Source organism: Dethiothermospora halolimnae (genome assembly GCF_037577855.1).
GTDB lineage: Bacteria > Bacillota > Clostridia > Tissierellales > VENL01 > Dethiothermospora > Dethiothermospora halolimnae.
This window is the reverse complement of sequence record NZ_JBAKFX010000037.1, coordinates 1-41,050: the sequence shown is the minus strand read 5'-3', so window position 1 is coordinate 41,050 and position 41,050 is coordinate 1. Positions and strand designations below refer to the sequence as shown.

Annotated in this window: 35 protein-coding genes and 2 riboswitches; all 35 genes read left to right on the top strand. The window is 32.6% G+C overall.

Annotated features, from left to right (window positions below):
• Nucleotides 1-217 precede the first annotated feature (217 nt).
• The 35 genes from V6137_RS14035 (at nt 218) to V6137_RS13865 (ending at nt 40,888) form a co-directional block, all read left to right on the top strand.
• Nucleotides 218-499 (top strand): DUF503 domain-containing protein, encoded by a 282-nt coding sequence (locus tag V6137_RS14035; RefSeq protein ID WP_425448578.1) that lies wholly within the window; start codon nt 218-220, stop codon nt 497-499.
• Nucleotides 500-759: 260 nt separating this feature from the next.
• Complete coding sequence (nth, locus tag V6137_RS14030; protein WP_425448577.1) at nt 760-1,407, top strand: endonuclease III; 648 nt, start codon at nt 760-762, stop codon at nt 1,405-1,407.
• 99 nt (nt 1,408-1,506) lie between these two features.
• Complete coding sequence (locus V6137_RS14025) at nt 1,507-3,501, top strand: cell division protein FtsA (RefSeq protein ID WP_425448576.1); 1,995 nt, start codon at nt 1,507-1,509, stop codon at nt 3,499-3,501.
• A gap of 191 nt (nt 3,502-3,692) precedes the next feature.
• Nucleotides 3,693-5,051 (top strand): VanW family protein, encoded by a 1,359-nt coding sequence (locus V6137_RS14020; RefSeq protein ID WP_425448575.1) that lies wholly within the window; start codon nt 3,693-3,695, stop codon nt 5,049-5,051.
• A gap of 156 nt (nt 5,052-5,207) precedes the next feature.
• On the top strand, nt 5,208-5,870 hold the full coding sequence (locus V6137_RS14015; RefSeq protein ID WP_425448574.1) for a DUF2225 domain-containing protein: 663 nt from the start codon (nt 5,208-5,210) through the stop codon (nt 5,868-5,870).
• Between the two features lie 416 nt (nt 5,871-6,286).
• A complete protein-coding gene (locus V6137_RS14010; RefSeq protein WP_425448573.1) occupies nt 6,287-7,609 on the top strand; it encodes a nucleobase:cation symporter-2 family protein in 1,323 nt (440 codons plus the stop codon).
• A 300-nt stretch (nt 7,610-7,909) separates the two neighbouring features.
• The gene (locus V6137_RS14005) at nt 7,910-9,214 is read left to right on the top strand and encodes a lipase family alpha/beta hydrolase (protein WP_425448572.1); all 1,305 of its coding nucleotides are present in this window, start codon (nt 7,910-7,912) and stop codon (nt 9,212-9,214) included.
• 42 nt (nt 9,215-9,256) lie between these two features.
• A riboswitch (cobalamin riboswitch) is annotated at nt 9,257-9,437 on the top strand.
• Nucleotides 9,438-9,528: 91 nt separating this feature from the next.
• The gene (locus tag V6137_RS14000; protein WP_425448571.1) at nt 9,529-10,509 is read left to right on the top strand and encodes an ABC transporter substrate-binding protein; all 981 of its coding nucleotides are present in this window, start codon (nt 9,529-9,531) and stop codon (nt 10,507-10,509) included.
• A 17-nt stretch (nt 10,510-10,526) separates the two neighbouring features.
• Nucleotides 10,527-11,405 (top strand): FecCD family ABC transporter permease, encoded by an 879-nt coding sequence (locus V6137_RS13995; RefSeq protein WP_425448570.1) that lies wholly within the window; start codon nt 10,527-10,529, stop codon nt 11,403-11,405.
• On the top strand, nt 11,396-11,731 hold the full coding sequence (locus tag V6137_RS13990) for a DUF362 domain-containing protein (protein ID WP_425448569.1): 336 nt from the start codon (nt 11,396-11,398) through the stop codon (nt 11,729-11,731). The genes V6137_RS13995 and V6137_RS13990 overlap by 10 nt, the downstream gene beginning before the upstream one ends.
• 60 nt (nt 11,732-11,791) lie before the next feature.
• Nucleotides 11,792-12,259, top strand: coding sequence for a chemotaxis protein CheX (locus V6137_RS13985; protein ID WP_425448568.1), 468 nt, complete (start codon nt 11,792-11,794; stop codon nt 12,257-12,259).
• Between the two features lie 18 nt (nt 12,260-12,277).
• Entirely contained in the window at nt 12,278-12,748 is a 471-nt protein-coding gene (gene trmL / locus V6137_RS13980) for a tRNA (uridine(34)/cytosine(34)/5-carboxymethylaminomethyluridine(34)-2'-O)-methyltransferase TrmL (RefSeq protein WP_425448567.1), read from the top strand.
• Between the two features lie 172 nt (nt 12,749-12,920).
• Entirely contained in the window at nt 12,921-14,528 is a 1,608-nt protein-coding gene (locus V6137_RS13975; RefSeq protein ID WP_425448566.1) for a Na/Pi cotransporter family protein, read from the top strand.
• 216 nt (nt 14,529-14,744) lie between these two features.
• The gene (locus V6137_RS13970; RefSeq protein WP_425448565.1) at nt 14,745-15,605 is read left to right on the top strand and encodes a DegV family protein; all 861 of its coding nucleotides are present in this window, start codon (nt 14,745-14,747) and stop codon (nt 15,603-15,605) included.
• Between the two features lie 160 nt (nt 15,606-15,765).
• Nucleotides 15,766-15,869, top strand: a riboswitch (glycine riboswitch).
• 169 nt (nt 15,870-16,038) lie between these two features.
• Nucleotides 16,039-16,410: a GrdX family protein gene (locus V6137_RS13965; protein WP_425448581.1), complete on the top strand. Its 372-nt coding sequence runs from the start codon at nt 16,039-16,041 to the stop codon at nt 16,408-16,410.
• 257 nt (nt 16,411-16,667) lie between these two features.
• On the top strand, nt 16,668-17,612 hold the full coding sequence (gene trxB, locus V6137_RS13960) for a thioredoxin-disulfide reductase (RefSeq protein WP_425448564.1): 945 nt from the start codon (nt 16,668-16,670) through the stop codon (nt 17,610-17,612).
• A gap of 32 nt (nt 17,613-17,644) precedes the next feature.
• Complete coding sequence (gene trxA / locus V6137_RS13955; protein ID WP_425448563.1) at nt 17,645-17,962, top strand: thioredoxin TrxA; 318 nt, start codon at nt 17,645-17,647, stop codon at nt 17,960-17,962.
• A gap of 119 nt (nt 17,963-18,081) precedes the next feature.
• Complete coding sequence (locus V6137_RS13950) at nt 18,082-19,368, top strand: glycine/sarcosine/betaine reductase component B subunit (protein WP_425448562.1); 1,287 nt, start codon at nt 18,082-18,084, stop codon at nt 19,366-19,368.
• Nucleotides 19,369-19,421: 53 nt separating this feature from the next.
• Complete coding sequence (grdA, locus tag V6137_RS13945) at nt 19,422-19,898, top strand: glycine/sarcosine/betaine reductase complex selenoprotein A (RefSeq protein WP_425448561.1); 477 nt, start codon at nt 19,422-19,424, stop codon at nt 19,896-19,898.
• A 41-nt stretch (nt 19,899-19,939) separates the two neighbouring features.
• The gene (gene grdB, locus V6137_RS13940; protein ID WP_425448560.1) at nt 19,940-21,250 is read left to right on the top strand and encodes a glycine reductase complex selenoprotein B; all 1,311 of its coding nucleotides are present in this window, start codon (nt 19,940-19,942) and stop codon (nt 21,248-21,250) included.
• Between the two features lie 168 nt (nt 21,251-21,418).
• The gene (grdC, locus tag V6137_RS13935; RefSeq protein WP_425448559.1) at nt 21,419-22,957 is read left to right on the top strand and encodes a glycine/sarcosine/betaine reductase complex component C subunit beta; all 1,539 of its coding nucleotides are present in this window, start codon (nt 21,419-21,421) and stop codon (nt 22,955-22,957) included.
• 11 nt (nt 22,958-22,968) lie between these two features.
• Nucleotides 22,969-24,153, top strand: coding sequence for a glycine/sarcosine/betaine reductase complex component C subunit alpha (gene grdD / locus V6137_RS13930; protein ID WP_425448558.1), 1,185 nt, complete (start codon nt 22,969-22,971; stop codon nt 24,151-24,153).
• Nucleotides 24,154-24,379: 226 nt separating this feature from the next.
• The gene (locus tag V6137_RS13925) at nt 24,380-25,459 is read left to right on the top strand and encodes a BMP family lipoprotein (protein ID WP_425448557.1); all 1,080 of its coding nucleotides are present in this window, start codon (nt 24,380-24,382) and stop codon (nt 25,457-25,459) included.
• Nucleotides 25,460-25,572: 113 nt separating this feature from the next.
• Nucleotides 25,573-27,081, top strand: coding sequence for an ABC transporter ATP-binding protein (locus V6137_RS13920; protein WP_425448580.1), 1,509 nt, complete (start codon nt 25,573-25,575; stop codon nt 27,079-27,081).
• Nucleotides 27,068-28,240, top strand: coding sequence for an ABC transporter permease (locus tag V6137_RS13915; protein WP_425448556.1), 1,173 nt, complete (start codon nt 27,068-27,070; stop codon nt 28,238-28,240). Before V6137_RS13920 ends, V6137_RS13915 begins: the two co-directional genes overlap by 14 nt.
• Nucleotides 28,233-29,174, top strand: a complete 942-nt coding sequence (locus V6137_RS13910; RefSeq protein ID WP_425448579.1) for an ABC transporter permease — start codon at nt 28,233-28,235, stop codon at nt 29,172-29,174. The genes V6137_RS13915 and V6137_RS13910 overlap by 8 nt, the downstream gene beginning before the upstream one ends.
• 169 nt (nt 29,175-29,343) lie before the next feature.
• Nucleotides 29,344-30,720: an RNA polymerase factor sigma-54 gene (gene rpoN / locus V6137_RS13905; protein ID WP_425448555.1), complete on the top strand. Its 1,377-nt coding sequence runs from the start codon at nt 29,344-29,346 to the stop codon at nt 30,718-30,720.
• A 259-nt stretch (nt 30,721-30,979) separates the two neighbouring features.
• The gene (locus tag V6137_RS13900) at nt 30,980-32,005 is read left to right on the top strand and encodes a sugar-binding transcriptional regulator (protein WP_425448554.1); all 1,026 of its coding nucleotides are present in this window, start codon (nt 30,980-30,982) and stop codon (nt 32,003-32,005) included.
• A gap of 83 nt (nt 32,006-32,088) precedes the next feature.
• On the top strand, nt 32,089-33,102 hold the full coding sequence (gap, locus tag V6137_RS13895; RefSeq protein WP_425448553.1) for a type I glyceraldehyde-3-phosphate dehydrogenase: 1,014 nt from the start codon (nt 32,089-32,091) through the stop codon (nt 33,100-33,102).
• A gap of 99 nt (nt 33,103-33,201) precedes the next feature.
• On the top strand, nt 33,202-34,395 hold the full coding sequence (locus V6137_RS13890) for a phosphoglycerate kinase (RefSeq protein ID WP_425448552.1): 1,194 nt from the start codon (nt 33,202-33,204) through the stop codon (nt 34,393-34,395).
• A 262-nt stretch (nt 34,396-34,657) separates the two neighbouring features.
• Nucleotides 34,658-35,404 carry a triose-phosphate isomerase gene (gene tpiA / locus V6137_RS13885; protein WP_425448551.1) on the top strand — a complete coding sequence of 249 codons (747 nt, stop codon included), beginning with the start codon at nt 34,658-34,660 and terminating at the stop codon, nt 35,402-35,404.
• 14 nt (nt 35,405-35,418) lie between these two features.
• On the top strand, nt 35,419-36,954 hold the full coding sequence (gene gpmI, locus V6137_RS13880) for a 2,3-bisphosphoglycerate-independent phosphoglycerate mutase (RefSeq protein ID WP_425448550.1): 1,536 nt from the start codon (nt 35,419-35,421) through the stop codon (nt 36,952-36,954).
• Between the two features lie 20 nt (nt 36,955-36,974).
• A complete protein-coding gene (gene eno, locus V6137_RS13875; protein WP_425448549.1) occupies nt 36,975-38,264 on the top strand; it encodes a phosphopyruvate hydratase in 1,290 nt (429 codons plus the stop codon).
• 330 nt (nt 38,265-38,594) lie between these two features.
• Nucleotides 38,595-38,825, top strand: coding sequence for a preprotein translocase subunit SecG (secG, locus tag V6137_RS13870; RefSeq protein ID WP_425448548.1), 231 nt, complete (start codon nt 38,595-38,597; stop codon nt 38,823-38,825).
• A gap of 32 nt (nt 38,826-38,857) precedes the next feature.
• A complete protein-coding gene (locus V6137_RS13865; RefSeq protein ID WP_425448547.1) occupies nt 38,858-40,888 on the top strand; it encodes a sodium-translocating pyrophosphatase in 2,031 nt (676 codons plus the stop codon).
• Nucleotides 40,889-41,050 lie beyond the last annotated feature (162 nt).

Sequence of the window (41,050 nt, the reverse complement as noted above, 5' to 3'; positions counted from 1 at the left end):
AGAAATAATTTTCTTGTCAAAAAATAGAAAATGCTTAAAAACTTACTTCTAGTTAAAATTAAGTTCTTAAGCATTTTTCTTTATTTGTGGTCTGGCGAGTTAAAATTTGCTATTTTCCGACAGCCCCTTTAAGGTTTTAATTTACAATTGATAATTTAAAATTTACAATTCAAAATTGGCTATGATTTTCAGCCAATTTTGCCACGGGGTGATAAATATGATAATTGGTGCTTGCACATTGGAATTAATGATTTATGAAACAAATTCATTAAAGGAAAAGAGACATGTAATAAAAAGTATAATAGAACGAATAAAATCTAGATTTAATGTATCTATAGCAGAGGTGGATTTTAATGATAAGTGGAGAAAAGCATTAATAGGAATATCCTGTGTAACTAATAACAGCAAACATGCTGACCAGATGATTGGAAAGGTTATAAAGTTTATAGAAAGGGATAGTAGGGTGGAAATAGTCGATTATAATATTGAAATATTATAAATATGTTATTGGTCTTTCTATTTGGAGAATATAAAAAAGTTGACGATTGACAATTGACAGTGGACAATTAAGGAAAAAAATCGGCTAAAGCCGATTTAAATATAATATTTTACGAACAAAGTGAGTAAAATCACCTTAAATTGTCAATTGTCAACTCTCCATTGTCAATTAAAATAAGTGTTTATAGATATAAATTTGGGATATTATATATTATAGTTTAAATTTAAAGATATAAATTCACTATAACTAGGAGTGATTAAGTGAAAAAAAAACTTAATAAAAAAGAGATAAATGAGGTTTTAAATATTTTAGAAGATACTTTTCCCGATGCAACTACGGAATTAAATCATTCTAATCCCTTTGAACTGTTAATTGCAACAATATTATCGGCTCAGTGTACAGATGTTAGGGTAAATAAAATAACCAAGGAGCTATTTAAAAAATACAAGACACCGAAGGACTTTTTAAACCTTAGTCAACAACAGCTGGGTGAATTAATCAGAAGTTGTGGTTTCTATAGAAATAAAAGTAAAAATATTTTGGGAGCCTGTGATATATTGGTTCATGATTATAATAGTAAGGTTCCAGAAACTAGAGAAGAACTTATAAAGTTACCGGGAGTAGGTAGAAAAACCGCCAATGTGGTTATAAGTAATGCCTTTGGCAAAGATGCTATAGCTGTTGACACCCACGTGTTTAGAGTTTCAAATAGAATAGGATTAGCTTCAAGTGATAATGTTAAAGATACTGAGAAGGACCTAATGAAAAATATAGATAAAGAAAAATGGTCTGATGCCCATCATTGGTTGATTTTTCATGGTAGAAGAATATGTAAAGCCAGAAAACCTAATTGTGAAGTTTGTCCATTAACGAAGTATTGCATATATTATAAAAAGAATAAAAAATAGATATTTACATAGTCTATTTTTATATTTGTAAAAAAAGAAGGAGAAATGACAACTTATGAAGAATAGTTTTAGTGGATAACTTTAAGAAGAGGTGTTCTAATGGAACTAGATAATAATTTGAACTTAGAAAATAAAAATATAATTTTTTCTTTAGATATTGGAACAAGGACTGTTATTGGCTTAGTGGGTGAATACAGGGATGATTGCTTTAAAATATTAGCTACTGAGATGATGGAACATGATAAACGGGTAATGTATGATGGACAAATTCATGATATCAAAGGAGTAGTTGATATAGTAGAGAAGGTAAAGTTAAAACTTGAAGAGAAGCTAGAGATAAAATTAGATAAAGTAGCTATTGCTGCAGCCGGTAGAGCTTTAAAGACATATAAAGTTAGGGTTGATAGGGATATTGATATTACCCAGGAAATTAGCAAACAAATAATTGAAAGTTTGGAAATGGAGGCAATCCAAAAAGCTCAACAGACTTTAGAAGAAAATAAAGACTATAATGATAAGTATTATTGTGTTGGATATACTGTTATAAACTATTATTTAGATGATAACTTTATGGAGAATCTAGAAGGACATAAGGGCAACAAAATAGGAACCGATGTATTGGCTACTTTTTTACCTAATATTGTCGTGGATAGTCTCTATACTGTAATGAGCAAAGTTGGACTTGAAGTTATTAATTTAACCTTAGAGCCTATTGCGGCGATTAATGTAGCTATAAAGAAGAATATGCGTCTTTTAAATTTAGCCCTTGTGGATATTGGTGCTGGAACATCAGATATAGCCATAACTAAAGATGGCTCCATAGTTGCCTATGCTATGGCTTCCATTGCAGGAGATGAAATAACTGAAAAAATTTCTAAATCTTATTTATTAGACTATGATTCAGCAGAAAGACTTAAAGTAGAACTGAATAGACAAGAAAATCATAAATTCAATGATATAGTAGGAATAGAGCATAATATGAATACCAGTGAGATTATTGGAAACATAGGTGATGCAATAGATAATTTAGCTAAAGAGATATCGGAAAACATTATAGCCTATAATGGAAAATCTCCCAGTGCTGTGTTTTTGATTGGTGGTGGGAGTCAAATACCAACTATAACTTCTAGAATAGCCGAATACTTAGAATTACCTGAAGAAAGGGTGGTGATAAGGGACACATCTATTATTGACGATGTAAATGGGGTTTCGGAAGATTTAGAAGGTCCCAATGGTATAACACCAATTGGGATTGCAATAACTGCTCTAAATAGTAAAGAAAAGGATTTTCTTGAAATAAAGGTTAATGGAAAGAAAATTAAATTATTTAACTCTAAGGAGATCAAAGTTTCTGATGCCCTGGTTTTAGTTGGATATAACCCTAGAAAGCTTATACCTAGTAGAGGTGAAGATTTTATATATTATATTAATGGGGAGACTAAGATTAAAAAAGGAAGCTTTGGGGAACCGGCCAAAATATATGTTAATAATAAGTTAGAGAATTTAGAATATAAACTTAAAAATAACGATATAGTACTAATTGATGAGGCCAAAGAAGGGGAAAAGATCGTACCAAAGTTGTTTGAATGTTTAAATATGGATAAATCTGTTAAGTTAGCAGGGACTAAAGTTAACTTGATTACTGATATAAAGGTTAATGGTAATATTATAAAAGATAATATTACCATTAAAGAGAAGGATAGAATAGAAGTTAATGAAATTAAAAGTGTAGATGAACTATTTAAAAGCCAAGGTTTAGACCAACAGGATTATAACGTATATATAAATGATGAAAAAATAAATAGTAATATACTAATCAGTGACGGTGATACAATAGAATACTATAATAAATCTTATATTAGGAAAAGTAATAACAATACTAATGGCAAAACTATCACACTAAAGATAAATGGAGAAGAAAAGATAATAAACTATAATAAAAAAGAGTTTATCTTTGTAGATGTTTTCGATCACATAGACTTTGATTTATCGAAACCTAATGGCATATTGGTTCTTAAAGTAAATGGGGAGAAAGCAGAATATGTTAGAAAACTTAATGATGGAGATAATTTAGAGATATATTGGAATAAGTAGATATATGTATACAAACCAGATAAAATAGCTATACTATGTAATTACATAGTATAGCTATTTTATTTGGTCTAGATATATTTGTGATTTCTAAATTAATATTACTCATATTTGATTAAACAGTTAAATAATATTTTATAAAGAAGGTATTTATACTATTTAATGACTAATAATATATTATTAAGGGGTGAATTATGTTATTATTAAATAAGAAGAACATGATTAGAATTGTTGTTTCTACAGTTATTTTAATAATATTAGTTAGTATAATATTTTTTTATTTTACTTTAAATAAGACCACTATATATGACGGTGTCTATATAAACAATGTCTCAGTGGGAGGCTATAATGGTACTGAAGTTATTAAAATATTAGAAAATTATTTTTCTAAGGCTTTAAATAGTACATATATTAAACTAAAATACAGTAGTTATGAATACAAGTTAATGTTTAACGAAATAGAGGGTACTTATAATTATCATGAAGCGGTAAATGAAGCTTTAAATGTTGGTAGAAAAGGAAGTATATTTATGAGGTTAAAAGAAATATATACTATAAAAAAAGGAAAAAGAAATATAGTAATGAAGCTATCCTTTAATAAGAAAAAAATTAATAATGTAATTGATAAAATTAATAGGGATATAGGTACTGAAAGTAAAAGGGCCAAGATAGAACTTAAAAATGGTAGATTCTTAATAACTCCAGAGGTAATTGGTATAGAAGTAGATAAGAATTCATTGATGAGAGAGATATATATTGGATTAAATAATAAAACCGATATTAATATACCAGTAATAAAAGATATACCTAAATTAACTAAAAAAGAATTAGAAAAAGTAAAATACAAATTGAGTTCCTATACTACATTTTTTAAGACTAGTAGTCTAGGTAGAGTTAATAATATACAAATTTCTGCTAAAAAGATTAATGGTACAGTCTTAAGTCCTAAGGAAGTATTTTCCTTAAATAAAGCTACTGGGATTAGAAATAAAGACACAGGATATATGGAGTCTAAAATAATATTAGACGGAGATTTTGTAGATGGTGTCGGAGGTGGAGTGTGCCAATTATCTACAACCCTATATAATACAGTATTATTATCAGAACTTGAAGTTGTGGAGAGACATCATCATTCTCTTCCTGTTAAGTATGTTCCAAAAGGCCTGGATGCTGCTGTGGCATATGACTATTTAGATTTTAAGTTTAAAAATAATTATGAGTTTCCCATATACTTAGATGTAAAATCAAAAAATAGACAATTAACTATTACTATTTATGGAGGCAAGATAACAGATAATAGGGTTATAAAATTTCAATCAATTACTGAAGAAGTTATTAAACCTGAAGTTGAAGAAAAGGTTGATGAAACATTAAAACCTGAAGAGATAAAGATTATTCAGCAAGGTAGATATGGGTATAAGGTTAAGGTTTATAAAAATATATTTGTGGATGGGGAAAAAGTAGATAGTAGGATTATAACAGAGGATTTTTATAAACCTGTAAAACATATTATAAAAAAAGGCGCAGGGGTAGAAAATATAACCTTTGAATGAATTAAAAGCAAGATATTAGGGCTGAAAACTCCCTGTTCTCTGCACAGAACACAGAAGCACCGACAGCGCCTTTGTTTCTGTTTTCCACAAATATAATTTGTAAATAGATATATTATTTTTAATGATTTATATAAAGATAACGTAGGAGGAGGTAGAATGGAGGAACTATATGAAAAGAAGGTTGATTGTCCTGTATGCAATGAAAAATTTAAAACGACTAAAGTAAAGAGGTCAAAGCTTAGAGTTGAAAAAAGAGATAGTGATTTTTTTACTCATTATAAGTGTGAGAATCCCGTAAAATATGATGTTTTTGTTTGCCCTAATTGTGGATATTCAGCCCTTGAATCTAAATTTGAAGAAGTAAAACCTAAAGATAAAGAATTAATAAAAAAAGAGATAACTTCTAAATGGAAAAAAAGAGAATTTAACGGAGTGAGAAGTGTTGATGATGCTATTGAATGTTATTTAATAGCATTATGTAATTGTCAAATATTAAATAGTAAGAAATTAGATATAGGGAATGTTTCTTTAAGAACCGCTTGGTTATATAGAATGAAAGAAGACATAAAAGAAGATAGGTTTTTAAAAATCGCATTGGATTCATATGAGGAAGCTTATATGAAGGAGTCTTTAGCTAGTACTAATATGGATCAAATAACATTAGGATATCTTGTGGGAGAATTATATAGAAAACTTGGTGATAATGATAAAGCTGTATCTTGGTTTGGAAATGTAGTTTCAGACCCTCTTATAAAAACGAAACCTAATATTGAAAAGATGGCTAGAGAACAATGGAATAATATTAGAGAAAATAAATAATTTATAAATTAATGCTATTTTATAGAGATTATATAATAAATAATTTACATATAAAAAGTTTACAATTTAACTTTTCCTTGAATTGTAAACTTTTTATATGTAAGCGTTTTCTTAAGATGAAAAACATATTTTTTTATATTAAAATATTACAAAAAAAACAAAAAATATTTCTATAATATGGAAATTAAAACGGTGAACAGTTTTGACAAACAACGACATAAAAAATATAATTATAACAAATTATTAATAAATTATTATTTTCCCTTTAGTTTAGAAGTTAGAAAATTAGCAAAACTATTGTATTAATATTACAAAGGGAAATAAAAATTAAAGAAGAAAATGATAATTAGAGTTATCATTTAATAAATAGTAGCTGTATATTCAGACTAGGGCTACTTAAAAAAGGAGGGGCAATTGTGGAAACAGTTAATTCAAACACCAAAGCACAAACCAATAGTGAATTAAGGTACAAAATCAATGATAAGCCACCTATTAAGATGGCTATACCATTGGCACTGCAGAATATATTTGCAGCATTTAGTGGGATAGTAGCGGTACCCTTAGTAGTAGGAAATGCCATAGGACTGCCAATGGAACAAATGGCTTTTTTTGTTAATGCCACTTTATTTATGGCAGGTCTAGCTACATTTATTCAAGCCTATGGGATTGGACCTATAGGATCTAGACTTCCTTGTATAATGGGAACAGACTTTACATTTGCAGGACCTTCAATAGCGGTTGGGTCAACAATGGGATTACCGGGAATATTCGGTGCAACTTTATTAGGATCATTTGTAGAAATAATATTGAGTAGATTTATTAAACCTCTTATGAAGATTTTTCCGCCAGTTGTTACAGGTACGGTTGTTTCATTGATAGGTTTAACTTTATTACCGGTTTCAATCGATTGGGCTGCAGGAGGACAAGTAGGAGCAGAGGGGTATGCAAGTTTAGAAAACCTTTTCTTAGCAGGGATTGTAATGATAATAATTATACTATTTAATCAATATGGAAAAGGTTTTCTCAGTGCAGGAGCTATATTATTAGGTATTATAGCAGGTTATATTATATCTATTCCTATGGGAATGCTTGATATTACTCCAGTTAAAGATGCTGCTTGGATAGCTTTTCCTACACCTTTTAAATATGGTATAGATTTTAGCTGGACAGCATTATTGGCATTTATTCCCGCATATTTAGTTACTACAGTGGAAAGTATAGGGGATTTAATGGCAGTTGGAGAAGCTAGTAACCACAAAATCACCCATGATGAGTTGGCAGGAGGACTATTGGCAGATGGTACTGGAAGTTTTTTAGCTGGTATTTTTAATGCAGGACCTAACACATCATTTAGTCAAAATGTTGGTATAATCCCTATAACAGGGGTTGCAAGTAGATTTGTTGTTGTTATTGCAGGTATTATCTTAATGTTGTCTGGTATTTTTCCAAAACTAGGAGCATTAGTTTCAATAATGCCGGATCCGGTATTAGGTGGAGCTGGAATAATGATGTTTGGTATGATAGCAGTAGGTGGAATTAAGACTTTAAAAAAAGTAAGGTTTACAAGGAGAAACAGTTTGGTTATTGCTATTTCTATGGGATTAGGACTAGCAGTTGCATTTAGACCAGAATTACTAAATAATTTCCACGAAAAATTAGCAATCATATTCCATTCAGGAATAACCACAGGTACTTTGGCGGCAATAGTACTAAACTTAATATTACCTAAAGATAAGTAAAAAATGGCCCTAGGGCCGTTTTTTTTAGTTAATAGATAATAGTTAACAATTAATAGTTAATAGATATGGTTATTTCACTCCCTACGGTCGTAAAATTTTATTCTGATAGTGACTGATGAAATTTATTGGGAACTACGTGGTTTTTTGAATTCTTAGTTATTAGAGGAAGTGTAATTCTATAACTTATGTAAAACCACAAATATTTTGTTGTTGGGGGATTCGTAATCCCACAACTATTTTTTTATCAACTTTTATATTTATAAATCATAATATAAATATAAAAGTAGTGGAGTGATAAATATGATGAATTATAATATACAAACAAATAAAAAGCTTCCGTTAGTATTTATACCTGGTATATTTGGTTCCTTGGGAGATGATATTATCCCAGGAACAGGAGAGTTTAGTTTTGGACCAGCTAGCTATATATACGATCCTTTTATTAAAAGTTTAGAGGGGATGGGATATAAGAAAGAGGTAGATTTATTTGTAGTACATTATGACTGGAGAAAAGGGAATTATTATAGTGGGACAAACTATCTTATACCAGAGCTAAATAGAATTAAGCAGATATATAAAACTAATAAGGTAAATATTGTATGTCATAGCATGGGAGGGTTGGTGGCTAGAGCTTATATACAAAGTGACTTGTACAATTACGATATTAATAAATTAATAATGATTGGTACTCCCAATGCTGGGACGGTGAAGGCCTACTATTTTTGGGAAGGTGGAGAATTGCCCTATGATAAAGTCAATGGGAATGTATTTTTCAAAGTACTTTGGGAAGGATTTGTATGGATTTTTAAAAAGGTATATAAGGAAAAACAGGATATTAATTTTTTGAAAAAGTTTTTTCCTGTAGCAAAAGAATTATTACCAAGTAGAGAATATGGAGAATATCTATTTTATAAGGATGATAAGGACTTTATTCAGTTTATATCCCATGATAGAATACAAGAAAAAAATAGTTTTCTTAATCACTTGAATTCTAGTGTTGATAAACTTTACAGTAGAATAGGAGATATCCATATAATAGTAGGTAAGGGTATTGAGACTTCAAGGTTTATATGTGTAAATAAAGTAGATAGTGACAAGGAACTGTGGATAGATGGTAAACCGGGATATGTTATAACAAGTCCCCGTGGTGATGGAACAGTGATTAGTAGTAGTGTTGCATCTATATTTGGGAGAAAACTATTTATAAATGGAGACCATGGAGATATCTTACTTAAATCTGTTGATAAAATAAAAGATATATTAAATATAAAAACTATTTCTAGAAGACAACAAAGTTTTAAAAATAAAGTTTTATATAGTATAATAGCTAGAGACGTCAAAAACATAGAAATACATAAGATAAATAAAAAAATATCTATTAATAATAAATGGGAAGATAATTATAAAGGACTGACGGTAATAAAAGTTGGGGAAAATTCCTATTGGCTTATTATTGATTATAATTATTTTAATAAATCAACAATAAGATTTGATTCAATTAAAACTATGTATAGTGAAATAATTATTTTAAAAGGGGAAAAGAACAAGGGAGTAAAGAAGGTATCTGAAGTAAATACAAAGGACTATTATGAACTTAGTTTATAATAATCTTGAATAATCAAATTGTATCTGTTATTATTTTATATGAGTATAATAAAAAAGTTAGGTGTTTCATAAAGAAACTTAAAAGGGAAAGTAGTGAAAATCTACTACAGCCCCCGCTACTGTAAGTGAGGATGAAACCAACATATGCCACTGGGGAACCGGGAAGGCGTTGGAAGTAATATGATTCACAAGTCAGGATATCTGCCTAACAAATTGGTCTCGGAGGGAGGGTATATACTTATATATCCTAGCATAATAATAGCTAGGTATTTTTATGTTTAATAAGCTATAATAAAAAACGGAGGAGGATATATATGAAAGTGAGAGGTAAAAAGATTATATCTGTGCTTATGGTATTATTATTAACTATGACAGTGTTATCAGGCTGTATAAGGGTGAAGGATGAATATAAAGATAATGACAGTAAAGAAGAACAAAATACAAATGATACAGTTGGATTCCATTATCCATTGACAGTTAAAGATGGATTTGACAATGAAGTAACATTTGAAAAAGCACCTAAAAGGATTGTATCTTTAGCACCAAATAATACTGAAATATTATTTGCACTGGGTCTTGGTAATAGAGTAGTGGGAGTTAGTAAGTATTCTGATTATCCAGAAGCAGCTAAAGATAAAGAGACTGTTGGTAGTTATAATAGCATGAATATAGAGAAAATTATAGAACTGAGTCCTGATTTAGTAGTTCAATATGGTGAAGGTAAAGAAAATATTAATAAGCAATTAAAGGCTGCAGGTATCAAGATACTAAACTATGAACCAGAGTCCATTAAAGAAGTTATGTCAACTATCGAATCTATAGGTCAAGTAACAAATACAATGAAAAAAGCTAAGGAAATCACGGTTGTTATGCAGGCTAAAATGGATTATATAGCATCTGAAGTGAAAGATGCTAAGAAACCAAAGGTGTTTTATGAAGTTTGGGGAGACCCGTTAAAGACCGCAGGACCAGGGTCTTTTATAGATGAAATTATTACTTTAGCAGGTGGAGAAAATATAGCTGGTGATGCATCTGGTTCCTACGCTGATTATTCAGTGGAGAAATTAGTAGAAAAAAATCCAGATATTTATATAGCACCAAATAGTCCTGGAAAAACAGTTGAATCTATAAAAAATAATGAGCAGTATAAAACATTAAATGCTGTAAAAAATGATAAAATATATCTTGTTGATCAGAATATTATTTCAAGAGCTGGTCCTAGAATAGTAGATGTCCTTGAAATGATTGCAAAAAAAATACATCCAGAATTATTTAAAGATACTACTAAAGAATAGACGAAGTAGGGATATTTATGAAAATCAACTTACAGAGAAGGGAAAGTTGGGTTTTTACTTTGTCTTCTCTGGTTATAATTTTATTAGTTAGTATAGCGGTATTTTCAACGATAGGAAGTGCAAATATAAATGTTTTAACCACTATAAAGATAGTTTTCTCTAAAATACCTATAATACAGAATTATATAGATATAGATAGCATTCCAAAATCATATCAGGCTATTATTTTTAATATAAGAATACCTAGAATATTGGTAGGTGTATTGGTGGGAGCAGCTCTTTCTAGTGTGGGGGCTGCTTTTCAAGGAATGTTTAAAAATCCCATGGCTGACCCCTACGTTATAGGGATATCTTCAGGAGCCGCTCTAGGAGCTACTTTGGTTATTATAACTGGAATTAACATAGTCCTATTTAATATATCAAGTATATCTATAGGGGCATTTTTAGGGGCTATGGTATCTACATTTATAGTTTATTTTGTATCTAAGGTAAAAAATAAGGTGCCAGTAACTACGTTACTTCTTTCAGGAATAGCTGTTGGACAATTTTTTACTGCTATCATGTCATTTCTTATGGTGATCCATAGTAATGACTTAAGCAAAATAATTTATTGGACATTGGGTAGTTTTTCGGGGAAAGGGTGGAATCAACTTTTAACTATTTTATTTCCTATTTGTATAGCCATAGGTCTATTAATCTTTTTATCAAGGGATTTAAATATAATGTTAACAGGGGAAGAATCGGCTAAAAATCTAGGGTTAAATGTAGAAAAGACAAAAATAGTTATATTAGTATTATGTTCATTTATAACTGCTATGGCAGTATCGGTTAGTGGCATAATAGGATTTGTTGGTCTTATAATTCCCCACATAGTAAGATTGAAAAAATGCCAATAGATTTAACCATAGTTAGTGCTGATAGGACGATGATAGGAACAGGGCCGTCTCTAGGGAAGTCTATAGAAAATAAAGGCTTAATAATTGCCGGTACAGATCCCATATCCACCGATACTGTTTCTGCAAGATTATTAGGTTTTTTACCCCAAGCTATTCATTATTTATATACACTACATAAAAAGAGGATAGGTGAAGGAGACTTGAAAAAAATAGAATTAAAGGGGATTGGTATCAAAAAGGCAGAAGAAGAATTTAGTATAAATACTTTTAATAAAAGAATAGTTTTAGATGACAAGGGGATAAAGAATATACATGGCAATAAATAGTCTTTTTCAACAAAATGTGATATAATTCTATTAAATTATGCTTACAGAAAGGATGATATAATGAAAGTAGAATATGTAAATCCATTTTTAACAGCAAGTAAAGATATACTAGTCCAAGTAGGGAATATAGCACTAGAGCAAAAGAAACCTTTTATGAGAAAAGATATAAGCCTAATTGATTCAATAGCAGTGGTCGTTGGAGTCACCGGGAATTTAAAAGGACAGATTGTTATTAATTTTACTGAAGAGACAGGAAAAAAATTAGCTTCTAATATGATGGGAGGTATGCCAGTGGCTACTTTAGATGAAATGGCTAAAAGTGCTATTTCTGAACTTGGAAATATGATTATGGGAAATGCCTCTACTAAATTGTTCGATATAGGCATTAAAACGGATATTACCCCGCCTAGTATCTTGGCGGGAAAAGAAATGGTATATTCAATTAAAGGGCAAGATATAATGTGTGTTCCATTTGAATTTGAAGAAGAGACAATTGAAATAAATATATCTGTAAAAGAAAATAAATAAAATGAAGGGGGTGCTATTATGTCTATAAATATAGTATTAGTTGAACCTGAAATACCACAAAATACTGGTAATATTGCTAGAACATGTGCTGCAACGGGAGCATCACTTCATCTAGTTAGACCTCTAGGTTTTTCTACAGACAACAAACATTTAAAGCGGGCAGGACTGGATTATTGGGACTTATTAGATATTCATTATCATGATAGTTTTGAAGAGTTATTGTTGAAGCATGACAAAGGTAGATTTTTTTATGCTACTACCAAAGGGAAGAAATCATATTCAGATATGGAATTCTCGGAAAATTGCTTTTTAGTGTTTGGAAAGGAAACCGCAGGATTGCCAGAGGACCTATTGATGGCTAATAGGGAAAGGAATATGAGGATTCCCATGCTTAATAGAGAGAGTGCTAGATCCCTTAACTTATCTAATTCCGTGGCAATAATTACATATGAGGCATTAAGACAGATTGGTTTTCCTGGGTTAAGATAGTTTTGTGAAAAACATCTAAAACAATAGATTTTATTTAACGTTTTCCTAACAAATTTATTTGTATATTTACAAATTTAACATGGATTTAACAAAACTCAGATGAATATGTTGTATCATATAATTTGTTACGTAATGGCAAATAATATATAACATATGAAATGGAGGTTAAAAAATGGAGGTAGCTTTTGGAGTATTAGGTGGACTAGGCCTATTTCTTTATGGAATGAATATAATGGGAACAGGTTTACAAAAAGTTGCAGGTGAGAGATTAAAGAATTTAATAGGAATTTTAACTAATAACAGGTTTATGGGGGTAATAGTAGGTGCCCTTGTAACAGCAATAGTACAAAGTAGTAGTGCCACAACCGTTATGGTTGTAGGTTTTGTAAATGCTGGAATTATGAAATTAACCCAAGCTATAGGAGTAATAATGGGTGCCAACATTGGTACTACTATTACTGGACAGCTTATAGCTTTTAAACTTACAGCAATAGCTCCAATTGTTGTTGCTATTGGTGTAGGTATCTTAATATTCTCATCAAAGAAAAAACATAAACAAATCGCAGAAGCACTAATTGGATTTGGTATACTCTTTGTTGGAATGGATCTTATGAAAGAATCTTTAGACCCATTAAAAGAATCAGAGGCATTTAATAATGCCCTTCATGGACTTAACAATCCATTAATAGGAATTTTAGTTGGTTTTGCTATGACAGTGCTTGTACAAAGCAGTAGTGCTTCAATGGGGGTATTATTGACTTTGGGCAGTCAGGGAATGATAACTATTGAGATGGCTTTACCTATTTTATATGGTGATAATATTGGTACATGTGTTACTGCCCTATTATCAAGTATAGGAGCGAGCAAAACAGCTAAAAGAGCTGCTGTAATGCATTTATTATTTAATCTTATAGGTACTGCTATATTTATGCTAGTTCTTAGGATACCTATTGAATGGGCAGTTCAAGAAATATCAAAAAATGATGTTTCTAGACAAATAGCTAATGCCCATACATTCTTTAATATAATTAACGTAGCTATATTAATTTGGTTTGCTCCATTAATAGTAAAAGCTGCCAAAAAACTTGTTCCGGGAGAAGATGAAGATACAAATGGACTTAAATATTTAGATGCAAGAATAATAGAAACACCATCAATTGCCGTGGGGCAAGCATCAAAAGAAGTTTTAAGAATGGGAAGATTGGTACAGGAGAATTTAAGGACTTCAATCAAAGCCTTCATAACTAAGGACGAAAAGTTAACCCATAAAGTCTTTAAAGAGGAAAAACGAATTAATCAGTTGGAAAGTGATATAACTGAATATCTTGTGCAGCTTTATAATGCACCATTAACCGACATGCAAAACTCTACAGTAACCACATTGTTCCATACTATAAATGACTTAGAACGTGTGGGGGACCATGCTGATAACTTAGCAGAGCTAGCACAATATAGAATAGACAATAAATTTTGGTTTACAGATAATGCTTTAGATGAGCTTCAGATTATGTTTGATAAGGTTGAACATTCCTTTAAGAATGCCCTTATAGCTTTTAAGAATGCAGATCCTAAAGTTGCTAAGAATGTTATTGCCAATGAACAAGATATTGACCTATTAGAAAAACAGTATAGGGCAAATCATATTGATAGACTAAATAAACAAAAATGTCATCCAAGTTCAGGTATTGTATTCTTAGATGTGATAAGTAACCTTGAGAGGGTTGCAGATCATTCATCTAATATATCAATATCAATACTTGATGCATTAGAAAATAAATAGTCCCTTTGGGGCTATTTTTATTTTACATACAATTCTCTGCACTCTGATCTTTGCACCCTGCACTAAACAAAGAAGCACCAAAGGTGCCTTTGTTTTTAAATACCGCTATTGTAGAAATCCCATTTAAAATATATAATGATATTACGTATTCTTTTACTAAATTAAATGCAATTATAATATACTTTATTATTAATTATGAATGAGGAGTGAAGAGCTGTGGGAAGGGTAAAAATAATAGCAGATAGTGTTTCTGATATACCTAAGAAATATATAGAAGATTTAGATATAGAAGTTGTACCCCTAACTATAAATTTTGAGGATGGTAGTTATAGAGATGGAATAGATATATCCACTGAAGAATTTTATAGGAAAATGGGATGTAGTGATAAACTACCTACTACATCCCAGGTTACTCCTAAGGAGTTTATAGATATATATAACAAATTTAAAGATGATTATGAACACATAATAGTATTAACTATTTCATCAGAAATGAGTGGAACATATCAATCGGCTATGATGGCAAAGAAGATTATAGGACTTGAAGATAGGATAACTGTAATTGATTCTAGGGGAATAACCTTAGGACAAGGTTTAATGGCTATAGAAGGAGCTAGAATGGCTAAAGTGGATGAAAATAAAGATGTAATAATAGATAGGCTTAAAGATATGGTTAATCATATGGACTATATATTTGTAGTGGATACTCTGGAGAATCTTAAAAAAGGTGGAAGGCTTTCGGTTACTAAGGCATTTATAGGTGAGAAACTGAAGATTAAGCCAGTACTTAATATAGAGAATGGAAAATTAACCTTAAAGGATAAGATACGGGGGAGAAAGAAGGTTATTAAATGGGTTATAAAGAAAATAAAGAAGATGGATATGGATTTTAAAGATATGACCATTGGGGTAAATCATACTGAAGCTGAGGAATTTGCCATGGAACTTAAAGAGTCTTTAGAAAAAGAATTAAAGCCAAAGGAGATAATATTTGGAAAGGTAGGGGCAACGGTGGGAACCCATGCTGGAATTGGAGCCATAGCTGTATATTTTGAAAATTCGTTGAAAAAGGCTTAATAACCGGTTTTTATGGGTTAGTGAAAACAACGAATATTATGAAAATTAATTATAGATAAAAAAAATGTAAAATAGTATTGTATTAAAAAACTTTATATATTATAATATGGGTGAGCAGGAAAACTTGATTATTGTTTAACAATTAAATAATAGTATCTGGATGATGAATGCGGAAGAGACCGAAGGTTTAGGCGCCGAAGGAGTAAGTCAATTGGCTTGCCACTGAATGATGAAACTCTCAGGCAAAAGGACCGCATTTTGACAGTTCTCTGGGAAGCTTATTGCACCGAAGGAGCAATTCTTATATATAAGAAGAATCTCTCAGGTTAGGAACAGGGGGACGTGGCATATAACTAACAATATGTATACGTTTGTCTGTTTTTTTGTTGTCAAAAAATAGTTAAATCATTAAGGGGTGGACTCTTTGAGAAATATGATAATAACTAACAATCCGTTAGTTGAAACTAAATTTAAAGACACAGTAAAGGTAAAATTCTTTGACACCAAGTACATAGATATTTTGGTAAAAGTGAGGGATTTAGTCCATGTTGGACACAAGTTGTTGTCCCATCCCCTTTCTGGGAGTGTAAAACCTAATGAGACTCCTTATAAATCTATTTTAATAAGTGAAGAAAAGGGTAAAATGGATATGAAATCTATAATGGTCATAGAAGATAGCTTAAATACTGCGAAAAAGTTTTTGAAAGATAAAGAGACACCTAAGTGGGATGATAAGATTCTTGATGATTTTCAGGTTATAGATTTATCATTAATTGAAAATACTTTAGAGAATATTAACTTTTAAACTGGGTATAAATATAGATAATTGTGGGTAGATTTTAAACTATGGATTATTTAAAAAAACTTTTTGTAGAAAATTAATATAAAATGTAGATTAGATTATATGATAGTATATGGATGGTCCTAGTTGGACACTACATAGAAAAGGTTTTACTAAAGTAATAGTACTGTGAGAATTTCAATAATCCATACTTTAATTATTTTGCTAGGTATTAAATTAAATATATTTAGTTAAAAATAAATAAATAAGGAGTGAGGGAAATGTCAAATATTTATGACGTGGTTATAATTGGTACAGGACCTGCTGGTCTAGCTGCTGGTTTATATGCATCAAGGGCTAACCTTAAAACTATTATTCTTGAAAAAGAAAAGGCTGGCGGACAAATAGTGACAACTGAGGAAGTAGCTAATTATCCAGGATCAATTGCTGATGCAAGTGGACCATCGCTTATTGCAAGAATGGTTGAACAAGCAGAAGAGTTTGGTGCTGAAAGAAAATTAGACGAAGTTAAAGAGATAGACTTCAGTGACAAGATAAAGGTTATAAAAGGTGAAAAAGAAGAATATAAAGCAAAATCAGTAATAGTAGCTACAGGTGCTAAACCAAGGTTACTTGGTGCTCCAGGTGAAAAAGAACTAACTGGTAAGGGTGTATCTTATTGTGCTACTTGTGATGGTGCTTTCTTTGAAGACCTAGAGGTTTATGTAGTAGGAGGAGGAGATTCAGCAGTTGAAGAGGCTATGTTCTTAACTAAGTTTGCAAGAAAGGTTACTATAGTTCATAGAAGAGATAAGTTAAAGGCTGCTAAGTCAATTCAAGAAAAGGCATTCAAAAATGATAAGATAGATTTCATATGGAATTCAGAGGTTAAAGACTTAAAAGGTGACGGAATATTAGAAGCTATGACTTTAAGAAATAGAGAAACAGGAGAAGAAACAGAAATAGTAGCTAGTGAAGATGATGGAACATTTGGAGTATTTGTTTTTATAGGTTATTTACCACAAACTAGTTTATTTGAAAATGTTATAGACATGGAACGTGGTTACATCAAAACTGATGATAACATGAAAACAAATGTTGATGGAGTGTTTGCAGCTGGTGACTGTAGAGTTAAGTCACTAAGACAGGTTGTAACTGCCACTGCAGATGGTGCTATTGCAGCTGTTCAAGCTGAAAAATACATTGAAAATAATTTTGAAGAATAATATTTCTTAATAAAATATAGGAGGGGATTTTAATGTTAGTAGTTGATAAAAAATCTTTTGAGGAAGAAGTGTTAAATGCTGAAGGGTACATTTTAGTAGACTTTTGGAGTGATGGTTGTGAGCCATGTAAGGCTTTAATGCCACATATAGAAGCACTAGAAGAACAATATGGTGATCAGATGAAGTTTGTAAAACTTAATACTACAAAGGCAAGAAGACTTGCTATTAAGCAAAAAATCTTAGGATTACCAGTTATCGCTATTTACAAAGATGGCGAAAAAGTTGATGAAAGAGTTAAAGAAGAAGCAACAAAAGATAGTGTTGAGGAAATGATTAAGAAGTACTTATAATAATAAGGTATAAATTCTAGCAATAGTCTAGAGTTAATATATACATATGTGTGATACATATGTATCGCACATATATTTAAAATACACATAAGTGGAAATACTAAGAGGAGGTGAACTCTATGCGTCTAGAATTAGGAAATATTCTAATTAAGGATGTTCAATTTGGTGAAGAAACTAAAGTTGAAAATGGCACTCTATATGTAAATAAAGAAGAAATCATCAAGATGGTAAGTGAAGATGAAAACTTAAAGAGTGTAGATGTTGATTTAGCAAGACCAGGTGAAAGTGTAAGAATTACTCCTGTTAAGGATGTAATTGAGCCTAGAGTTAAAGTAGATGGACCAGGAGGAATATTCCCTGGAGTACTATCAAAAGTTGAAACTGTAGGTACAGGTAAAACTAATGTATTAAAAGGCGCTGCAGTAGTTACAACTGGTAAGGTAGTTGGTTTCCAAGAGGGTATAATAGATATGACTGGCCCAGGAGCTGATTACACTCCATTCTCAAAGCTTAATAATGTTGTATTGATTTGTGAGCCTAAAGATGGCTTAAAGCAACCTGAGCATGAAAAAGCATTAAGGATGGCAGGATTAAAAATTGCTGCATATTTAGGAGAAGCAGGAAAGGATGTTACACCAGATGAGGTTAAAGAGTATGAATCTTTACCTTTATTAAAGAGTGTAGAGAAATATCCAGAGCTTCCTAAGGTTGCATATGTTCAAATGCTTCAAAGTCAAGGATTAATGCATGACACATATGTATATGGAGTAGATGCAAAGCAAACACTATCTACTTTAATTAATCCAACTGAAATTATGGATGGAGCAATAATAAGTGGTAACTGTGTTTCTGCTTGTGACAAGAACACAACATATCATCACTTAAATAATCCAATAATCCATGACTTATTTGAACAACATGGTAAGGAAATCAACTTCGTTGGTATGATTATTACTAATGAAAATGTTTACCTTGCTGACAAAGAAAGATCATCAAACTGGGCTGCTAAATTAGCAGAATATCTTGGTGTTGATGGAGTTGTTATTTCACAGGAAGGTTTCGGTAACCCAGATACTGACCTTATTATGAACTGTGTAAAAATAGAGAAAAAAGACATTAAAACTGTAATAGTTACTGATGAGTATGCTGGTAGAGATGGTGCATCTCAATCATTAGCAGATGCTGACCCACTGGCAAATGCAGTTGTTACAGGTGGTAATGCCAACGAAGTTATCAAATTACCTGCATTAGATAGAGTAATTGGATATACTGAACCAGTTAACAGTATTGCTGGTGGTTTCGATGGCAGTCTTAGTGAAGATGGTTCAATAGTAGTTGAACTTCAGGCTATAACTGGAGCTACTAATGAGCTTGGATTTAACAAGTTAACTGCAAAAGGATATTAATATCTAATTGCATATAAAATAAAAAAATATAAAATGTGAAAGGAAGTGTGATGATGGGACGTTATGATGGCAAGAAAGTTATCATTATAGGCGATAGAGATGGAATACCAGGTCCAGCTATGGAAGAATGCCTAAAGTCAACAGACGCAGAAGTTGTTTTCTCATCAACTGAGTGTTTTGTCTGAACGGCTGCAGGAGCGATGGACTTAGAAAATCAACAAAGGGTTAAAGATTTAACTGATAAGCATGGTGCTGAAAATATAGTTGTTGTATTAGGTGCTGCAGAAGGTGAAGCAGCAGGATTAGCAGCTGAAACAGTTACAGCAGGTGACCCTACGTTTGCAGGTCCATTAGCAGGAGTCCAGTTAGGACTTAGAGTTTATCACGCAGTAGAGCCAGAATTCAAAGATGAAGTAGATGCTGACGTTTACGATGAGCAAATAGGTATGATGGAAATGGTTCTTGATGTAGATGAAATCATAGAAGAAATGACTGATATAAGAGAAGAGTTCTGTAAATTTAACGACTAATAAAAAAATTAAACCCGAAAACTGAGAGAGGGGGGAAACTAATGAGTAAAATAAAAGTTGTTCATTATATAAACCAATTCTTCGCTGGAATAGGTGGAGAAGAAAAAGCTGATTATAAACCAGAAGTAAGAGAAGGCGTTGTTGGACCAGGTATGGAATTTAACAAAAGGTTCAAAGACGAGGCTGAAATAGTAGCTACAGTAATCTGTGGTGACTCTTACTTCAATGAAAACTTAGAAGAAGCTACAGCTGAAGTTATAGAAATGGTTAAAAAATACAATCCTGATATATTTATAGCAGGACCAGCATTCAACGCAGGTAGATACGGTGTTGCTTGTGGATCTATAACTGATGCAGTTCAAAAAGAATTAGGTATCCCAGTACTAACTGGTATGTATGAAGAAAACCCTGGTGCTGATATGTTTAAGAAGAGTGTATATGTTGTTTCAACTAAAAATAGTGCAGCTGGTATGAGAAAGGCTGTTAAATCTATGGCTCCATTAGCACTTAAATTAGCTAAAGGTGAAGAGTTAGGATCACCTGAAGAAGAAGGGTACTTTGCAAGAGGTGTTAGAAAGAATTATTTCGCTGAAAAAAGAGGTTCTGCTAGAGCGGTTGATATGCTGGTTAAGAAGCTTAAAGGCGAAGATTTTACTACAGAATTCCCAATGCCTGATTTTGATAATGTAGATCCTAACCCAGCGGTTAAGGACTTATCAAAGGCAAAAGTAGCATTAGTTACTTCTGGAGGTATTGTTCCTAAAGGAAATCCAGATCACATTGAATCATCAAGTGCTTCAAAATATGGTAAGTATGATATTGATGGAATGATGGATTTAACTGAAGAAACTCATGAAACTGCCCACGGTGGATATGATCCAATATATGCTAACGAAGACTCAGATAGAGTTCTTCCAGTGGACGTTCTAAGAGACTTTGAAAAAGAGGGTAGAATAGGAGAACTTCACAGATACTTCTATACTACAACAGGTAACGGTACTGCCGTTGCAAGTTCTAAAGCATTTGCTGAAGAATTTGCTAAAGAGTTAGTTGAAGACGGTGTTGACGCAGTTATACTAACTTCTACCTGAGGTACTTGTACACGTTGCGGTGCAACGATGGTAAAAGAAATTGAACGTGCAGGTATACCTGTAGTTCATATGTGTACAGTAGTGCCTATATCATTAACAGTAGGTGCAAATAGAATAGTTCCAACTATTGCTATTCCTCACCCACTGGGAAATCCAAGTCTTGATAAAGACGAAGAGAAACAATTAAGAAGAGGGTTAGTTGCAAAAGCTTTAACTGCTCTTGAAACTGAAGTAGATGGTCAGGTAGTATTTGAAGACTAATCTATAGCCAGCTGCATTTCGCAGCTGGCAGCTATAATGATTAATAATGGGTGGTGGAGATACATCACCCATTATTAGTAAATGGCTGCGAGTTGCGAAATGCAACTACTTAGTAAAGGCTATTCTAATTTATATATAGTTTTTTAAATTTTTTGGAGGTGAAATAATATGACATTTCCTGTTGTCAAAGGTTCTGGTTATGTGCTAGTACATACTCCAGATATGATTTTACACAATGGTACAACTCAGACATCAGAAAAAATAGTTAATCCAGATTCAGATTATCTTAAAAAGGTTCCAGAGCATCTTCGTAGCTTTGAAGATGTAGTGTCATATCCAGCAAATCAAACTTACATTGGTAACATGACACCAGAACAATTAAGTGGGTACAAAATGCCTTGGTACGATAAAAAAGTAGAAGGCGCTGATAGATTCGGTAAATATGGTGAAATCATGCCACAAGACGAATTTATTGGACTATTAAAAATAGTTGACGTATTTGATTTAGTTAAGCTTAATAAAGAGTTTACTTCTATGGTTAAAGAAAAATTAGAAAATCATCCCCTTATTAGTGACGAAATGGTTGCTAAGTTAAAAGATGGAGATGAAATGGATGAAATAAAGAAAGCAATTGATGAGTTACATGCAGAACCTATATACAATGAAAATGAGTTAATTGGTTGTGTTAAAAGAGCTCACGAAATAGATATAAACTTAAATGCCCATACAATTTACGAAAACTTAGTTGTTAAGGCATCAGGTGCTCTTGCATTTTTAAACCTTCTAAATAAAAATGATATAGATCCAGAAACTGTTGACTATGTTATTGAGTGTTCAGAAGAAGCATGTGGAGATATGAACCAAAGAGGTGGAGGAAACTTCGCTAAGGCTATTGCAGAAACAGTAGGTTGTGTAAATGCAACTGGTTCAGACACTAGAGGTTTTTGTGCTGCACCAACTCATACATTAATAGAGGCAGCTGCTCTTGTTAAATCAGGAGTATATGATAACGTTGTTATAGTTGCTGGTGGTGCAACAGCTAAATTAGGTATGAATGGTAAGGACCATGTTAAGAAAGACATGCCTATATTAGAAGACACTTTAGGTGGATTTGCTGTTTTAGTAAGCAAGAACGATGGTGTTAACCCAATACTTAGAACAGACTTAGTAGGTCGTCATACAGTGGGTACAGGCTCATCTCCTCAAGCGGTAATAACATCATTAATTACTGCTCCGTTAGATAGAGGAGATTTAAAAATAACTGATATAGATAAATATTCTGTAGAAATGCAAAACCCAGATATAACAAAACCAGCTGGTGCTGGAGATGTTCCTACAGCTAACTACAAAATGATAGGTGCTTTAGGAGTTAAGAGAAAAGATTTAGATAGAAAAGAATTACCTAATTTTGTTAAAGAACACGGTATGCCTGGATGGGCACCAACTCAAGGACATATACCTTCAGGGGTTCCATATATAGGGTTTGCTAGAGATGCTATGTTAGATGACGAAATTAAAAGGGCTATGATTGTTGGTAAAGGAAGTCTTTTCCTTGGACGTATGACCAACTTATTTGATGGTGTATCAATAGTTATTGAAAAGAATGATGGAAAAATGGACGACGGAAAAGGCGTTTCTGAAGAAGAAGTTAAATCATTAGTTGGAGAAGCTATGAAAGAATTTGCGTCACATCTACTGAATGATTAGAGGTGATATTAATGTCAAATGAAAATGTAAAAAAGATGATAGGAAAAGTTTTTAATGATGTAGCAGATGCTATAGAAACTGGAAACTTTGGTGGAAAGGTTAGAGTAGGTATAACTACTTTAGGTAGTGAACACGGAGTAGAGAATATAGTGAAAGGTGCAGAATTAGCACAAAAAAGAAATTCTTCTATTGAAGTGGTTCTAATCGGACCTAAAGTTGATACAAACCTTCAGATAGCAGAAGCAAATTCAGAGGAAGAACAACATAAGAAAATGGAAGAACTTTTAGACAGTGGAGATATAAAAAGCGCTGTAACTATGCATTATAATTTCCCAATAGGAGTTTCTACTGTGGGAAGAGTTGTTACTCCAGGCCATGGTAAAGAGATGTTTATAGCTACAACCACAGGAACTTCATCTGCCCATAGAGTCGAAGGTATGGTTAAGAACGGTATATATGGAATTATAAGTGCCAAGGCTATGGGTGTAGAGAACCCTACTGTGGGGATTTTAAATGTAGATGGAGCAAGACAGGTTGAAAGATCTCTAAAGGAACTTTGTAGTAATGGATATGATGTAAACTTTGCTGAGTCAATGAGAGCAGATGGTGGTTCTGTTATGAGGGGAAATGACCTATTAACAGGAACTCCTGATGTTATGATTACAGATAGTTTAACAGGAAATCTACTTATGAAGATATTCTCTTCTTATACGACTGGCGGAAGCTATGAAGCAATGGGATATGGTTATGGTCCAGGCATTGGAGAAGATTATGATAGAACTATACTTATTTTATCTAGAGCTTCAGGGGTACCAGTTGTAGCCAATGCTATTTCTTACGCAGCAGAATTAGCCAAAAATAATGTATCACAAGTTGCTAAATCTGAATTTGATAAGGCTAATAAAGCTAAATTAAAGGATATATTAAAGGGACTAAAAAAAGATAATAAGAAATCATCAGATGACGATGAAGAAGTAGAGGCACCACCGAAGGAAGTGGTTACCGGATCAGTTTCAGGTATAGACATCATGGACTTAGAAGATGCTGTTAAAGTACTTTGGAAAAATGGTATCTATGCTGAAAGTGGTATGGGTTGTACTGGCCCAGTTGTTATGGTTAATGAAGAAAAACTTGACAAAGCCATGGATGTACTAAGTAAAGAAGGATATGTAACCAAAGAATCGGATCCTTGTTAGTAAAAAACTCCAGAGTCTCTCTGGAGTTTTTTTAACGAAAAATGTTTAATAAATATTTTTTTAGATAATAATAATATTGTTATAACAATATTATTATAGTAATAGATAGTTAAAAGTAATAAATTTTTTATAAAATAAAAAGGATTTTAAAAAAAAATGTAGAATTGTTATTATTCGCGGGTAAATACTACACGTGAAGGTTATTTAAAATTTAAGGAGGGTTTATATGTTTAAAAAAGGTTTAGCATTATTATTATCAATTATGTTAGTGGCAACATTAGCAGTAGGTTGTGGAACAGATACTGATAATGGTGGTAACACTAACGATGGTGACAAGACTGAGAATGGTGGAGATGCAACAGGTAATGGTGAAGAGAAGATAAGTGTAGCAATGGTTACTGATATTGGTGGAGTAAATGATCAATCCTTTAACCAATCAGCTTGGGAAGGACTACAAAAAGCTGAAAAAGAATTAGGTATAAAAGCAGGATATCAAGAGTCTCAACAGGAAACAGATTATAAATCTAACTTAGAGCAATTGTTAGATGCTAACAATGACTTAATTTGGGGTATAGGATATAAATTAGCTCCAGAAATGAAAAAGGCAGCATTAAATAATCCAGATCAAGACTATGCAATAATAGACTTTTCATATGGAGAAGAAACTCCAGAAAACGTTTTAGGTGTTGTGTTTAAAGCTGAGCAGGGTTCTTTCCTAGTTGGTTACATAGCAGGTAAGATGACTGAAACTAATAAGGTTGGCTTTGTTGGAGGTATGAAAGGTGAAGTAATCGATGGATTTGATTATGGATTCCATGCTGGTGTAAAATATGCAAATCCTGATGCAGAAGTATTAAGACAATATGCTGAATCCTTTGGTGATGCAGCTAAAGGTAAAGCTATAGCTAAGCAAATGTATACTAAAGGTGCCGACATAGTATTCCATGCAGCTGGTGGTACTGGTAATGGGGTTATAGAAGCTGCTAAAGAAGAAGGTAAATGGGCTATAGGTGTTGATAGAGATCAAAATTACTTAGCTCCAGAAAATGTTTTAACTTCAGCTATGAAGCGTGTTGATGTTGCTATATATGCAGTTACAGAAGACTATCAAAACAATGAATTTAAAGGTGGAGAAACTGTAGTTTATGGTTTAGCTGAAGATGCAGTAGGTATAGCTCCAACATCCGATGAAGATGTACCTCAAGAGATACTTGATGAAGTAGAAGAAGTTAAACAAAAGATTATAGATGGAGATATAGTGGTTCCTTACAATGAAGATACTTATAAGGAATTTAGTGCAGAATAAATTGAAAATGAACAATATATCTACAGCTCGGACATCGGTCTGAGCTGTTTGGATATAGGGAAGAGGAGGTAAATCCATTGAATAATATAGATTTTAATCATAAAGCAGTCGAAATGAAAAATGTTACCAAAAAATTTGGTGATTTTACTGCTAATGATAATATAAATCTTACTGTTCATAAGGGGGAAGTCCATGCTCTATTAGGGGAAAACGGAGCGGGAAAAACTACACTTATGAATGTATTATATGGACTTTATAAACCTACCAATGGTGAAGTTTATATAAATGGAAAAAAAGTAAATTTATTTGATCCCAATGTAGCAATTAAAAGGGGTATAGGTATGGTTCATCAACACTTTATGTTAGTTGAACCCTTTACAGTTGCTGAAAATATAATTTTAGGAATGGAAACAACATCGGGACTTGGAAAACTTGATATGAAAAAAGCTATCAAAGAAGTAGAAGAACTTTCTAAACGATATGGATTACACGTTGATCCCAATGAAAAAATAGAAAATATAACTGTAGGTATGCAACAAAGGGTTGAAATATTAAAGACCTTATATAGAGGAGCAGATATACTTATACTAGATGAGCCTACAGCCGTATTAACACCCCAAGAGATAGAGGATTTAATTAAAATTATAAGAAACCTAACAAAAGAAGGAAAATCTATAATAATAATAACCCATAAATTAAAAGAAATAAAACAGGTGGCAGATTACTGTACAATTATAAGAAGGGGTAAACATATAGACACAGTAGATGTTAGTGAAACTGATGAAGATGAACTGGCATCAAAAATGGTTGGTAGAGAAGTTAGTTTTAAAGTTGAAAAAGAAGATAGAACAGCTGGTAAAGTTGTTTTAGAAATAGATAATTTAGTAGTGGAAGATAATCGAGGGATTGAAGCAGTAGAAGGACTATCCTTACAAGTAAGGGCTGGAGAAATAGTCGGGTTAGCAGGTGTTGACGGTAATGGTCAAAGTGAATTAATAGAGGGGCTTACTGGTCTTAGAAAAGTTAAGTCAGGTAATGTAAAGATAAATGGTGAAGATATAACTAATAAGTCACCTAAGGAGATAATAGATAGTAATATATCTACTATACCAGAAGATAGACAAAAGAGGGGATTAGTACTTGATTATACCGTATCTGAAAATATGGTATTAGAGAATTACTATAAAGCTCCCTTTGCTAAAAGGGGTATATTAAATCATGAAAAAATCAATGAATTTGCTAGAGATCTAATTAAGAAGTTTGATATAAGACCTGAAAATGAGAAAATACAGGCTAAATCTTTATCTGGAGGTAATCAGCAAAAGGTTATTATAGCTAGGGAAGTTACAAATGACCCGGATCTACTTATTGCAGCTCAACCCACTAGAGGTTTAGACGTGGGAGCTATAGAATATGTCCATAAATCATTGGTAGACCAAAGAAATAAAAATAAAGGTGTTTTATTAGTATCATTAGAATTAGATGAAGTAATAAATGTATCCGACAGAATTGCTGTAATATATGAAGGTAAGATTGTAGGAATAGTAGATGCTAAAGATGCCGATGAAAATAAATTGGGACTTATGATGGCAGGAGGAGGTGTTGATAATGAAGGACAATAAAACACCCATTAAAGGAAGAATAATAAATACATTTAAAGGAACTTTGGGATTTACATTAATATCTATAGTATTTGGATTAATAGTAGGGGCAATTGCTTTAAAGATTGCGGGATTTAGTCCTATAGAGGCATATAAAGTAATTTTTGACGGAGTATTTGGACGACCCAAATATATATCATATACAATTGTATATGCAACACCTCTTATAATAACTGGACTTTCGGTATCATTTGCATTTAGAACGGGATTATTTAATATTGGTGCAGAGGGACAGTTTATAGTTGGATCTTTAGTTGCTGCAGCTGTGGGATTATTTTGGGATTTGCCTATAGTTTTACATGCTATTGTAGCAATATTACTAGGAGCCTTAGCTGCAGGTCTTTGGGGAGCTATAGCAGGATACTTAAAATCTAGATTTGGAGTTCATGAGGTTATAGCTACAATCATGCTTAACTGGATAGCTCTTTATTTAAATAACTATTTCATTATGTTTGAAGGATTTAAAAGACCCCAAGGTGAAACTACTATGGATATACAACAAAGTGCTAGTATAGGTATATTGGAAAAATGGAAATACTCGAAAGCCGGAAGAGAATGGCTTAAGGATAGCCCTATCTTAAGGGATATATTTGGTTCTCCAGTAAATCTAGGTATAATAATAGCTATAATATTGGCAGTTATTGTATGGTATATTTTAAAGAAAACTACTTTAGGCTATGAATTAAGGGCTGTTGGATTTAATAAATATGCCGCCGAATATGGTGGAATCAATGTTAAGAAAAGTATGGTAACATCTATGTTCATAGCAGGTGCCCTTTCAGGGATAGCAGGTACTATTCAGGTACTTGGGGTTAATAAACACGTATCGGTGCTTGCCGCTATGGAGGGCTATGGATTTGATGGTATAGGGGTTGCTTTAATAGGTGGTAATACCGCAATAGGTTCAGTGCTAGGTGCATTATTGTTTGGAGGACTTAAGTATGGTGGTTCAAAACTAAATTATGCTTTAAGAGCCCCATCTGAGATAGTCAGTATAGTTATAGGTACAATTGTGTTTTTTGTAGCTATACCTAAGTTTATAAAATGGATTGGAAAGCCTTTAAACAATATAACTAAGTACTCCCGTAGGAAACGAGGTGAAGAAAATGGAAATGAATGAGATAATTCAAAATATAGCATTAATATTAAGTAGTACTTTAATGTATTCAACCCCGTTAATCTATACAGCTTTAGGTGGTGTAATGTCTGAAAATTCAGGGGTTATTAATATAGGTCTTGAAGGTATGATGACAATAGGTGCCTTTATAGGAGCTACTGTAGGATATTTTGCCCATAATGCATGGTTGGGGTTATTGGCAGCGGCTATAGTGGGAGGACTTATGGGCCTGATACATGCTATAGCTTCAATTTCCTTTGGAGCTGATCAGGTTGTTTCAGGTATAGCCATAAACTTTTTAGGCCCTGGATTAGCATTATTCTTATCTGGGATATTATTTGATGGTGCTAAGCAAACAAAACCATTATCCCTTGGAGATAAAATACCAAGACCGCTAAATGGGGTATTTCCCGATAACTCTTTTTTTGATATAGTTTTAAATAGGTATGCAACAGTATATATTGCATTTATTTTAGTTTTTGTAGTATGGTATGTACTTTATAAAACTAAACTAGGACTTAGAATAAGAGCGGTAGGAGAGCATCCAAAGGCGGCGGATACTTTAGGTGTTAATGTATATGCTGTAAGATATTTTTCAGTAATAATGTCTGGTGTTTTAGCAGGTATAGGAGGAGCTTCAATGAGTCTTGCTATAGTTTCTAATTTCAGACCAACCCTTGTTTCGGGACATGGTTTTATTGCCCTTGCAGCCATGATTTTCGGTAAATGGAAGCCTCAAGGGGCGATGTGGGCTTGTTTATTATTTGGAGCCGCCCAAGGTTTAACAATATTTATTGGTGGTACTACACTAGAAGTTTCAGAGTCAATATTATCAATGTTACCATATGTGTTGACTATCATTATATTAATTGGATTTGTTGGAAGGGCAAATGCTCCGTCAGCGAGTGGTCAACCATATGAAAAAGGTGGAAAATAATTAAAAGTGACTTTGTCTGACTTTGAAGTATCGACAAAGGAAACAAAAATATTTTAAGGGCAAATTAAAAGCGACTATAGGTCGCTTTTTTTATTGGTTATTTTTTGGTATAATAGTAGTAGTTAAAACATAAGTTTTAACAACAAAGCCATTAGTGGGAGTGGATACAATGAAGTTAGGTTTCGATTTAAACCTACAACAAGTTCAAAAACTAGTGATGACTCCTGAACTTAGACAAGCGATACAAATGCTTCAATTTAACAGTCAAGAGTTAAAACAATGTATTGAATTAGAGATGGAAAAAAATCCAGTATTAGAACTTGAAAATGATATAGATAATGAAGATATAGAAAAAGCCAAGGAAGAGGAATACGACTTTGAACTGGATGATCTATTAAATAGATATGATAATACCAGCTATAAAAATATTCAGTTTGAGAAAAAAGAACATTCTAACTATGAAGACTATACATCGGAAGAAATGTCCCTTAAAGATTATTTATTATTTCAAATAAATTTAACTTTTTTTAATAAGGAAGACAAGGATATTTCCCAATTTATAATTGAAAGTATAGATAATAATGGTTATCTAAATGCGTCTATAGATGAGATTGCTAATGAAATGAATACAGAGCATAAAAAAGTAAAAAATATAGTTGAAATAATTCAAACCTTTGAACCCAGTGGAGTCGGTGCTAGGGACTTAAAAGAGTGTTTGAAGATACAATTAAAAAGAAAAAAAATAGATGATCCAAATGTATATAAAGTTGTAGAAGAGCATTTAGAGTATATAGGAACAAATAGTATAACTAAGTTAGCAAAACAGTTGAAAATTTCCACTAAAGAAGTACAAAATATATGTGATTTAATAAAGACTTTAGAACCAAAGCCAGGTAGAGGTTTTTCCAATGAAGTAGAAGAGATAAAATTTATAACTCCAGATATAATTCTCCATGAGGTTGATGATGAATATATTATTGTCTTAAATGATAATGCAATACCAAGGCTTAATATAAGTAAATATTATAATAATTTATTAAAGACTACAGATGAAGAAAAAATATCTGAATATCTTAAAAATAAACTTAATTCTGCCCTATGGATTATAAAGAGTATAGAACAGAGACGAATGACTATATATAATGTAACTAAATCGATTATAAAGTTTCAATATGATTTTTTCAAGAAGGGGAAAAGGTTTCTAAAACCATTAACCTTAAAGGATATTGCAGAAGACATAGAAGTCCATGAATCAACTGTTAGTCGTGCAACTACGGGAAAGTATATTCAAACTCCTAGGGGAATATTTGAACTGAAGTTTTTCTTTTCAAGTGGAATATCTAAGTCAGAGGGAGCTATAGCATCTACTGGTATTAAAACTATGATAGAGGAGTTAATAACAACGGAAGATTCAAAAAAACCCTTAAGCGATCAAAAAATTGCCAATATATTAAAAGAAAAGAACATTCAAATTTCAAGAAGAACTGTAGCCAAATATAGGGATGAACTAAATATACCATCATCCTCTAAAAGAAGAAGGTTCTAATTTAAATTTATTATTATGAAGCTATTGGGGGATACGTAGTCCCCCAATTAACTTTCATGAAAATTGAAATTATTTCCTTGAAAAATTATATAGTATCCTTTATAATTAAAGAGAAGGCAAATTTTTTTTATTGTGGTGGGACTCAAAACAACACACGGGACAAAAGATGTCCCTAGAATACATAATTAATATATAGAAAATAATAAACATATAGAGTCTTAAATAAGTAAAACAAGGTGTAGATTAAGGGGAGTTTATTATGGAAAAAATTATTAAATTACAGAGAAAAATTGCACCTGAAGTAGTAGATATAACCATTAAAAGATATAATATTTTAAGAAATATACTTTATAACCAACCTATAGGAAGAAGAACCCTTGCTAATAATTTAAATTTAGGGGAAAGGGTTATTAGGACTGAAGTTAACATTTTAAAAAAGCAGAAATTATTAGAAGTAAAATCTATGGGTATGAATATAACTGAAGAGGGAAAGGTTATAATAAAAGAACTTAATGATTTTATACATTCCCTAAAAGGATTAACGGGTTTAGAAAGGGAGTTGGAAAGGAAATTACATATTAAAAAAGTAATAGTTGTTCCTGGGGATTCTGATAAAGAAGGGATAACAATAAATGATGTTGGAAAAAGAACATCTTTATATATAAAAAATATATTAAATGATAATAATATAATAGGGGTCACTGGAGGAAGTACAATGGCAGCAGTGGCTAATGAAATGGACTATGGAAACTCTAAAAAGGATATTTTAGTTTTACCTGCTAGGGGAGGATTAGGAATCAATCTTAAAACGCAATCCAATAATATAGCAGCCACATTAGCTGAAAAATTAGGAGGCAAATACAAATTACTTCATATGCCCGATAATATTGGTAAAGAAGCATTAAAGACATTGCAGTTGATTCCAGAAATAAGAGAGCTATTACAAAAAATAAAGGAAATAGATATTTTAGTCTATGGTATAGGCAGATCAGATGATATGGCCGAAAGGAGAAATTTAGCTGAAGATATCATTGATAACCTCAACAAAAACGGAGCAGTGGCTGAGGCTTTTGGATATTACTTTGATAGAAATGGAAATAAAATTTTTGAGTCTAATACAGTGGGGTTATCATTAGAAAATTTTAAAAAAATAGAAAATGTTATAGGTGTTGCTTGTGGTAAAAGAAAAGCAGAAGCTATAATATCTATTTGCTCTCTAAGGGAAGGTATGACTCTGATAACCGACGAAGGTGCAGGTAAAGAAATAATAAAACTTTTAAAATAATGTTTAATATTAAAAATTGATTAATAAATTTGTCTTGGGACAAATTATTATATACATAAATTAAATTTAGAGGAGGAGTTTTAATGACTATGAAAGTTGCTATTAATGGTTTTGGAAGAATTGGAAGAAATGTATTGAGGATTGCCATGGAAAACAATGTAAATGAGTTTGATGTTGTCGCAGTAAACAATCCAGGAAATATTGAAGATTTAGCTCATTTATTTAAGTATGATTCATGCTTTGGAAAATTTAATGGTACTGTTAAAGTAGATGGAGACTATTTAGTTATTAATGATAAAAAAATAAAAGTACTGGGAGAAAGGGAACCGGAAAAACTTCCTTGGAAAGATATGGGGGTAGAATTAGTAGTTGAATCAACTGGTATATTTAGAGATAGGGAAGGAGCTTCTAAACATCTTACAGCTGGAGCTAAAAAAGTATTAATAAGTGCACCTGCAAAGGGAGAAGATGTTACAGTAGTTATGGGGGTAAATGAAAAGGATTATGACCCAGCTAATCACCAAATAATATCAAATGCATCATGTACAACTAACTGTTTAGCTCCATTTGCTAAGGTTATATTAGACAACTTTGGTATTGAAAGAGGCCTTATGACAACAGTACACTCATATACAAATGATCAAAGAATCTTAGATGGTACCCATAAAAAAGATTTAAGAAGAGCTAGAGCAGCTGCAGAGTCAATCATACCAACTACTACTGGAGCAGCCAAAGCAGTTGCATTAGTTATACCTGAGCTTAAAGGTAAGCTAAATGGTATGGCAATGAGGGTTCCAACACCTACAGTATCTGTAGTAGATGCAACATTTGAACTTGAAAAGGAAGCTACTGCTGATGAGATAAATAAAGTGTTTAAAGATGCAGCAGAGGGTGAATTAAAAGGAGTATTAGGCTATTCAGAAGAACCATTAGTGTCTATAGATTATAAAGGTGACCCTCGTTCTTCTATAGTTGATGGATTATCTACTATGGTGACAGGAAAAATGGTTAAAATAGTTTCATGGTATGATAATGAGTGGGGGTATTCTGCTAGGGTTGTGGACTTAGCTAAATATATAGCAAGCAAAGGTATATAATACTATTTTTTATGACCGGTTTAGTGATATCACTAAACCGGCTTTTGAGCTTTTACTAATATTATGTTTTATGATAATAAATAGATGGAGGTAATAATATTGCTTAATAAGAAAACCATAGAAGATATTAAAATAGATGGTAAAAAGGTTTTAGTAAGGTGTGACTTTAATGTTCCCATGGATGACGCAGGAAATATTACAGATGATAGAAGAATACAAAGTGCCTTACCTACTATAGAGTACATAATAAAAAATAATGGTAAAGTTATACTTATGTCCCACTTAGGTAGACCTAAGGGAGAAGCAAAAAAAGAATTTAGTCTTGAGCCTGTGGCTAAGAGATTAGCTAACTTATTAAATAGAGAAGTTATTTTTGTAGACAATGATAATGTAACAGGTGAAGATGCAAATAAAGCGGTTGATGATATGGAAAAAGGAGAAGTTGTATTATTACAAAATACAAGATTTAGAAAAGGTGAAAAGAAAAATGCTAAAGAATTTGCTAAGGAATTAGCAGAACTAGCAGATGTATTTGTTAATGATGCCTTTGGTACTGCCCATAGAGCCCATGCTTCAAATGTTGGAGTAGCTGAATTTTTACCCTCAGCAATTGGATATTTAATAAAGAAAGAGATAGATGTAATGGGAAAGGCGATGTCAAATCCAGAAAGACCATTTATGGCCATATTAGGAGGAGCTAAAGTATCAGATAAAATAGATGTAATTGAGAATTTAATAGAAAAGGTTGATACACTATTGATTGGTGGAGGAATGATGTTTACATTTCTTAAAGCTAAGGGTTACGAAATAGGGAATTCACTAATAGAAGATGATAAAGTAAATTTAGCAAAAGAGCTTATAGATAAAGCAAATAAAAAAGGAGTTGAACTATTATTACCAACGGATGTTGTAGTGGCAAAAGAGTTTAAAAATGATACAGAATATAAAACCGTTTCTATTGATAACATACCGAAAGATATGATGGGATTAGATATAGGTAAAAAAACATCGGATGCTTTTGGCGATGAAATATTAAAGGGTAAAACTATAATTTGGAATGGGCCCATGGGTGTATTTGAAATGGAGAACTTTGCAAAGGGAACTGAAAGTGTGGCTAAATCAATGGCAAAATCTGAAGGGACCACTATTATAGGTGGAGGCGATAGTGCATCAGCCGTAGATAAAGTAGGGCTAAGTGATAAGATGACCCATATATCCACGGGAGGAGGAGCTTCTTTAGAGTTCTTTGAAGGTAAGGTATTACCGGGAATTGATGCCATAGATAATAAATAATTTTATATCAGAGTACCGACAAAGTTATAAAAAATGTCCGTCAGTCCTCGGATTTGGAAAATATAAAGAAACGGTCGAAAATAGAATTCCAAACTCACTACGTTCAAACAGTGGAATTCTAAACAATTTTCTCTCTTATTCTATATTTTCACAAATCCTGCGGGATAACTCCCATTTTTTATAACTTTGTCTAACAGTATTTGTTAATAGAGCATATATACTTTGAGATTATTTAAATATTACATTTAAGGAGGGTATGAAAATGAGAATACCAATAATAGCTGGAAATTGGAAAATGAATAAGACCATAAAAGAAGGGGTAGAATTAGTAAATAAGATTAAAGATATAACGAATGATACAGATGTGGAAGTGGCTGTATGTGTTCCATATATATCATTGAATGAAATAAAGAAGACAATAGGGGATTCAAACTTAAAACTTGGAGCACAAAATATGCACTGGGAAGATAATGGGGCATATACAGGAGAGGTTTCACCTCCTATGTTAAAGGAAATAGGTATTAATTATGTTATAATAGGACATTCAGAAAGAAGACAATATTATAATGAAACTGATGAAACAGTGAATAAAAAGATAAAATCTGCTCTAAAATATGGTATAAATCCTATAGTTTGTGTAGGGGAAACATTGGAACAAAGAGAAACTGGCAAAGCAAAAGAGGTGGTAAAGAAACAAATAGAAAATGCATTTGATGATATATCAAGTGATAATATGAAAAAAATAGTTATAGCCTATGAACCAATATGGGCAATTGGAACAGGAAAGACAGCATCAAGTGAAGAAGCCAATGATATGATTTCCTATGTTAGAGAGATTATTAAGGGAAAATATGGAGAAGAGATTTCTGAAGAAGTTAGATTACAGTATGGAGGTAGTGTTAAGCCCAATAATGTTACAGAAATAATGAATCAAACAGATATAGATGGTGCTCTAGTAGGTGGAGCAAGTTTAAAGGCCGAGGATTTTATAGAACTAGTGAAGTTTTAATAAGGAGAGGTATAATGTCTAAAAATATAGTATCACTGATAGTATTAGATGGGTGGGGAATTGGAAAATTATATGAAGGAAATGCAGTAAGTAAATCCAAGGTTCCCAACTATAATGAAGTATTTCAACAATATCCAAATACTAAGCTTAATGCCAGTGGCTTGTCGGTGGGTTTGCCCTCTGGTCAAATGGGAAATTCTGAAGTTGGACATCTCAATTTAGGTGCAGGAAGGGTAGTATATCAAGAATTAACAAGAATTAATAAAGCTATTGAAAATGAACAGTTTTTTAAAAAGGAAGACTTTATAGAAGCAATAGAAAAAGCTAAGGATAATAATGGGAAACTTCATTTAATGGGCCTATTATCAGATGGTGGAGTCCATAGTCACAACAAGCATCTGTATGCCCTATTAGAATTAGCTAAAAAGAAGGGGTTAGAAGAGGTCTATGTTCACTGCTTCCTAGATGGTAGAGATGTACCACCTAAAAGTGGTGGAAAGTATTTAAATGAATTAGAAGAAAGACTGAAAGGAATAGGTGTAGGTAAGATTGCTACTATCTCAGGTAGGTATTATGCTATGGATAGGGATAAAAGATGGGAAAGAACAAAAAAAGCCTATGATGCAATGACCCTAGGAGAAGGTGTTATAGGTGGTACATCGACTGAGATTATAAATAAGTCTTACAAAGAAGATATCACAGACGAATTTGTTATGCCGTCGGTTATAACTAGTAAAGGAAAACCAGTAGCTACTGTAGATGATAATGATTCAATTATATTTTTTAATTTTAGACCAGATAGGGCTAGGCAAATAACTAGGGCATTGGTTGATAAAGAATTTGATGGATTTGATAGAAATAAAAAAGTAAAAGTATTTTTCGTATGTATGACCCAATATGATAAAACCATAGAAAATGTTAAAGTGGCATATAAACCCCAGAAACATAGTAATACACTGGGGGAATATGTGAGTAGCTTAGGTTTAAAACAACTTAGAATAGCAGAGACAGAAAAATATGCCCATGTTACATTTTTCTTTAATGGGGGAGTTGAAAAGCCTAACGATGGTGAAGATAGGGTTTTAATCCCATCTCCTAAGGTAGCTACATATGATCTTAAGCCCGAAATGAGTGCCTATGAAGTTAAAGATGAAGTTATAAAAAGAATTGAAAGTGAAGAATATGACTTAATGATATTAAACTTTGCTAATCCAGATATGGTTGGGCATACTGGAGATATTAAAGCAGCAATAAAAGCCATAGAGACCGTTGATGAATGCCTTGGAGAAGTTTTAGAAACTATATTAAAGCATAAAGGAAAAGCAATTATTACTGCAGATCATGGTAATGCTGAAGAAATGATCGATGAAGAAACAGGCAAAAAGATTACTGCCCATACAACAAATAAGGTACCTTGTATAGTTGTTGGAGAAGGAAGTGTTAAACTGCGAAGAGATGGAAGTTTATCAGATATAGCTCCAACACTATTAGATATGATGAATGTGAAAAAGCCTAATGAAATGACAGGTGAGTCATTAATAATAAAATAAAAATTTAAGGAGGAAAAGTTATGAGTATAATTACAGATGTATATGCAAGAGAGGTATTAGATTCTAGAGGAAATCCTACAGTTGAGGTTGAAGTTTATACTGAAAGTGGAGCCTATGGTAGAGCCCAAGTTCCATCGGGAGCATCAACAGGAGCCTTTGAAGCAGTTGAGTTAAGGGATAAAGATGAAAACAGATATATGGGAAAAGGGGTTACAAAGGCTGTTGATAATGTAAATGAAATTATAGCACCAGAAATATTAGAGTTTGATGTTAGGGACCAAGTGGGGATAGATATGACTATGATAGAATTAGATGGTACAGATAACAAAGGAAAGCTTGGTGCCAATGCAATTCTTGGAGTATCTATGGCAGTTGCTAAGGCAGCAGCACAGTATGTAGGTCTTGATTTATATCAGTATTTAGGTGGTGTAAATGCTAAAACTTTACCGGTACCAATGATGAATATTTTAAATGGTGGAGAACATGCAGATAATAATGTGGATATTCAAGAATTTATGGTTATGCCTGTAGGAGCAAAAAGTTTTAAAGAAGGATTAAGAATGGGAGCTGAAATATTCCATAATTTAAAGAAAGTATTAAAGGGTAAAGGATATAATACAGCTGTAGGAGATGAAGGGGGATTTGCACCAAACCTATCATCAAATGAAGAGGCCCTTTCTACAATCGTTGAAGCCATAGAAGAGGCTGGATATAAACCGGGAGAAGAAGTTAGATTAGCCCTTGATGTAGCTGCTACGGAATTATATAATAAGGATAGTAAGAAATATATATTAAAAGCAGAGGGTAAAGAATTAACCGCAGAAGAAATGATAGACTTCTATAGTAACTTGGTTGACAAATACCCAATAATTTCAATTGAAGATGGACTAGATGAAGAAGATTGGGATGGATGGAAGCTAATGAATGAAAGATTAGGAAACAAGATTCAAATAGTTGGTGATGACTTATTTGTAACTAATACTAGGAGACTTTCAAAGGGTATAAATGAAGGTGCAGCCAATTCCATTTTAATAAAATTAAACCAAATAGGTACAATAACTGAAACATTAGATGCTATAGAGATGGCTAAAAGGGCAGGATATACTGCAGTTATATCCCATAGATCAGGGGAAACATCAGATACAACTATAGCAGATTTAGTTGTGGCTACCAATTCAGGACAAATTAAAACAGGGGCTCCTTCCCGTACCGATAGAGTTGCTAAATATAATCAATTATTAAGACTTGAAGATATGTTGGGAGCTACGTCTCAATATAAGGGAATAGATGCATTTTATAACCTAAAATAGGTTTTATGGAATAAAACAAATAGGTTTTCAAATAATAAGGGGGGATTCCTCCCTTATTAGTCATTAGAAGGTTATTTATGTATTAATTATTGAGAGATTCTTTCTCTATTAGTTGTTGAGAGGATTGATTCTCAATTGGTTGTGGGGGATTGATTCTCCATTGGTTGTTAAGGGATTCATCCTTCATTGGTTGTTGGGGGATTCGTAATCCCCCAACTTATTACCATAATAAACATCCACTCAATTATAATTATTGAAATATTTATTGCTTTTATAATATGGCTATGTTAAAATATTGATGTTTACTATAAGGGACAGGAGGTGGAAAGAATGAATACATTATTTACTATTTTTATAATTATATCAAGTTTAGTATTGATAGCTAGTATATTATTACAATCAGGTAAAAGTGCTGGATTATCTGGTAGTATTGCCGGTGGTGCTGAGAGTATCTGGGGCAAAAATAAAGGAAGAAGCTATGAAGGTATACTTAGTAAGGTTACAGCTGTTTGTGCTATTTTATTTGTATTATCAGCATTAGTACTTGCAGCACTACAATAAAATAAAAACTGAATACAAAGGAGGATAATACGTTGGAACTAATTTTTATAGCACCAGTAGTAGGTATTTTAGCTTTGTTATTTGCACTTTATAAGAGTTCATTAATTAACAAAGTCGATGTAGGAACAGATAGGATGAAGGAAATTGCATCTCATATTCAGGAAGGGGCCATGGCATTTTTATCAAGGGAATACAAATCACTTGCTATATTTGTAATTGTACTATTTATAATATTAGCCTTTGGCATAGGTATAGAAACTGCTATAGCATTTATAGTTGGAGCACTTTTTTCAGCTTTAGCAGGATTTTTTGGAATGAGAGTAGCTACAAAAGCTAATGTTAGAACTGCAAATGCTGCAAAGAAAAATGGAATGAACAAAGCATTAACAGTTGCTTTTTCAGGTGGAGCAGTTATGGGTATGTCAGTTGTTGGACTAGGATTATTAGGAGTAGGTCTTCTTTACTTTTTCTTTGGTAGAGGTGCCACTGAAGTAGCTCAATTAAGTGAAGCTGCTGAATATATAACTGGTTTTGGACTTGGAGCTTCATCAATTGCGTTATTTGGACGTGTTGGTGGAGGTATATATACAAAGGCTGCCGATGTTGGAGCAGACCTAGTTGGTAAAGTAGAGGCTGGAATTCCAGAGGACGACCCAAGAAACCCAGCGGTTATTGCTGATAACGTTGGAGACAATGTTGGAGATGTTGCTGGTATGGGAGCCGATTTATTTGAATCATATGTTGGTTCAATTATATCTGCTATTACTTTAGGCTTAGTTGCCTATGGAAGTAAAGGTTTTGATATGGGATTAAATGCGGCATTATTTCCGTTATTATTAGCTGCTACTGGTATAATAGCTTCTATAATAGGAACATTCTTTGTTAGAGCAAAGGAAGGATCTAATCCCCAGAAATCTTTAAATATGGGTACTGCAGTTAGTGCCATAGTGACAATAATTGTTGCATTCTTTTTAAGTCGTAGTCTACTAGACTCTTTAGAGCCTTTTGGAGCGATAGTTACAGGATTATTAGTAGGTATAATAGTTGCCAAGCTTACTGAATATTATACATCAGGTGACTATTCACCTGTTAAGTCAATAGCTAGTGAATCAGAAACTGGTTCATCAACAAATATTATTGGTGGCCTTTCAGTTGGAATGAAGTCAACAGCTCTACCAATATTGGTAATAGCTATTGGTATATTAGTAGCTTATAATGTGGCTGATTTATATGGTATAGCTCTTGCAGCAGTTGGTATGCTTGCTACTGCTGGTATGACTGTTGCAGTTGATGCATATGGTCCAATAGCTGACAATGCTGGTGGTATCGCAGAGATGTGCGAACTTCCAAGTGGAGTTAGGGATATAACGGATAAACTTGATGCAGTAGGAAACACTACAGCAGCTATAGGTAAAGGCTTTGCAATAGGTTCAGCAGCCCTTACTTCGTTAGCTCTTTTTGCATCCTATACTAAGGCAGTTGGAGTTAAAAGTATTAATTTAACTGAGCCTACAGTTATAGTTGGACTTTTAGTAGGTGGTATGTTACCATTCCTATTCTCAGCTATTACAATGAAGGCTGTTGGTAAAGCTGCCTTTAGTATGATTGAAGAGGTTAGAAGACAGTTTAAGTCTATACCTGGATTAATGGAAGGGAAAGCAACACCAGAGTATAAAAAGTGTGTTGATATTAGTACCACAGCGGCACTTAAAGAGATGATAATTCCTGGATTATTAGCTGTTGCGGCACCTATTGCAGTGGGTATCCTTTTAGGAACTGAAGCATTAGGTGGTCTACTTGCAGGCGGTTTAGTAACAGGAGTATTAATGGCTATATTTATGGCTAACTCAGGCGGTGCTTGGGATAATGCTAAGAAATATATAGAAGATGGGCATCATGGTGGAAAAGGTAGTGAAGCCCATAAAGCAGCAGTAGTTGGGGACACTGTGGGTGATCCTTTTAAAGATACATCAGGACCATCAATTAACATATTAATAAAGCTTATGACTATAGTATCATTGGTATTTGCACCGTTATTCTTAGAAATAGGTGGAATACTATAGAATAAAAACCCTCTTCTAGAAGAGGGTTTTTATTCTTTTATGTGTGCCCAGCATGGACACAGTCTATAGGGTGAAAGTCCCGAACACCGAAGGTGATATAGGTGCTAGCTGAAGACAAGGGTGTCCACCGTGAGGTGGAATCTGAAGGAAGTCGGCGGCAAA

What these genes read in the sequence shown, in the direction of transcription:
- V6137_RS14035 (WP_425448578.1), top strand. Translation starts at nt 218, where the DNA reads ATGATAATTGGTGCTTGCACATTGGAATTAATGATTTATGAAACAAAT.
- V6137_RS14025 (WP_425448576.1), top strand. Translation starts at nt 1,507, where the DNA reads ATGGAACTAGATAATAATTTGAACTTAGAAAATAAAAATATAATTTTT.
- V6137_RS14020 (WP_425448575.1), top strand. Translation starts at nt 3,693, where the DNA reads ATGTTATTATTAAATAAGAAGAACATGATTAGAATTGTTGTTTCTACA.
- V6137_RS14015 (WP_425448574.1), top strand. Translation starts at nt 5,208, where the DNA reads ATGGAGGAACTATATGAAAAGAAGGTTGATTGTCCTGTATGCAATGAA.
- V6137_RS14005 (WP_425448572.1), top strand. Translation starts at nt 7,910, where the DNA reads ATGATGAATTATAATATACAAACAAATAAAAAGCTTCCGTTAGTATTT.
- V6137_RS14000 (WP_425448571.1), top strand. Translation starts at nt 9,529, where the DNA reads ATGAAAGTGAGAGGTAAAAAGATTATATCTGTGCTTATGGTATTATTA.
- V6137_RS13995 (WP_425448570.1), top strand. Translation starts at nt 10,527, where the DNA reads ATGAAAATCAACTTACAGAGAAGGGAAAGTTGGGTTTTTACTTTGTCT.
- V6137_RS13990 (WP_425448569.1), top strand. Translation starts at nt 11,396, where the DNA reads ATGCCAATAGATTTAACCATAGTTAGTGCTGATAGGACGATGATAGGA.
- V6137_RS13985 (WP_425448568.1), top strand. Translation starts at nt 11,792, where the DNA reads ATGAAAGTAGAATATGTAAATCCATTTTTAACAGCAAGTAAAGATATA.
- trmL (WP_425448567.1), top strand. Translation starts at nt 12,278, where the DNA reads ATGTCTATAAATATAGTATTAGTTGAACCTGAAATACCACAAAATACT.
- V6137_RS13975 (WP_425448566.1), top strand. Translation starts at nt 12,921, where the DNA reads ATGGAGGTAGCTTTTGGAGTATTAGGTGGACTAGGCCTATTTCTTTAT.
- V6137_RS13965 (WP_425448581.1), top strand. Translation starts at nt 16,039, where the DNA reads ATGATAATAACTAACAATCCGTTAGTTGAAACTAAATTTAAAGACACA.
- trxB (WP_425448564.1), top strand. Translation starts at nt 16,668, where the DNA reads ATGTCAAATATTTATGACGTGGTTATAATTGGTACAGGACCTGCTGGT.
- trxA (WP_425448563.1), top strand. Translation starts at nt 17,645, where the DNA reads ATGTTAGTAGTTGATAAAAAATCTTTTGAGGAAGAAGTGTTAAATGCT.
- V6137_RS13950 (WP_425448562.1), top strand. Translation starts at nt 18,082, where the DNA reads ATGCGTCTAGAATTAGGAAATATTCTAATTAAGGATGTTCAATTTGGT.
- grdC (WP_425448559.1), top strand. Translation starts at nt 21,419, where the DNA reads ATGACATTTCCTGTTGTCAAAGGTTCTGGTTATGTGCTAGTACATACT.
- grdD (WP_425448558.1), top strand. Translation starts at nt 22,969, where the DNA reads ATGTCAAATGAAAATGTAAAAAAGATGATAGGAAAAGTTTTTAATGAT.
- V6137_RS13925 (WP_425448557.1), top strand. Translation starts at nt 24,380, where the DNA reads ATGTTTAAAAAAGGTTTAGCATTATTATTATCAATTATGTTAGTGGCA.
- V6137_RS13920 (WP_425448580.1), top strand. Translation starts at nt 25,573, where the DNA reads ATGAAAAATGTTACCAAAAAATTTGGTGATTTTACTGCTAATGATAAT.
- V6137_RS13915 (WP_425448556.1), top strand. Translation starts at nt 27,068, where the DNA reads ATGAAGGACAATAAAACACCCATTAAAGGAAGAATAATAAATACATTT.
- V6137_RS13910 (WP_425448579.1), top strand. Translation starts at nt 28,233, where the DNA reads ATGAATGAGATAATTCAAAATATAGCATTAATATTAAGTAGTACTTTA.
- rpoN (WP_425448555.1), top strand. Translation starts at nt 29,344, where the DNA reads ATGAAGTTAGGTTTCGATTTAAACCTACAACAAGTTCAAAAACTAGTG.
- V6137_RS13900 (WP_425448554.1), top strand. Translation starts at nt 30,980, where the DNA reads ATGGAAAAAATTATTAAATTACAGAGAAAAATTGCACCTGAAGTAGTA.
- gap (WP_425448553.1), top strand. Translation starts at nt 32,089, where the DNA reads ATGACTATGAAAGTTGCTATTAATGGTTTTGGAAGAATTGGAAGAAAT.
- tpiA (WP_425448551.1), top strand. Translation starts at nt 34,658, where the DNA reads ATGAGAATACCAATAATAGCTGGAAATTGGAAAATGAATAAGACCATA.
- gpmI (WP_425448550.1), top strand. Translation starts at nt 35,419, where the DNA reads ATGTCTAAAAATATAGTATCACTGATAGTATTAGATGGGTGGGGAATT.
- eno (WP_425448549.1), top strand. Translation starts at nt 36,975, where the DNA reads ATGAGTATAATTACAGATGTATATGCAAGAGAGGTATTAGATTCTAGA.
- secG (WP_425448548.1), top strand. Translation starts at nt 38,595, where the DNA reads ATGAATACATTATTTACTATTTTTATAATTATATCAAGTTTAGTATTG.